Below are 56,487 nucleotides of genomic sequence, written 5' to 3'. Positions count from 1 at the left end.
GGGGTGAAATCGCTGCGCCCGCTCAGGTTGGCCAGGCGCTTGCGCACGCCGGCGGCGAGCAGGGCGCTGGCCAGCGGGTAGCTGAACAGGTCGTTGGTCGACAGGCTGTCCTTGGCCAGCAATGGGTGCCCCGGGCGGCAGAAGAACAGGCCGGGGCGCGGTGAAAGGGGCTCGGTGTGGAAGTTGGGGTCGGCTTCGAACGGGCGGATATCGTCGACGAAAAACTCGATCTGCTCGCGGCGCAGAGCCTGGCCGAGGCGTTCGGCGTTGTCCACCAGCAGCGAGGTGCGGATGCCCGGGTGGCGCTCGATAAAGTGGCGCAGGGCATCGGGCACCAGGCGCACGGCCAGCGCCGGGCCGCTGCCGAAATGCAGCTCGCCGGCGTCGAGCTTGGTCATCTGCAGCACTTCGTTGCTCAGCTGCGCGGCACCTTGTACCAGGCGCCGGGCATGTTGCAGCACCACCAGGCCTTCGGGGGTGGGCGGCAGGGCTTTGCTGGCGCGGTCGACCAGTGGGCAGCCGAAGCTGTGCTCCAGGCTCTGGATGGCACGGCTGAAGGCGGGTTGGGTGATGCCCATGGCCTCGGCGGCACGGACGAAGCTGCGGTATTCGGTGAGGGCGATGAAGTAGCGCAGCTGACGGAGGTCCATGTCACGGCTCTGGGGCGGGGATCAGGGGCCTATTCAAGCGGTTGCTGCATATGTCGTCAAAGAAGGTTTATTGATTTATTTATAGCTTATAGTTATTTGCTGGGGCTTCTGGCCTCTTCGCGGGCATGCCCGCTCCCACAGGGACCGCACAAGTTTCAAGGCTGGTGCGGTCCCGCGAAGAACTTAGAGGAGATTCAGCGGGTAACTCACGATCAACCGGTTCTCATCGAACGAGTTGGTGCTGAAGTCCCGGCGCATGGTGGAGTTGCGCCACTTCACCGACAGGTCCTTGAAGCTGCCCGACTGCACCACATAGGCCAATTCGGTTTCTCGCGCCCATTCCTTGCCATCGTCCACGCCGCCTGCGGTGACGTTGTCACCCTTGATGTAGCGGTTCATCAGGGTCAGGCCTGGTACGCCGACGGTGGCGAAGTTGAAGTCATGACGCACCTGCCAGGAGCGCTCCTTGGCGTTGTCGAAGCTGGAGTTGTAGCTGTCGTTTGCCAGGGTGCCGCCGCTGGTGCCGTTGACCCGCATCCAGGCGTCGTCGCCGCTGACTTTCTGCAGGCCGACGTAGAAGGTGTGGCCCTGATAGCGCGCCGAGAGCATGGCCGAGGCGGTGCGGTTGTCCAGTTCGCCAGCGCGTTCGGCGCCGTCTTCCTTGCCGATGAAGTAGCCCAGGTTGGCGCCCAGGGTCCAGTCGCCCAGGGGCTGGCTGTGCACCAGGTTGAAGTACTGCTGGCGGTAGATGTCCTTGAGCTGGGCATCCCACAGGCCGATCATGGTGCGCTTGTCGTTGAAGGTGTACTCGCCGCCGCCAAAGTTGAAACGGTCGGAGGTGAATGCGGCCTTACCGTTCAGCGACATGTCTTCCATGCTGGCGTCGTTGCGCGGGCTGTTGCCGCGGAACTGGCCGGCGTACAGGGTCAGGCCGGCGATTTCCTTCGAGGTCAGCTGGCCACCGCGGAAGGTCTGCGGCAGTGAGCGGCCATCGTCCGAGCGCAGGATCGGCAGTACCGGCATCCATTCACCCACTTTCAGCTCGGTTTCGGACAGCTTGGCTTTCAGTGCCACGCCCAGGCGGCCGAAGTCATCGGCCGGGCGGCCGTCGTCGTGCACCGGCAGCAGGTGGGTGTTGGTGGTGCCTTTGCCGCCGTCGAGCTTGACCGAGTACAGGCCCAGTACGTCCACGCCGAAACCGACGGTGCCTTGGGTGAAGCCGGAGCGGGCGTCGAGGATGAAGCTCTGCGTCCACTCTTCGGCCTTGGCTTGCGGGTGGGCCGGGTCGACGAAGTTGCGGTTGATGTAGAAGTTGCGCAGGTTGAGGGTGGCCTTGGCGTCCTCCAGGAAACCACCTTGGTCGGCGGCGAACACGGGGAGTGCGCAGGACATGGCCAACAGGCCGGGCAGCAGCTGGCGTGCGGGTTGCAAAGTGCTCATCTGTCGTGGATCTCTTGTTTTTATGGGCGAGCCGGTACGCTGCAGGGTGCGGCCTGCAGGTGCGGGTCTTTTGGGATGAACCGGGGCAACGTTGCGTGTGAGGATGGTGCGGGGTAGGGCTGGGGTGAGGCAATTCGCCACAAACGGAAGCGGGCGATAATCGAACGGAATGTTCTGGTTGGTTAATTGTTTTTCCTGTGCTGGCCTCTTCGCGGGCTTGCCCGCTCCCACAGGATCACCACAGCTTTGGAAACTGTGGTGGCCCTGTGGGAGCGGGCAAGCCCGCGAAGAGGCCAGCACAGGCAAAACAAAACAAAAAGCCCACCGCGAGGGTGGGCTTGATGCTTTGACAGCTGCAATCAGCTCTTCGGTGCTTCCACCGCTGCCTGCTGGTTGTTGGCCTGCCCGGTCTGCTCGTACCAGCCACCGCCAAGCGCCTTGTACAGGTTGACCTCGCTGGTCAGCTGCGACAAGCGGTCGCCGATCAGTGCCTGCTGGGCGCTGAACAGGTTGCGCTGGGCGTCGAGGAAGGTCAGGTTGCTGTCGATACCGATGCGATAGCGGCGTTCGGCCAGGCGGTAGTAGTCCTGGTTCGCCTGCACCAGGTCGCGTTGCGCCTGCAGCTGCTCTTCGAAGGTCTTGCGCGCCGCCAGGCCATCGGAGACTTCCTGGAAGGCGGTCTGGATGGTCTTTTCGTACTTGGCGACGTTGATGTCCTTCTGGATCTTCGAGTAGTCCAGGCTGGCCTTCAGGCTGCCGGCGTTGAAGATCGGCAGGTTGATCTGCGGCTGGAACAGCCAGGTGCCCTGGCCGCCCGAGAACAGGTGGCCCATGTCGGGGCTCAGGCTGCCGGCATTGGCGGTCAGGCTGATGCTCGGGAAGAACGCTGCGCGGGCCGCGCCAATGTTGGCGTTGGCGGCCTTGAGCAGGTGCTCGGCTTCCTGGATGTCCGGGCGACGCTGGAGGATGTCCGACGGCAGGCCGGCCGGTACTTCGGCCAGTTGATCGGCATTGAGCTCCAGCGGCTTGGCCAGGTCGGCGGGAATGCCGGTGCCCAGCAGCACGGTCAGGCTGTTGACGTCCTGGGCGACCAGGCGCTGGTACTGCGAGTACTTGACCCGGGCGCCTTCCACGGCGGTACGCGCCTGGCTGACGTCGAGTGCCGAGGCTACGCCGACTTCGTTGCTGCGACGGGTGAGGTTGTAGCTTTCCTCGTAGGTCTTCAGCGTTTCTTCGGTCAGCTTGAACAGCGCCTGGTCGGCCTGCCAGGTGTAGTAGGCGTTGGCCACGCTGGCCACCAGGCTGATCTGCGTGGAGCGACGCGCCTGCTCGCTGGACAGGTAGGTTTCCAGGGCCTGCTCGGTCAGGCTGCGCACGCGGCCGAACAGGTCCAGCTCATAGGCGCTGACGCCCAGGGTGGCCGAGTACTGGCTGGTGATGCCCGCTTCGCCCGTCTGCGACATGTTCGCCGGTACGCGCTGGCGGCTGCCGCTGCCGGTGGCCGAAACCGCCGGGAACAGGTCGGCACGCTGGATGCGGTACTGCGCACGGTAGGCGTCGATGTTCAACGCGGCAACGCGCAGGTCGCGGTTGTTGACCAGCGAAGTCTGGATCAGTTGCTGCAGCGCCGGGTCGTGGAAGAACTGGCGCCAGCCCTGCTCGGCGGCGGCAACTTCCGCCGATTGCGTCGGCGAGTACGCAGGGCCTTGCGGCCACTGCGCAGCCACCGGCGATTCCGGGGTCTGGTAGTCAGGGATCAGTGAGCAGCCGCCAAGAATGAAAGCGGTTACTGCCAGGGACAACAAAGACTTGGTCATTGCCCAGCCTCATAACGTGGAGTTTCAGGGGTGACGTCTTTTTCCGGCTCTTTGCTGCCGAACAGTGACGACACTGCGACGAAGAACAGTGGTACCCAGAAGATAGCCAGCACGGTCGCACTGATCATGCCGCCGATCACGCCAGTACCGATGGCGTGCTGGCTGCCGGCGCCGGCGCCGCTGGCGATAGTCAACGGTACCACGCCGAGGATGAACGCCAGCGAGGTCATGATGATCGGGCGCAGACGCATGCGGCACGCCTCGATCGCCGCGTCGTACAGGCTGCGGCCTTGCTCGTGCAGTTCCTTGGCGAATTCGACGATCAGGATGGCGTTTTTCGCCGCCAGGCCGATGGTGGTCAACAGGCCGACCAGGAAGTACACGTCGTTGGACAACCCGCGCAGGCTGGTGGCGATCAGGGCACCGATGATACCCAGCGGTACTACCAGTACCACGGCGATCGGGATCGACCAGCTTTCGTACAGGGCTGCCAGGCACAGGAACACGAACAGTACCGAGAGGGCGAACAGTGCCGGCATCTGCGAACCGGAGAGTTTTTCCTCGTAGGACATGCCGGTCCAGGAGAAGCCGATGCCGCTTGGCAGTTCGCCAGCAATGCGCTCGACCTCGGCCATGGCTTCACCGGTACTGTAGCCCGGGGCCGGAGCACCGAGGATTTCCATTGCCTCGACGCCGTTGTAACGCGACAGCTTCGGCGAACCGTAGGTCCATTCGCCCTTGGCGAAGGAGGAGAACGGCACCATTTCGCCGGCGCCATTGCGCACGTACCACTTCTGCAGGTCTTCCGGGCTCATCCGCGCGTTCGGCTCGCCCTGGATGTACACCTTCTTGACCCGGCCACGGTCGATGAAGTCGTTGACGTAGCTGGCACCCAGGGCAATCGACAGGGTGTTGTTGATGTCGGCGATGGTCACGCCCAGGGCGCTGGCACGCTCGTCATCAATGGTCAGCTGGTACTGCGGCTCATCGTTCAGGCCGTTCGGGCGCACGGCGCTGAGGATCTTGCTCTGCGCGGCCTTGGCCAGGAACTGGTTGCGCGCTTCCATCAGCTTGGCATGGCCGACACCGCCGCGGTCCTGCAGGAACACGTCGAAGCCGGTGGCGTTACCCAGTTCGAGCACCGCAGGCGGGGCAAAGGCGAACACCATCGCATCGCGGAAGGTGAAGAAGTGCTGCTGGGCGCGCTGGGCAAGGGCGAACACGCTGTTTTCCTTGGAGCGCTCATCCCACGGCTTGAGCATGATGAACGCCATACCCGAGCTCTGGCCACGGCCGGCGAAGTTGAAGCCGTTGACGGTGAACACCGAAGCCACGGTGTCGGCCTCTTCGCTGAGCAGGTACTCACGCATCTGGTCGACCACCACCTGGGTGCGCTCGGCACTGGAGCCGGCCGGGGTCTGTACCTGGGCGAACAATACGCCCTGGTCTTCTTCCGGCAGGAACGCGGTAGGGATGCGGGCGAACAGCCAGATCATGCCGACCACGATCAGCGCGTAGGCCAGCAGGAACGGTACCTTGTTGCGCAGGATGGTGCCCACGCTGCGCTCGTAGCCGGTTACGCTGCGGTCGAAGTTGCGGTTGAACCAGCCAAAGAAGCCACGCTTGGCCACATGGTGCTCGCCCTTCTTCAGCGGCTTGAGCATGGTGGCGCACAGGGCCGGGGTGAAGATGAGCGCCACCAGCACCGACAGGCCCATGGCCGAGACGATGGTGATGGAGAACTGCCGGTAGATCACACCCGTGGAGCCGCCGAAGAACGCCATGGGCAGCAGTACCGCCGACAGCACCAGGGCGATACCTACCAGGGCACCCTGGATCTGCTCCATCGAGCGCTTGGTCGCTTCCTTGGGCGGCAAGCCTTCCTCGGACATCACCCGCTCGACGTTCTCCACCACGACGATGGCGTCGTCCACCAGCAGGCCGATGGCCAGGACCATGGCGAACATGGTCAGGGTGTTGATGCTGAAGCCGGCAGCGGCAAGGATGCCGAAGGTACCCAGCAACACAACCGGTACGGTCATGGTGGTGATGATGGTGGCGCGGAAGTTCTGCAGGAACAGGTACATCACCAGGAACACCAGGACCACGGCTTCGATCAGGGTGTGGATAACGCCACTGATCGATTCGGTGACCACCGGGGTGGTGTCATACGGGAATACTGCTTTCACCCCAGGCGGGAAGAACGGTTCCAGGTCGGCGATGGTCTGGCGCAGGGCCTTGGCGGTGTCCAGGGCGTTGGCACCGGTGGCCAGTTTTACTGCCAGGCCGGAGGCCGGCTTGCCGTTGAACTGGGCGCTGACGGCATAGTTTTCACCACCCAGGCCAACCTGGGCGACATCACCCAGACGCACCTGCGAACCGTCGCTGTTGACCTTGAGCAGGATCTTCTCGAACTGCTCGGCAGTCTGCAGGCGGGTCTTGCCGATGATGGTGGCGTTCAGCTGGGTACCCGGCATGGCCGGCAGGCCGCCGAGCTGGCCGGAGGACACCTGCACGTTCTGCGCGGCCACGGCGGTCTTGACGTCGACCGGGGTCAGCTGGAACTTGTTCAGCTTGGCCGGATCGAGCCAGATACGCATGGCGTATTGCGCACCGAACACCTGGAAGTCACCCACACCCGCGGTACGCGAGATCGGGTCCTGCATGTTGGAGACGATGTAGTTGGCCAGGTCGTCCTTGGTCATGCTGCCGTCTTCGGACACCAGGCCGATCACCAGCAGGAAGTTCTTCACTGCCTTGGTGACGCGGATACCTTGCTGCTGCACTTCCTGCGGCAGCAGCGGGGTGGCCAGGTTCAGCTTGTTCTGCACCTGCACCTGCGCGGTGTCTGGGTTGGTGCCCTGCTCGAAGGTGGCGGTAATGGTCATGCTGCCGTCGGAGTTACTTTCCGACGACACATAACGCAGGTTGTCGATACCGTTGAGCTGCTGCTCGATCACCTGTACCACGGTGTCCTGCACGGTTTGCGCCGAGGCGCCCGGGTAGGTCACGGCGATGGCGATGGCCGGCGGCGCGATGCTGGGGTACTGGTTGATCGGCAGCTTCAGGATCGACAAGGCGCCGACCAGCATGATCACCAAGGCGATCACCCAGGCGAAGATCGGGCGATCGATAAAGAACTTCGACATGGTTTACTCCGCTTTGGCGTCTGCTTTCGCCGCGTTGGCCTGAACAGGGCTGGCCGGCTTCTTGACGTTGGTGGCTTCGCTGACCTTGACCTCGACGCCCGGGCGCACGTACTGCAGCCCTTCGGTGATCAGGCGGTCGCCCGGGTTCAGGCCTTCCTCGATCAGCCAGTCGCTGCCCAGGGTACGGTTGGCCTTGAGCTGGCGCAGTTCGACCTTGTTCTCCTGGTTGACCACCAGCGCGGTCGGCGCGCCTTTCAGGTCGCGGGTCACGCCCTGTTGCGGGGCCAGGATGGCGTTGGCGTTGACCCCGGCCTTGAGCCGCGCATGCACGAACATGCCTGGCAGCAGGGTGTGATCGGGGTTGGGGAACAGGGCGCGCAGGGTGACCGAGCCGGTGGTCTCGTCGACCGCGACTTCGGAGAACTCCAGGCGGCCTTCCTGCTTGAACAGGCTGCCGTCTTCCAGCACCAACTGCACCGAGGCGGCGTTGTCGCCGGCCTTTTGCAGCTGGCCGCTTTCCAGGTCACGGCGCAGCTTGAGCAGCTCGGCGGTGGACTGGGTGACGTCGACGTAGATCGGGTCGAGTTGCTGGATGGTGGCCATGGCGTTGGCCTGGCCATTGCTCACCAGTGCACCTTCGGTGAACGAAGAACGGCCGATACGGCCGCTGATCGGTGCCAGGACCTTGGTGTAGCGCAGGTCGATCTGCGCGCTTTTGAGCGAAGCCTCGGCCTGCAATCGTTTGGCATTGGCGTCGTCGTATTCCTGCTTGGAGACAGCCTGTTCGTCGATCAGCTGCTTGTAGCGCTCGGCCAGCGAGCGGGTGGCCTGCAGGTTGGCCTGGGCATTGGCCAGGGTGGCTTCGTACACGGCAGGGTCGATCTGGTACAGCTGCTGGCCTTCCTTGACCTCACTGCCTTCCTTGAACAGGCGCTTGAGGATGATGCCGTTGACCTGCGGGCGCACTTCGGCGACGCGGTAGGCACTGGTACGCCCCGGCAATTCCGAGGTCAGGGTGAAGGCTTGGGGCTGGATGGTCACGACGCCGACCTGAGGAGCCTGCGCCGCTGGCGCTGCTTCTTCTTTCTTACAGCCACTGAGCAGGGTTGCCAGGGCGACGGCGGAAACCAGAGCGGTAACGGCTGGCTTGAATTGCATGAGGATCCTCGGGTCGCTGGAGCTGGGAGACGCTCAAGAGTAATGGAAGAGTCTTGATCTGGAAAAATTGCTATCCGGTGGATAAATAGCTTGCTAAGGAATATACTTACATTCATGGTTGTTTGTAAATACCGCTGGGTTGTACTTGGGTACTGCCACAGCCCTTGATTAGCTCCTCCGCGAGGCACCCTGCAGAGGTGCCCCCGGAGTGTTCCCCGCACGCGCCGCGCGTTCGGGGCAGATGAGGTTTGTACTGCCATGGTCCGTCGAACCAAAGAAGAAGCCCAGGAAACCCGCGCCCAGATCATCGAGGCGGCGGAAAAGGCCTTCTACAAGCGCGGGGTTGCGCGAACCACCCTGGCCGACATCGCCGAACTGGCGGGTGTGACGCGGGGGGGCGATTTACTGGCACTTCAACAACAAGGCCGAGTTGGTGCAGGCGCTGCTCGACAGCCTGCATGAAACCCATGACCACCTGGCGCGGGCGAGCGAAAGCGAGGACGAAGTGGACCCGCTTGGCTGCATGCGCAAGCTGTTGCTGCAAGTGTTCAACGAGCTGGTGCTCGATGCCCGAACCCGGCGTATCAATGAAATCCTGCATCACAAGTGCGAGTTCACCGATGACATGTGTGAAATTCGCCAGCAGCGCCAGGGTGCGGTGCTGGATTGCCACAAGGGCATCACCCTGGCGTTGGCCAATGCCGTGCGCCGGGGCCAGTTGCCAGGCGAGCTGGATGTCGAGCGCGCGGCGGTGGCCATGTTTGCCTATGTCGATGGCCTGATCGGGCGCTGGCTGTTGCTGCCTGACAGTGTCGATCTGTTGAAGGATGTCGAAAAATGGGTCGACACCGGGCTGGATATGCTGCGCTTGAGCCCGGCTCTGCGCAAATGACACTTTGTTAAGGATTGTGAGGGAGTGTTACCCCTTTGTGTTAAGGGGGGATTAATGCTTTCGGGTGACCTTGAACAAATCACAGATCCTGTGGGAGCGGCCTTGTGTCGCGATAGGGCTGCGCAGCAGCCCCGGCAATTTGTGCATCACTGCTGAAATCCTGGGGCCGCTTCGCGGCCCTTTCGCGACACAAGGCCGCTCCCACAGAGATCGCGTAGCTTCTAGCGTCCGCGCAGTTGCCGGTCGGGCAATGCAAACGCTGCAAACATTCCCAGCACGGCTACCCCGGCACTCCCCATCAACAGTTGCCGGAACGTCTCGAGCAACCGCCCCTGTGTCACCAGGTCCACTTCTCCGGCCTTCAGGCTCCCCAGCAAGGGATTACCCAGCGACTCGAACCCGCCCTGGTGCAGCAGCGCCAGCAGCAGGCTGGACATGCACGCCACCCCCATGGCCCCGCCCAGCGAGCGGAACAGGTTGGTGGTGCTGGTGGCCACGCCGATATCCTTGCTGTCCACCGCGCTTTGCGTGCCTACCAGCGAGGTCGGGAACTGCAGCCCGCACGCGATGCCGGTCAGCAGCATGAACAGTGCACTGAGCAAGGCCGACTGCGGCGGAGTCAGCGCCATGGCGAAAATGGCCAGCGGCATCAGCAGTGCGCCGGCCAGGATCTGCGGCTTGTAGCGCCCGGTCAGGCTGGTCATGCGCCCGCCGGTAAAGGCACCCATGGGCAGCCCCATCACCAGCGGCAGGAGGTGTAGGGCAGCGCTGTCGGCACCGGCGCCGGTGATGCCCTGGTAGCGCAACGGCATGAGCATGGTCAGGGAGATCGACTGGAAACTGGCGAAGAAGATCACGCCCCAGCACAGCACCGCCACGCGGTTGCCGAACAGGCCGAGTGGCAGCAGTGGCTCCGGGCAGCGGCGCTCATGGGCGATGAACAGCACCAGGCCCAGCGCGGCGCAGGCGAACAGGGCCAGCACGGCCGGGTCGGCCCAGGCGTGGCCCTGGCCGACCAGGGTAATGCCCAGCAACAGGCTACCCAGGCCGAGAATCAGCAGCACGGCGCCAAGGTAGTCCACCTGCGCCTCGCGGCGCTGCGCCGGCATGCCGCCGAGGGCGCGGCGGATCGCCCACAGTGCAACCAGCCCCAGCGGCAGGTTGATCCAGAACACCCAGCGCCATGACAGGTATTCGGTCAGCCAGCCGCCCAGCACCGGCCCGGCGACGCTGGCCACCGCGTACATGCTGCTGAAATAGCCCTGGTAGCGGCCGCGCTCTCGCGGGGGCACGAAGTCGCCGATGATCGCCTGGCTCACCGAGACCATGCCACCGGCGCCAATGCCCTGCAGTACCCGGGCCAGCACCAGCTGCTGCATGTCCTGGGCCAGGGCGCAGGCGATCGAGGCCAGGGTGAACAGGCTGATGCCGGTGAGGATCATCCTGCGCCGCCCGTACAGGTCGCCCAGCTTGCCGTAGATCGGCACGGCCACGGTCATCGCCACCATGTAGCCGGAGATGACCCAGGCCAGCAGGCCGACATCGTTGAACTGCGCCGAGATCGCTGGCAGCGAGACGGCAACGATGGTCTGGTCCAGGGCGCCGAGGAAGATCGCCAGCATCAGGGCGGTGAGCACGTTGCGCAGGGTGGTGGGGGGCAGGGCGGCGGTCACGGGGATACCTTGTTTATCGGTTGAGACTCTTCGCGGGCACGCCCGCTCCCACAGGTACAACTCAGGGCTTGAAGGCTGTGGTGTACCTGTGGGAGCGGGCATGCCCGCGAAGGGGCCCCGAAATTGTAACCTGAGTTAGGTAGCTTCCTATGTACTATCTGCATCCCCTATGCAAGATCGGCATTGGCGCATTCATCCAGTGCTGCATGGCTGCGTGATATCGTTGGTATGCCACAGAGGCTGAAAACCGGGGGCTTGCACCAGCTTGGTGCAACATTATGCCGCAGGTTTTCGCGCCGCTGTCTCCCACACCTTTTATTCCTCTGCCTGCATGTCGAGCATGACCGCCCAGATGGCGACGGTTGGAACAGGCCAGGTAGACCCGATTACAGGGGTCGGTAGTTACCGTTCGAATTTCAACTTATTTTGCGGAGTGATCATGCCCAAGGCTTCCCATCAAGATCTGCGTTTTGCCTTCCGCGAGCTGCTCGCTTCAGGTTCCTGTTATCACACCGCATCGGTGTTCGACCCGATGTCGGCACGCATTGCCGCAGACCTGGGCTTCGAGGTCGGCATCCTCGGTGGTTCGGTCGCTTCGTTGCAGGTACTGGCTGCACCGGACTTCGCCCTGATCACCCTCAGCGAGTTCGTCGAGCAGGCCACCCGTATTGGTCGCGTGGCGCAACTGCCGGTGCTGGCTGACGCCGACCACGGCTATGGCAACGCGCTGAATGTCATGCGCACGGTCATCGAACTGGAGCGCGCCGGCGTGGCTGCGCTGACCATCGAGGACACCCTGCTGCCTGCCCAGTTCGGGCGCAAGTCCACCGACCTGATCCCGGTTGAAGAGGGCGTCGGCAAGATCCGTGCGGCGCTGGAGGCGCGGGTCGATTCGTCGCTGTCGATCATTGCCAGGACCAACGCTGGCGTGCTCACCACCGAAGAAATCATCGTGCGTACCCAGAGCTACCAGAAGGCCGGAGCCGACGGTATCTGCATGGTTGGGGTGAAGGACTTCGAGCAACTCGAGCAGATTGCCGAGCACCTGACGGTGCCGCTGATGCTGGTGACCTACGGCAACCCGAGCCTGCGCGACGACGAGCGCCTGGCACGCCTGGGCGTGCGCATCGTGGTCGATGGTCACGCCGCCTACTTTGCCGCGATCAAGGCCACCTACGATTGCCTGCGGCTGCAGCGCGGCCAGCAGAACAAGTCGGAAAACCTCAGCGCCACCGAACTCTCGCATACCTACACCCAGCCCGAGGACTACATCCGCTGGGCCAAGGAATACATGAGCGTCGAGGAGTGACAGCGCCATCCCTGTAGGAGCGGCCTTGTGCCGCGAAAGGGCTGCGTAGCAGCCCCGACAATATTTGATGTGGCCAAGATCCCGGGACCGCTGCGCGGTCCTTTCGCGACGCAAGGCCGCTCCCACATGGGCCTTACAAGTCCTGATCCCACTCCGGTTCGTCCTTGAACCGCTGCACCAGAAAATCCAGCATGCTGCGCAAGGTCGCCGGCATGTGCTTGCGTGAGGTGTACACCGCATTCAGGTTCAGCTCGCGTGGCCTGGCTTCGGGCAGCAGGCGCACCAGTTCACCCCGGCGCAGGGCCTCCGCGGCCTGGTAGGTCGGCAGCATGGCGATACCTGCGCCGGCCAGCGCCGCCTTCTGCAGTGTCATCGCCTCGTTGGCACTGATGTTCCCCGCCACCGGCACGGCGACTTGCTGGCCGGCCACCTCGAAATGCCACAGGCTGTGGCCGAAGTAGGCATGGGTCAGGCAGTTGTGCCGGCTCAGCTCCTCGACCCGTTGCGGCGTGCCGTGCTCGCGCAGGTAGGCCGGTGCCGCACACACTGCCGAGCGGCACACACTTAGGCGCCGGGCGATCAGGTTGGGGTCCAGGTCATTGCTGGTGCGGATGGCCAGGTCGATGCGCTCGTCCACCAGGTTGACCGTGCGATCGAGCATCTGCAGTTCCACCTTCACCCCGGGGTAGCGCCGGACGTAGGCGGCCACTGCATCCACCAGCTGGGCCTGGCCGAACGAGGTGCTGACGCTGATGCGCAATGCGCCCTTGGGCGCGTCATCCGGCTGCTGCACTGCGGCCTGCAGGTCGCCGGCCAGTTCCAGCAGTTGCCGACAGCGAGGCAGGGTTTCCTGGCCGGCAGCGGTGAGGCTGAGCTTGCGTGTGGTGCGCTGCATCAGCCGTGCGCCAACCCAGTCTTCCAGCTCTGCCAGGTAGCGCGACACCACCGGCCGGGACAGTTGCAGATGATCCGCCGCCGCCGACTGGCTGCCCAGGTCGACGACGGTGACGAATACGCGCATGGCGTTGAGACGGTCCATGATTTGCCCGGTTTCAGAAACAAACTATGTTCGAGCATCGCATTTTTTGTCACGGATTGGGCAACTAAGCTGTTGGGCATTGTTCATCTGACGGGCGTTTGCGATGTCTCTTTTCACTCCCTTGCGTGGCCTGCTGCTGGCCTGTGTGACCCTGGCCGGCCCGGCGCTGGCTGCCGACCCCTTGCGGTTGGAGGTATATAACCCCGGGCATGAGGCTATCTTCCCGGTCAGTTCGGTGATCGTCAGCGGCGAGCACGACGCCATCCTCGTCGATGCCCAGTTCGGCAAGGCCCAGGCCGAGCAGCTGGTGCGGCGCCTGCGGGCGGGTGGCAAGCAGCTGACCAGCATCTACATCAGCCATGGCGACCCGGACTACTACTTCGGCCTGGATACCCTGACCCAGGCCTTTCCCGAGGCCAAGGTGCTGGCATCGGCCGCCACGGTTGCCCATATCCGCCAGACCATGGATGCCAAGCTGGCCTACTGGGGCCCGCAGATGGGCGCGGACAAGCCGGCGCGGCTGGTGCTGCCGCAGGTGCTCGAAGGCAACCGCCTGACGCTGGAAGGGCAGGCCCTCGAAGTGGTCGGCCTCGACGGCCCGCAACCTGACCGCAGTTTTGTGTGGATCCCGTCGATCAAGGCGGTGGTCGGTGGCGTGGTGGTGTCGGAGAACATTCATGTATGGATGGCCGACACGCAAACGGCCAAGTCCCACGCCGACTGGCTCGGCACCCTGGCGCACATCGAAGCGCTGGCGCCGCGCACGGTCATCCCCGGGCATTACCTGGAAGACAGCAGCCGATCGCTGCAGGCCGTGCGTTTCACGGCGAACTACATTCGTGATTTCGATGCCGAGACCGCCAAGGCGAAAGACGCCGGTGCGTTGATCGCGGCGATGAAGCGACGTTACCCAGGGTTGGCCGATGAAAGCTCGCTGGAGCTGGGGGCCAAGGTCGCCAAGGGCGAGATGAAGTGGTAATTCCGTTCAACTGATGGAGAGTATCCCATGAGCAAGATTGCAATCATCGGTGCCACTGGCCGCGCTGGCAGCCAGTTGCTGGAAGAGGCCCGGCGCCGTGGCCACAGTGTGCTGGCCATCGCCCGCGACCCGTCGCGGTTGCAGGGGCGGGACGGGGTGACGGTCAAGGCGCTGGATGCCAAGGACAGCGCGGCCCTGCAAGCGGCGATCGCGGGTGTGGATGCGGTGCTGAGTGCGGCGCATTTCTCGACCATCGAGCCACACGCCATCATCGAGCCGGTCAAGCGGGCCGGGGTCAGGCGCCTGCTGGTGGTAGGTGGGGCCGGTAGCCTGTTGCTGCCGTCGGGGCATCGGGTGATCGACAGCCCGGACTTCCCCGAGGCATACAAGGCCGAGGCCACTGCCGGAGTGCGTTTTCTGGAAGCGTTGCAACGGGAGCTGAACCTGGACTGGGCCTTCCTGTCGCCGTCGGGGGAGTTCGTTGAAGGTGATCGCAGCGGTCATTACAAGCTGGGCAAGGATCATCTGTTGATCGGCGCGGATGGCAAGAGCTGGATCACCTTTGCCGATTACGCGATTGCCATGCTCGACGAACTGGAAAAGCCGCAGCACTCGCGGCAGCGGTTCACTGTCGGCTATTGAGTCGCCTGCTTCGTTGGCATGAATGTATCTGGTGCAGGCAGTTCGCCTGTAGGAGCGGCCTTGTGTCGCGAAAGGGTCGCGCAGCGACCCCAGGATATCCGCCACAGTGCAATATCGCCGGGGCTGCTGCGCAGCCCTTTCGCGACACAAGGCCGCTCCTACAAGGGCTTGTGCACATCGGCGAATAGGGAAAACGGGCCTTAGAAGCTGGCCTGTCCCTCCAGCCAATCCAACAACTCCACCAGCCCCGGCGGCAAGCTCTTGGCCTGGCTCACCAGGTAATACCCCTTGCCGGTCATCACTTTCAGCGCAAACGGCATGCACAACCGCCCCCCGCGCAAGTCATCGCCGATCAGCGACCAGTCGCCGATGGCCACGCCGGTGCCCTGCGAGGCCATGGCCATCGCCATGTCCAGCGTCTCGAAATGCTGCTTCGGCCCTTGAGTGCCCAGCGTCACCCCGGCTGCCTGCAGCCACAACCGCCAGTCATGCTCATCCCGCGACGGGTGCAGCAGCATGTGTAGCGCCAGGTCTTCGACCTGCTGCAACGGTACCGGCCCTTGGCGCAATGACGGCGCGCACACCGGCGTCAGCTGCTCATCGAACAGCTTGCGCACGCGCAGCCCATGGTTCGGCGCATCGCCATACACCACCGCCGCATCGAAACCCTCGCGGCGAAAGTCCACTCCATGTTGCACCGTAGTGGTCAGCTCTACAGGCACATCCGGGCGTAGCGCCTGCCATTCCATCAGGCGTGGCAGCAGCCAGCGCATCACGCAGGTCGGTGCCTTGAGCTGCAAGGTAGTGCTGCGCCCACCCACCTCGCGCACCCCTTGTTCGATCAGCGCGAACACCTGCTGCACCCTTGGCAGCCAGTCCTGGCCTTCACGGGTCAGGCTCAGCCCACGGGCCTGGCGCTGGAACAAGGCATAACCCAGATGCTCTTCGAGGGCCGCGATCTGTCGGCTGACGGCGCCCTGGGTGATATGCAACTGCTGCCCGGCACGGGTGAAATTGCAGTGCTGGGCGGTGACCAGGAAGGTATGCAGGGCGGGCAGGGGCGGGAGGCGTTTCATTGTGCTGAGCCATGATTACAGGACATGGCTAGTATGTGTTTTTTTGCATTGTGGCGATAGCCGTGGCTGGGTCCAATAAGGGCATAACCCAACCAAGATTCATGGTGAAACCCGATGGCAACCTGCGGCGAAGTACTGGTAAAACTCCTTGAAGGCTATGGCGTTGACCATGTCTTCGGCATTCCTGGTGTACATACCGTGGAGCTCTACCGCGGCCTGGCGGGCTCGTCCATCCGCCATGTCACCCCGCGCCACGAGCAGGGGGCCGGGTTCATGGCCGACGGCTATGCGCGGACCCGCGGCAAGCCCGGGGTGTGCTTCATCATCACCGGCCCGGGCATGACCAACATCACCACCGCCATGGGCCAGGCCTATGCCGACTCGATCCCGATGCTGGTGATTTCCAGCGTGCAGGCCCGCGACCAGCTGGGCGGTGGCCGCGGCAAGCTGCACGAGTTGCCCAACCAGGCAGCGCTGGTGTCGGGTGTGGCGGCGTTTTCCCACACCCTGATGAGTGCCGATGACCTGCCGCAGGTGCTGGCCCGGGCATTCGCCGTGTTCGAAGGCGCCCGCCCGCGCCCGGTGCATATCGAGATCCCGCTCGACGTGCTGGTCGAACCGGCCGATCACCTGCTGCCGGGGCGCGTGGTGCGCAGCAGCCGGGCGGGGGCAGCGCCGCAGGCAGTGGCGCAGATGGCCGAGCGCCTGGCCAATGCACGGCGGCCATTGATCCTGGCCGGGGGCGGCGCATTGGCCGCGGGCGCTGCGCTGGCGCGCCTGGCCGAACACCTGCAGGCGCCGGTGGCGCTGACCATCAATGCCAAGGGGCTGCTGCCGGCCAGCCACCCGCTGCAGATTGGCTCGACCCAGTCACTGCCAGCCACCCGGGCGCTGGTGGCCGAGGCCGATGTGGTGCTGGCGATCGGCACCGAACTGGCCGAAACCGACTATGACGTCACCTTCAAAGGTGGATTCGAGATCCCGGGCAGCCTGTTGCGCATCGACATCGACCCGGACCAGACCGTGCGCAATTACCTGCCGGCGCTGTCGCTGGTGGCCGATGCCGAACTGGCCGCCGAGGCGCTGCTCGGTGCCTTGCAGGCGCTGCCGCAACCCGTGCGTGAAAGCACGTGGGGCGCGGCCCGGGTGGCCAAGCTGCGCCAGGCACTGGCGGCAGGTTGGGACCAGCCGACCCTGAGCCAGACGCGCTTGCTGAACGCAATTCTCGAGCGCCTGCCCAATGCCATTCTGGTGGGCGATTCGACCCAACCGGTGTACACCGGCAACCTGACCCTGGACATGGACCAGCCACGCCGTTGGTTCAATGCCTCGACCGGCTACGGCACCTTGGGTTATGCATTGCCGGCGGCCATGGGCGCCTGGCTGGGCAGCGCGGAGCAGGTCGGTGAGCGTGCGCCTGCGGTGTGCCTGATTGGTGATGGCGGTTTGCAGTTCACCTTGCCGGAGCTGGCAAGCGCGGTGGAAGCGCAGGTGCCGCTGATCGTGCTGCTGTGGAATAACCAGGGGTACGAGGAAATCAAGAAGTACATGGTCAACCGGGCGATCGAGCCAGTCGGGGTGGATATCCATACGCCAGACTTCATCGGTGTGGCGCGGGCCTTGGGCGCGGCGGCGGAGCAGGTGGCAGAAGTGGCTCAGCTGCAGGTGGCGTTGGGGCAGGCAGTGGAGCGCAAGGGGCCGACCTTGATCCAGGTTGACCAGAATCAGTGGCAGGGGGCTGTGTTGGGTTGAAGTGAAGCTATTGTCTGTACCGGCCCTTTCGCGGGTGAACCCGCTCCCACAGGTACTGCACAGTTTTCAGAATCTGTGCAAAACCTGTGGGAGCGGGTTTACCCGCGAAAGGGCCGGCACAGGCAAAGCCAAACTCAGCCAGCAGTCGCCCGCAACCTCGCCACATCACGAATCGGCGGCGCGCCATACAGCCGGCTGTATTCACGGCTGAACTGTGACGGGCTTTCATACCCCACCCGGTAGGCCGCCACCGCCGCCTCGAGCCCGTCATTCAGCATCAAGCGCCGCGCCTCCTGCAGGCGCAGTTGCTTCTGATACTGCAACGGGCTCATCGACGTCACGGCCTTGAACCGGTGGTGCAAGGTCGAGGTGCTGAGGTTGACCTCCCGCGCCAGGTCCTCGATGCGCAAAGGCAGTTGGTAGTTCTGGTTGAGCCAGGTAATGGCCTGGCAAACCCGGTGGGTCTGGCTGTTGGCCAAGGCGATTTCGTACAACCGATAGCCCTGCGGCCCGCGCAGCAGGCGGTACAGGATCTCCCGACGGAACAGCGGCGCGAGCATCGCGATGTCGCGAGGGGTGTCCAGCAGGCGTATCAGCCGCAGCAAGGCGTCGAGCAACGCGGCATCGGTTCTTTCCACATACAAGCCACGACCGGAAGGCCGGTTGGGCACCAGCATCGGCCCGCTTTCGGCGATCAGCTGGCTGATTTCGGCCGGGTCCAGGTCCATGCGCAGGCCAAGGCTCGGGTGCTCGGGGCTGGCGTCGAGCTTTACGCCGCTAAGCGGCAAGGTTACCGAGACCACCATGTAGTGCAGCGGGTCGTAGGCGTACTGCTCGTCACCCAGGAACAGGCTTTTGCTGCCCTGGGCGAGGATGCACAGCGCGGGTTGCGCCAGGGTCGGTACCGAGCGCACGTTTTCGGTGTAGCGCACCAGGTACAGGTCATCGATGGCCGATGCCGGGCCGTGGGGCTCCCCGGCGTGGCGGCGGATCAGCTCGGCCAGCTCCTGGCGTTGCAGTTCCAGGCTAGGGTCGATGGACGTGGCGGTGGTCATGATGGCTTTCCTCTGCTGACCGACGCAGCATAGGTTTGGGCAATGGCGGGCGCTAGTCAAAAGCTGCACGCCGATTGCCTGATCCTGCCGCGCTGCAGGATCAGGCAATCGGCGAGCAGTAATGGCCTAACGCGTCGCGCGGGTGAGGCCCTAACCTTGGCAGCCTGGCTTTTCCGTCCGCCTGCTTCAAGGAGATTGTGCAATGACCCCGACACAACCGGTCACCCACCTTGCTTTCATCCGTGCCAGCAGCGGGCGCTCGGCGGAGCTGGGCGCGCGCCTGCGTGACCTGCTCGAGCCCTCGTTGCGGGCACCGGGCTGCCTGAGTTTCACGGTGCAGCGTTCGCAGGCTGATGCCGATTTATGGTTGCTCAGTGGCAGCTGGCAAGACCAGCAGGCGATGACTGGCTACTTTGCTTCGCCGACGCTGGAAGCGTTTGGTGAGTTGGTGCAAGAACAGGTGGTCAGCAGCCTGGATCTGCATACCTTTGATTGAGGTATTGCCTGTTCTGGCCTCATCGCCGGCAAGCCAGCTCCCACAGGGGCATCACAGGTCTTGAGGGCGGTGCAGTACCTGTGGGAGCTGGCTTGCCGGCGATAGGGCCGGTACAGGTGAATAGGGTAAGATGCTGCCCTTGATCAACCAGGTAGATAGCAACATGGCACGTAGAGAATTCCCGCATTTCGAAGCGGTTTCGGCGATGGTCCCGGTGGAAGGTGGCGGCTACAACGCGGCCATCGCGGTCAAGGCCCTGGGCATGGGCGGCGCGCCGCGCTTTCACAAGATTCTCGACGGCCAGGTGTTCAAGGGCGCCGTGGCCGCCGATGAAGCGGCCACGGCCGAGCTGCAACGCCTGCAGGGCGTCAGCGAAGAGGGTGAGCTGATCTGGTGATCAGGCCGGCGGGCGGGCCATCTTGAACAGGTTGCCCAGCTCGAAATAGTCTGCCGGGCCACCGCCACGCAGGATCGGCTCGGCAGCAGCGGTATCGTAGATACCGTTCTTCAACAGGTGCTCGGCAATGTGCACCGCCACCACTTCACCCAGGATCAGCCAGCTGGGCACCAGTTCCTGGTCGGCCCGCTTGAGCTGGACAATCTGGCTGACCTTGCACTCGAAGGCCACCGGGGTTTCGCCGACACGCGGCACGTTGACGATGCTCGACGGCTTGGCGGTGAGGCCGCTCAGTTCGAATTCGTTTATCTCGGCGGCAACCGGTGCGCAGCTCTGGTTCATCTGCTCGGCCAACGGGCGGGTTGCCAGGTTCCAGACGAATTCGCCGGTCTGCTCGATGTTGTTCAGGCTGTCTTTGCGCCCGACGCTGCAGAAACCGATGATTGGCGGAATGTAGTTGAAGGCGTTGAAGAAGCTGTAGGGTGCCAGGTTCAGGCGGCCTTCGCGGTCCTGTGAGGAGATCCAGCCGATAGGGCGGGGGCCGACGATGGCGTTGAACGGGTCGTGGGGCAGGCCGTGGCCTTTTGCGGGTTCGTAGTAATACATCTGTGCTGGGCTTGCTGGCCCTACCTCCTGGTGGACAAGACGCCTAGTGTGCCAAGCCTGTGCCCGCCTGCAAATGATCAAGCCCGGCCGAAGCCGGGCTGGGTGCTCGCATCAGGGATCAGCTGATGCGGTGGGCGTTGGTGCGATCGAAGCCATCTTCGGCGAAACGTTGGCCACCAGTGCGGTCGAAGCCGTCTTCAGCGAAGCGCTGGCCACCGGTGCGGTCGAAGCCGTCTTCGGCGAAGCGCTGGCCACCGGTGCGGTCGAAGCCGTCTTCGGCGAAACGCTGGCCACCGGTGCGGTCGAAGCCGTCTTCGGCGAAACGCTGGCCGCCAGTGCGGTCGAAGCCATCTTCAGCGTAGGCAGCGGATTGGCTCTGGGTCGCTGCGAAGGTGTGGGCGTTGGTGCGGTTGAAGCCATCTTCGGCGAAGGCGCCAGCAGCGAAAACCGAGAGGGCCAGGGTGAGGATCAGTTTGTTTTTCATGGTCGTTGCTCCAGGGGTTCTTGAGGTTGTTTTGTTTCTATGGGTTTAATCCTACGCCGATTAACTTGATTAAAAAGCGCAAATAATAGCGCTTAAAAATCGAATAATTAGATATATATTGGCGCGCATCTTGGGCTCTGGCAGCGGTTCTGGCTCAGGATGTGTCCGCGGATGCGCCGACGTTCTGCCAGCCATTGCAGCTTGAGGGGGTGGAATTAATGGGGCGTTAAGGATGAAAAATCTGTCATTGAAGGCTGCTCAACGCATTTTTCATACATCACCAACCGATTTTTCAAATGCTGCTCAGCACCATCGCCGCACCTCAAACCGGAGCGGCACAACAATGAACAAACTTCCGCAAATCACCTTGGCCTTCTGGGTCATGAAGATCTGCGCTACCACCCTTGGCGAAACGGCGGGTGATTTGCTGTCGATGACCCTGGACATCGGCTATGCCCTCAGCTCGCTGCTGCTGATCAGCGTGTTCCTGCTGACCTTGCTCGGCCAGCTGTACTCGCGCCGCTACCATCCGATGCTGTACTGGCTGGTGATCCTCTCCACCAGCACCGCCGGCACCACCATGTCCGACTTCATGGACCGCACCCTGGGCCTGGGCTACGCCGCGGGTTCGGCCATCCTCATCGGCATCCTGCTGCTGACCTTCCTGGTATGGCGCCTGAGCGGCAACCCGCTGGATGTCACCCGCATAAAGAACCGCACGGGCGAATTGTTCTACTGGGTGGCGATCCTGTTTTCCAACACCCTCGGCACGGCGCTGGGCGATTACCTGGCCGATGACTCGGGGCTCGGTTTTGCCGGTGGCGCACTGTTGATCGGCAGTGCCATCGCCTTGGTAGTCGTGGCCCGCTGCTGGACACGCATTCCTGGCGTGGTGTTGTTCTGGGTTGCGTTCGTGCTTACCCGCCCGTTCGGCGCCACCTTGGGCGACTTCCTTACCAAGCCCCACGAGAAGGGCGGCCTGGACTTCGGCACGGTCGGCTCTTCGGCGGTGCTGGGCGGGGTGTTGCTGGTACTGGTGCTGATGGCCACCTGGTACCAGCGCCGTGAGCCGCGTCAGGCGTTGGAGATGTCCTGAGTGTTGATGCGGTAGCGGGTACTGCGGCCCCCGCCAGGCAGGCGAACCAGGCAGGCCTTGTCGAGCAGATCGGACAGGTGGCGGGTCGCAGTGGCCTTTGATACCTTCGCCACCGCCTGGTATTGCGCTGCGTTGATGCCTTCCTCGAATCCTCGGGGGCCGCCATCGAGCAACCTGTTGAGCACCTTTACCTGTTCGGGCAGCAAACCATCTGAGCGATGTGCTTGCCAGAACCTGGCCTTGGCCAGTATCCGGTCGATATTGGCCAGGGCCTGTTCCAGGCTGCGCAGCAGGGTAGAAAGAAACCAGGATAGCCAGCGGGTGATATCCAGGTCGCCTTTCTGGCTGTTCTCCAGCACTTGGTAATAGCCGGCCCTGTCTTCGAGGATGCTGGCAGACATGGCATAGAAACGAATGGCCTGTCGCTCACCTTGCGCCAGCGCCAGGTCGGTGATTGCCCGAGTCAGACGGCCATTGCCATCGTCGAACGGATGCAGGGTGACGAACCAGAAGTGGGCGATGCCGGCACGTAGCAGTGGGTCCAGGCTGGTGGAATCGCGACTGTTGGCAAACCAGTCGAGAAACTCGTTGAGTCGGGCTTCCAGGCCATCGCGCGGTGGTGCTTCGAAATGCACGGTAGGCTTGTCTAGCCGGCCGGAGATCACCTGCATGGGCATTTCATCACGCAACTGGCCGACCAGTATCGCTTTGCTCAAGGCGCCTTGTGCCAGTGGGAACAGCCACTGGTGCCAGGTGGACAGGCGCTGCAGGGTCAGCGGTCGGTCATACCCTTGCGTTGCATCCAGCATCAGCTCCGCCAGCCCTTCACTGCGGGCATTGGTAGGTCCATGCTCCTCGATGCCCAGCCGGCGAGCGAGGGAAGAGCGGACAGAACCCACGTTCAACTGCTCACCTTCGATTGCCGAAGAGGTGACGATGTTTTGCAGCAGCGTATCGAGGATGTTCTGGCACTCGCTGAGTGCATCGACGCTGCCGATCTTGCCCAGCAGGCGTCCTTGCATGTCGATGCAATTGCGTAGCATTGGGGCGATGGCTTCGTTTTGCCAGGTGAAGCGTGGCCAGGCAGGTTGCTGCCAGATCCATAAGGGGCTATTCATGATCCGTCCCATGAGCCGAATGAGCCGGCTATTCGGCTCACCTTGTGAGCCGAATAATAGCGCTATTCGGCTCATCCTGTGAGCCGAATAAGGCCCGTCAATCGGCTCACAGGCTGCCGCGTATCACAAAAAAAGGGCGCCCCATGCACTGGAGCGCCCCTTTTCAGTACTGCCAGGCCAGCATCACTCAGTGGTAATCCGCGAGTGCTGCTTGGTGTCCTTCATGGTCGCGTAAACCAGCAGCGAGCAGGCGATGCAGGCGGTGACGTACCAGTAGAAGCCACTCTCCATGCCGGCGCTCTTGAACCACAGGGCCACGTACTCGGCGGTGCCGCCGAAGATCGACACCGTCAGGGCGTACGGCAGGCCCACGCCCAGGGCGCGGATTTCGGTTGGGAACAGCTCGGCTTTGACCACGGCGTTGATCGAGGTGTAGCCGCTGACGATGATCAGCGCCGCCATGATCAGGAAGAACGCGCCCCACCAGGTCTGGATGGTGTGCAGGGTGCTGAGGATCGGTACGGTGAACAGGGTGCCGAGTACACCGAAGGCGATCAGGATCGGGCGTCGACCGATCTTGTCGGACAGGCCGCCGATCACCGGCTGCAGGCACATGAACAGGAACAGCGTCGCGGCCGAGATGGTGGTCGAGTCGCTGATGCTCATGCCCACGGTGTTGACCAGGTACTTCTGCATGTAGGTGGTGTAGGTGTAGAAGGCCAGGGTGCCGCCCATGGTCAGGCCGACCACGGTCATCAGCTCCTTGGGGTGGCGCAGCAGGGTGCGCATCAGGCTTTCCTTGGCCTTTTCCTTCTTGGTGAAGGAGGCGGTTTCTTCCATGCCGCGACGCAGGTACAGGGCCACCACGGCGCACAGCGCACCGATCACGAACGGTACGCGCCAGCCCCAGGCATACAGCTGCTCGGTGGTCAGGGTCTGTTGCAGGACGATCAGTACCGCCAGGGCGATGAGCTGGCCGGAGATCAGGGTGACGTACTGGAAGCTGGAGAAGAAGCCACGGCGGTCCTTGCTGGCCATCTCGCTGAGGTAGGTGGCCGAGGTGCCGTATTCACCACCCACCGACAGGCCCTGCATCAGGCGTGCAATGACCAGCAGGATGGGGGCGGCGACGCCGATGGTTTCGTAGCCCGGGGTCAGGGCGATGACCAGCGAGCCGGCGCACATCAGCAGCACCGAGGCCATCAATGCGGCCTTGCGGCCTTTGCGGTCGGCGTACAGGCCCATCAGCCAGCCACCGATCGGGCGCATGAGGAAGCCCACGGCGAAGATCGCGGCGGTATTGAGCAATTGTGCGGTGGAATCGCCGGCTGGGAAGAAGGCCTTGGCGAAGTACAGCGAGAATGCGGCGTAGACGTACCAGTCGTACCATTCGACCATGTTGCCGATGGACCCGCTGAAGATCGACTTCAGGCGGCTGGCGGTGGTTTTTTCTGTGGCAGGCGCGGTGGCCGCCCCGGCTGGCAGGGAGGTGGCATTATCCATCAGGGATACCTTCTCGTTGTTTTTGTGGAGCGCGCCGTGGCGCAGCTTGCCAAGGCAATTGCAGAAGGTGTGCCAAATGGGTGCGTTGGGCTTCAAATGGGGGCGCTGCGCGCCCCTTCGCGGGCACGCCCGCTCCCACAGGGACCGCGTGACGTCTGACTCTTCGCGTTTCCCTGTGGGAGCGGGCGTGCCCGCGAAGGGCTGCAACGCAGCCCCAAAAGAATCCAGCTAATGAGCGGTTATTTGCTTAGTGACCGAGCGCGATAGGCGGATTTCCGCTCATTCCCGCCCAATGAAGTCCTCGCGCACCAACCCATGCCGCTGCATCTTCTCGTTCAGCGTGCGCCGCGGCAGCTGCAACATTTCCATCACTGCATTGATCGCGCCCCCGTGCTGGCGCAGCGCCGCGCGCAGGCATTGCGCCTCGAACGCTTCCATCTGCTCGCTCAGCGACTGCCCGGCAGGCGCCACCTCGATGTTCGGTGAGCCCAGCCCCAATGCATGGCGTTCCGCCGCGTTAGCCAGTTCACGCACGTTGCCCGGCCAGTCGTGTGACAGCAGCTGCGCCAGTTGCGCACCCGACAGTGGTGGGGCTGCGCGGCCAAGCTTTTCGCCGGCGGCACGGGCAAAGTGCTCGAACAGCAGTGGAATGTCCTCACGCCGTTCACGCAATGGCGCCAGGCGCAGCTCGGCCACGTTCAGGCGATAGGCAAGGTCTTCGCGGAAGCGCCCGGCGCGGGCTTCTTCGAGCAGGTCGGGCTTGGTCGCGGCAATGATGCGCAGGTCGACGCTGATGCTCTGGTTGGCCCCCAGGCGCTCCAGCTTCTGTTCCTGGATCACCCGCAGCAGCTTGGCCTGTTGGGCCAGTGGCATGCTTTCGATTTCGTCGAGGAACACCGTGCCGCCGTTGGCGTACTCCAGCTTGCCGATGCGCTTGCCCTGGGCGCCGGTGAAGGCGCCGCTTTCATGGCCGAACAGCTCGGCCTCGAACAGCGACTCGGGGATGGCTGCACAGTTGAGGGCGACGAACGGCTTGCCGGCGCGCGGGCCAAAATCGTGCAGGCAGCGCGCCACGCGCTCCTTGCCACTGCCGGTTTCGCCGCGGATCAGCACATTGACCGGCAGGCAGGCCAGGTCCAGCACTTGCCGGCGCAGCTGTTGCAGGCCTTGGGACATGCCAAGCAGCGTGCCTTCCAGGCGTGACTTTAGGTCGGCCTGCTCGTGCAGCCGGCGGTTTTCCAGGACCAGCTGGCGCTTTTCCAGGGCCCGGCGCAGGCTGCCCAGCAGGTGCTGCGGGGTAAAGGGTTTTTCCAGGAAGTCGTAGGCCCCGCTGCGCATGGCTTCCACTGCCATGGGCACATCGCCGTGGCCGGTCAGCAGGATCACCGGCAAGTCGGGGTCGTCCGTCTGCAGGCGTTCGAGCAATTGCAGGCCATCCATGCCCGGCATGCGTACATCGCTGATGATTACCCCGGGAAAGTGCCGTGGCAGGTGTGCCAGGCATTCTTCGGCGCGGGCGAACAGTTGCACGCTGAAGCCGGACAGGCTCAGCCATTGCTCGACCGCGGTGCGGATACTGGCTTCATCATCGACGACGATCACTGAATTCAACATACAGGCTCCAGGTCACGGGGCAGGGTAAGGCTCAGGCGCGCGCCGCCAGGCAGGTTTTCGGCCTGCAGCTGGCCACCGGCCTCGTGGACGATACCGTAGGAAATGGCCAGGCCCAGCCCCAGCCCTTCGCCCACCGGCTTGGTGGTGAAGAACGGGTCGAAGACCTTGGCCAGGTCGGCCTCGGCAATGCCGCCACCCGAATCCAGCACGCTCAGGCGCCACAGCTCGCCGTCGGGCTCGATGCGGATCTCCAGGCGTTTGTAGCGCTTGTCGGTCATGGCGTCGAGGGCATTGCGCAGCAGGTTGATCAACACCTGCTCCAGGCGAATGGCATCTCCGCGCACCCAGGCCGGGCGCGCCAGGTACAGGGCTACTTCCACTTCTTCGCTGCGAATGCGTGCTTCCAGCAGGTGCAGGGCCTGGTCGACCACGGTGGCCAGGTCCAGGCGCTCGCGCAGGCCGACCGGGCTGTTGCGGGCGAAGGTTTTCAGGTGGCTGGTGAGCGCGGCCATGCGTGTGAGCATCTGCTCCAGCGGCTCCAGTGCCTGGCGTGCTTCGTCATGTCGGCCATGGTCGAGCAGCAGACGCAGGGTTTCCAGCTGCATGCGCTGGGTGGTCAGCGGCTGGTTGATTTCATGGGCCATGGCTGCCGACATCTGCCCCAGCGCCGCCAGCTTGGCCGATTGCACCAGCCCCTCCTGGGCGGTGCGCAGCTCACGGGTGCGCTCCTCGACCTGGCGCTTGAGCTCCTCCCGGCTGCGCTGGCGCAAGCGGGCCAGGCGCAGGCGCTGGCTGACGAACAGCGCAGCGAACACCAGGCTCAGCCACACTGCGGCGGCGCCAAGGGCGGCATTGCGACCGTCGGCGGCCACCTGCGGCTTGCGCAGCAGATGCAAGGTCCAGTTTTCACCCTCCAGTGGCAGGCTTTCCCACAGGTATTCGGCGCTGCCCTCCGGGCCTTGCACGCGGCTGAGGGTGCTGTTGGCGGCAAAGCGGGTCAGCACCTGGTGCTGCAGCGGCACCAGCGGTTGCTTGTCGTACTGACGGGTTTCGGCCAGTTCGGCACGGTCGGCACCACTGAGTGGCTGCAGTTCGCGGTAGCGCCAGCCGTCCTGGTTGGCGATGAAGGTGATGCCACGGGCATCGCTGACCAGCAGGATGTCGCTGCCCTGGCGCCACTCGCGTTCCAGCTCGGGGAACTCCAGCTTCACCACCATGGCGCCGAGGAAGCGGCCATGCTCGTCGTTCACCGCGCTGGCGAGGAAGTAGCCCGGCACGCCACTGGTCACGCCCACGGCGTAGAAGCGGCCACTGCCTTGGCTGCGGGTCTGCTTGAAGTAGGGGCGGAAACCGTAGTTGGAGCCCACGTAGCTGCTGGGCAAACGCCAGTTGCTGGCGGCGATGGCCAGGCCGGTGCGGTCGAGCAGTTCGAGGGTGGAGGAGTTGGCGGCGCCATTGATGCGTTCGAGCTTGCGGTTCAGGGCGTCCTGCACCGGTTCGCTGACCGGGCCACGCAGGGCGGCGATCAGCTCCGGGTCCAGTGCCAGCACGGCGGGCAGGGCGCGGTAGCGGTCGATCAGCGTGTGCAGGGCATTGGCGTACAGGCCCAACTGCTGGCTGGCACGCTGGGCGTCGGCTTCCATGGCCTGGCGCTTGGCCTGGTGCATGGCCCAGCCGGCGCTGAGGGCGGTGCCCAGCACGATCAGCAGGGTGATCAGCCCCAGACGCAGGGCGCGAACGGAAAAGGGCATGGGGCGGATCCGGATGAATGGGATATCAGGGCCGGCCTCTTCGCGGGTAAACCCGCTCCCACAGGTATCGCGCAGGCCATCTGCTTGCGGAGTACCTGTGGGAGCGGGTTTACCCGCGAAGGGGCCGGTACAGGCAAACCGGTCAGTTACAGCAGTTCAAAGCTCTGCTGCTGCACCGCCTGGGAATCCAGCCCGACCTGGACATTGAATTCCCCTGGCTCGGCAACCCGCTGCAGTTGGCCATTGTAGAACTTCAGGTCTTCTTCGCTGATGCGGAAGCTCAACGTGCGCGATTCGCCAGGCTTGAGCATCAGCTTCTGGAAGTTCTTCAGTTCCTTCACCGGGCGGCTCATCGATGCAGATACATCCTGCAGGTACAGCTGCACCACGGTCTCGCCTGCCACCTTGCCGGTGTTCTTCACCGTCACCTTGGCTTCCAGCGTGTCGCCACGCTTGAGGTCCTTGTTCGACAGCTTCAGCCCCGACAGCTCGAAGCTGCTGTAGCTCAGGCCATAGCCGAACGGGTACAGCGGGCCATTGGGCTCCTCGAAGTACTGCGAGGTGTAGTTGCCCGGCTTGCCCGGCGTGAAGGGCCGGCCAATACGGGTGTGGTTGTAGTACATCGGGATCTGCCCGACCGAACGCGGGAAGGTGATGGCCAGCTTGCCGGACGGGTTGTAATCGCCGAACAGCACGTCGGCAATCGCGTTGCCGCCTTCGGTACCGGCGAACCAGGTTTCCAGAATGGCGTCGGCCTGCTCGCGTTCCCAGGCAATCGACAGTGGGCGGCCGTTCATCAGCACCAGCACCAGCGGCTTGCCGGTGGCCTTCAGGGCCTTGATCAGCTCCCGCTGGCTGGCGGGGATTTCCAGGGTGGTACGGCTCGACGACTCGTGGGACATGCCGCGGGATTCACCCACCACTGCCACCACCACATCGGACTGCTTCGCCGCCTTCACCGCCTCGTCGATCAGCACCGCGGGTGGGCGCGGGTCGTCGACGATTTCCGGAGCATCGAAGTTGAGGAAGTTCAGGTAATCGAACATCGCCTTGTCGCCGGTGACGTTGGAACCTTTGGCGTAGACCAGCTTGGCCTTGCCCTCCACGGCGCGGCGCAGGCCTTCGCGCACGGTCACCGAGTGCACTGGTTTGCCGTCGGCAGCCCAGCTACCCATCATGTCGATCGGGGCATCGGCCAGCGGGCCGACCAGGGCGATGGTGCCGGCCTTTTTCAGCGGCAGGGTCTGGTTGCGGTTTTCCAGCAGCACCAGGCTGCGGCGCGCCACGTCACGCGCGGCGTCGCGGTGCAGGCGGTCGTTGCCGTAGTAGTCCTTCAGGTCGGTTTCGGCCTTGCCGATGCGCACGTACGGGTCCTTGAACAGGCCCATGTCGTACTTGGCACCCAGCACTTCGCGCACCGCCTGGTCCAGCTCGCCCTGGGTCACTTCGCCAGACTTCAGCAGGCCTGGCAGCTCTTCGCCGTACAGGGTGTCGTTCATGCTCATGTCGATGCCGGCCTTGATCGCCAGCTTGGCGGCTTCGCGGCCGTCGCGGGCGACGCCATGGCGGATCAGCTCCTGGATGGCGCCGTGGTCGCTGATGGTCACGCCCTTGAAGCCCCACTCCTTGCGCAGCAGGTCGTTCATCAGCCAGGTGTTGGAGGTGGCCGGCACGCCGTTGATCGAGTTCAGCGCCACCATCACCCCGCCAGCACCCGCGTCAAGCGCGGCGCGGTAGGGCGGCAGGTAGTCGTTGTACATTTTCGGCAGGCTCATATCGACCGTGTTGTAGTCGCGCCCGCCTTCCACCGCGCCATACAGGGCGAAGTGCTTGACGATGGCCATGATGCTGTCGGGGTTGGCCGGGCTGCTGCCCTGGAACGAGCGGACCATCACCTGGCCGATTTTCGAGGTCAGGTAGGTGTCTTCGCCAAAGCCTTCACTGGTGCGGCCCCAGCGCGGGTCGCGGGCAATGTCGACCATCGGTGCGAAGGTCATGTCCAGGGCGTCGGCCGCGGCTTCGATGGCGGCGGTGCGGCCGACCTTGGCGACGGCGTCCATGTCCCAGGTCGCGGCCATGCCCAGGCCGATCGGGAAAATGGTGCGTTCGCCGTGGACGGTATCGTAGGCGAAGAACATCGGGATCTTCAGGCGGCTGCGCATGGCCGCGTCCTGCATCGGCCGGTTCTCGGGCGCGGTACGCGAGTTGAAGGTGCCACCGATGCGGCCGGCGGCGATCTCCTCGCGAATCTTGTCGCGGGGCATTTCCGGGCCGATGCTGATCAGGCGCAGCTGGCCGATCTTTTCGGCTTCGGTCATCTGGCTGATCAGATGGTCGATGAACGCCTGCTTGTCTTGCAGGGGCGGGGCGGAGGGGGCGGCGAGGGCCGCCTGACTGGCAAGGCCCATGGCCAGGCCCAGCAAAGACAGTTTCATCATCAATTCCGTTGTGGGGCCTCTGCCGTATCCACGGTGATACGCGCGCGGCCGAAGTTTTCAGGCGGCTATTGTTGTACGATTTGCAGGCATTTCTTCCAGCGGCGGATTATGCCTGAATATGTCGCCTGCGGACGAAGCCCCGAATGCCGGGACAACAACTATAAGAACGCTCAAGAGACCGACGGCATGACCCCCCTCGACGAATACCATCAGCGCCAGATCGCCGAAGCCATTGCCCGTGCCGAACGGCGCACCGATGCCGAACTGGTGACGGTGCTGGCCCGCCGGGCCGATGACTACGCCTACTGGCCGTTGTTCTGGGCCGCCGTGCTGGCGCTGGCCGTGCCGGCCCTGTTGCACTGGCTGCTGGGTTGGCCCGGAGTGCGTGGCTTGCTGGTGGCCAATGTGCTGCTGTTCGTCGGCTTGTGCCTGCTGCTGCGCAGCCCACGCCTGGCCGGCTGGCTGATCCCCCGGGCCCTGCGCCGCTGGCGCGCCTCGCGCCTGGCCCGTCAGCAGTTTCGCGAACAGAACCTGCAGCGCACTGCTGGTGCCACGGGCGTACTGATCTTCGTCAGCGAGGCGGAGCGGCATGTGGAGATCCTGGTCGACCGTGGTATCGAACACCATCTGGATGCCACCGCCCGCGCGGCCATCGTCGCTCGCTTTGCTGAACAGGTACGCCAGGGCCGCACCTTGCAGGGTTTTGTAGAGTGCATCGAGGCGTGCGGCGAACTGCTCAGCGAACATGTGCCGCCTACCCATGCACGTAACGAGTTGCCCAACCGGTTGGTGATTCTCGATTGAGCCGAACCCCGATGGCTTGACGCGCCCTTAGAACTGCACATAACTCATTGAATTAGCAGGGACTCTGTGGGAGCGGCTTTAGCCGCGAACACCGGCGCAGCCGGTGCCATGCACCGCGTTGGATTCTTCGCGGCTAAAGCCGCTCCCACAGGGTACGCGTACCGCTTGCGAATTCAGTTCTCTACGCGACAGCGCAGCCCAAACGACTGGGCGATCTCCCACAGGAAGTTAGCCACCCTGTAGAATGCGCGCATTGCGCCATGCGCTCCCCGCTATCCGAGGCACCGTTTTTCCATGTCCGCCAGTTCTTCTGCCCCATCCGCGCCGGATGCGCGCACCCAGTTTCTCGACCTGCTGAACGCCGCCCTGCATGGCAATAACCTGGTCAAACTGGTTTTGGCGCGCCATGTCGGTGCCGACCAGACCTTGCAACGGATCATTGCCAAGCCGCTGCAGGTCAAGGGCCAGCCGTGCCTGTCGCTGGTCTATCGCCACCAGACCCGCGACATCACCCGCAACCTGGCGCTGGATCAGGCCCAGGCGCTGGTCGCCGAGTTGCTGCCGGACAGTTTCCGCAACGCGCACCTGTTCGACGCCGACGGTGAGGTGCAGTTGACCTTCAGCAAGAAGGGCAAGCCCATGCTCCAGCGCCACGGCGCACAGGCACCGCGCGAAGCTGCCAGCAGCAGCGGCCATGACCGCGAAAAGAAGCGCTATCTGGAGCTGTCGCGGCCATTCCTGCGTGACCTCGGCGTGACTGACGCACAAGGCGCGCTTATCCCGTCCATGTCGCGCAAGTGGAAGCAGATCAACAAGTTCATCGAAGTCTTCGACCACGCCCTGGCCAGCGCCCCGGTGCCGGCGGAGCAGGCGCTGCGGGTGGCCGACTTCGGCTCTGGCAAGGGCTACCTGACCTTTGCCATGCACGACTACCTGCGCAACAGCCTGGGCCGCGAAGCGCAGGTAACCGGCGTCGAGCTGCGCCAGGACATGGTCGACTTGTGCAACGCCGCCGCCTTGCGCCTGGAGCACCCGGGCCTGGAGTTCCAGTGTGGTGATGTGCGTAGCGTGGTGCCCGAGGCCATCGAGGTGATGATCGCCCTGCATGCCTGCGATATCGCCACCGACTACGCCATCCACACCGGCATCCGCTGCAACGCCGCGATCATCATGTGCTCGCCGTGCTGCCACAAGCAGATCCGCCCGCAACTGCACAGCCCGGGGTTGTTGCAGCCGATGCTGCAGTACGGCCTGCACCTGGGCCAGCAGGCCGAAATGCTGACCGACAGCCTGCGCGCGCTGTACCTGGAAGCCTGCGGGTACGAGACCAAGGTGTTCGAGTTCATCTCGCTGGAGCACACCAACAAGAACAAGATGATTCTTGCGGTGAAGCGGCGCCAGGCAGGGGACAACGGCGCGTTGCTGGAGAAGATCGGGCAGCTCAAGGCGTTCTATGGAGTGCAGGAGCATTGCCTGGAGACGTTGTTGCGAGGGGACGGGTTGCTGCCTGGCGTGTGATCCTTCAGCGGCTCTTGTGAAACGCCGCACTCGGTAACACGTTATCCAGTAGTGGCGCATTCGAACCTTTCAAGGGCTCGCTTTCGCTGGCCGTCGCTTCGAGCTGGCGGGCCTGGCGGTATTCGCTGGGCGTGCAGTTGCTGACCTGCTTGAAGGTGCGGGCGAAGTAGGACGGGTCCTTGAAGCCGGCCTCATAGCCGATGCTGGTAATCGGCATCTGGCTGTTGACGAGCAGGTCCATGGCCAGGTTCATGCGCTTGCTCAGGATGTAATCCAGAAACCCAACGCCGTTGACTTCCTTGAACAGGCGGCTGAAGCGGGCCGTGGTCATGCCGCAGCGCTGCGCGAGGTCCTTTTGATCGACACATTCGCGAAAGTGCTGGTCGATGTAAGGCATGACCTTGCTGAGCGCCTGGTGCTTGTGGTGTTCGCCGGTCAGGCGAATGCTGTCCGGCAGGGAGGGAAGGTGATCGATGCGCTGCGCATGCCTGAGGCCTTGCTGGCGCGGCGTATGTCGCAAAGCTGCTTGAGGACATCGATGTAGCGACTTTTCTCACCGCTTGTCAGCGGCAATACCAGATACTCCCAGACCCGCGAACGCATGGCCCAGACGGCCAACTCTTCGGAGTGCTGCACGGTGAACATGGTGACCGGGATTGACGGTGAGTTGCGCTTCACTTCCAGCAACAGGTTGAGGTTGAGGGTATCGGGGCGATCGAAATGCATGCAGATCATGTCTGCCTGCTGGCGTTCGGAATGCGCCACGGCCTTCGCCAGTTTGCAATCGCAGACATGACTGAACTGTGCCATCAGCGCTTCGGTGGAATGATCGCGTGTCAGATCGAACCACAACAACAGCGGCTTTGTGCCCGGGTTAGACATCGTGACTTAACCTTAGTGCTGGGAGTTTCCCTACGAGCAGCAGTATTGTCAAAACACTATTAGTTCGACGAGCAATTTGGTTATGAACTTAGATCGATTTTGCTTAAGGGGTTCTATGCGTTTTGTAAAACCCTGATGTTAGAAAGGTTCCGCAGCCAGGCTGGTCTTTGATCATGGCGACCGCTCGTCGGCTTTGAACAAACGTGCCAGAACCTTTCCCTGAGCCGGCTGCAAATGCGTACGAAAGTGCTTCTCATATTCGGGTTTCCTGCCTGTTTTACTGGTGACCTCGCCCACCTTTTCGATGCTGGCCAATGGCCGCAAAAAAGTCCTAGCGATTCGCAAAAATCTCCTAACCACTGCTGTCACCCTCTGACTAGGATTCGCAACAGGTAGTGCAAAACACCACTGCCCGGGAAGAAAAATAATGTCCTTAGCGAGGTGAGCGAAATGAACCTGCAAATAATCAAGACTTCGGTGATGAAGTTCGTCAAAGACGAAGATGGCCTGACTATTGTGGAATATGCGGTGGCTGGTGGGTTGATCGCCCTTGCCGTAGTTACTGCGTTCACTAACTTGGGTACAGCCGTTACTGCAAGAATCAACGCCTTGATAGCTGCAATTAGCTAATAAAACCCGTGGGGGATGCAGCAATGTCAGCAGAGTCTCTGTTAGCCATTGTCTTGCTGCTTGGGCTGCTGGGCATCGCGGTGGTGGGCGACCTTCGTCGCCACCGCATTCCCAACGTCCTGATCTTGATGGGGCTGGGGTTGGGGTTGGCGGGCCAGGTTTACTCCGCAGCACTCGCTGGGTTGGGGGATGGCGTGCTGAGTATGCTTATCGGGTTCGCCATATTTCTACCGATGTATGTGTTGGGGGGAATGGCCGCCGGCGACGTCAAGCTGATGGCCATGGTCGGCGCCTTTCTTACACCGTACGACGTACTCTCGGCTGCACTTTTCAGTCTGATAGCCGGTGGCATGTTCGGGATCCTGATAGTGCTCGTCCGCGGCCAGTTGCAACAGACGTTACAACGCTACTGGTTGATGTTGAGGGCAGGGGCCTATTTGGCACCAGCGTCGGATGAAGTTGCAGCCAAGCCATTCCCTTATTCGGTCGCAATCCTTTCTGGAACCCTTGTTAGCCTGTTTGGGCTACCGCTAGGCCTATAGCCTGGGAGGCTAATAATGTACGCACTCAGAGACAGTGGTGCCGGCGCCTGTGACAAGGACGCAGTGCAGAGCCTGGCACCTCAGCCACGTACAGTTCGCGAGACTGGCCTGGCGGAAAGCTTTCTCGGTGATTTGCTGTGCAAGCACCTGCATGACGCCGGTACGCTGGACCTGTCGCGCTTGGTCGAGCGCCTTGCGCTGACCGGTGCGGTGGTGGAAGAAGTGCTGGCCTTTCTGCGCAAGGATGGCCGCGTCGAAGTACTGGGCCAGGTCGGTGTGCAAACGGGGGGGCAGGTGCTGCGTTACGGCTTGACCGAACGCGGCCGCGGTACCGCCCGAGATGCACTGGCGCGCAGCGGCTACATCGGCGCGGCGCCCTTCCCCGTAAGTGCCTACCGTGACCTGCTCAAGCTGCAGACCATCCACCATGGCCGCATCAGTACGCAGGACATGCATGCGGCGTTCGCTGGCGTCGTGCTCTCGGAGAGCATGCTCGATCAACTGGGCGTAGCGTTGAACTCAGGGCGCGCCATCATGATTTATGGCCCCGCAGGTACCGGCAAGACCTACATCAGCAGCCGGTTGATTCGCCTGTTCGCCGAATCCATCTGGGTACCGCATGCCATAGAAATCAATGAGTCGGTCATCGAGGTGTATGACCCTCAGGTGCATCAGCGCCTGGAGGAGGAGGGTCAACCCACCAGCCTGTTGCTGAACGAAGGCATCGATCGCCGGCTGGTGCGCTGCAAACGCCCCGTAGTGATCACTGGCGGCGAACTGGGCATGGAGCAACTGGATGTCCGCTTCGATCCCAGTACCCGTCAGTACCAGGCCTCCTTGCAACTCAAGGCCAGTAATGGCCTGTTCATCATCGACGACATGGGGCGCCAGCGCATGGCCCCGGCCGAACTGCTCAACCGCTGGATCGTGCCGATGGAAGAGAAGCGCGACTTCCTCAACCTGGGTGGCGGGCGTCATTGTGAGCTGCCGTTCGATCTGGTGCTGGTGTTCTCCACCAACCTCAACCCGCTGGAGTTGGCTGACGAGGCCTTCTTGCGGCGCATTGGCTACAAGCTGCAGTTCAGCTACCTGAAAGTCGATGAGTACGAACGTATCTGGCGCCAGGAATGCGAACGCCTGGGCCTGGATTACGACCCGCTGCTGTTGCGTTACGCGCTACAGGCGCTGTACGAGGCCGAAGGCGTGCCGCTGGTGCCCTGCCACCCTCGCGACCTGCTGAACATGGCACTTGACCGCCAGCGTTATCTGGGGGGCGAGGGGCCGTTGTCGGAGCAGGAGCTGAAATGGGCCTGGCAAAGCTACTTCGTGCAGATCGACTTCCTTGGATGAGGAGATGCAGACATGAGTGCCCGTACGCTGATCCTGGTTGCCGTTTCCCTGTCCTTGGGGCTTGGCGCCGCCTTGATGGCCAACAACTGGCTCAATGGTCGGCTCAACGCCGCCCCGGATGACAACATGAAGAACGTGGTGGTCGCCACGGTGGAGATCCCGTTCGGGCAGATGATCGAGGCGCAGCAAGTCGCCATCGTGCGCATGCCCAAGGATGCGGTACCTGATGATGCCTTTGACAGCAATGAAAAGGTGGTTGGCAAGATTGCCACTTTTGCATTGTTGCGCGGCGATGTGCTGCGTAGCGCTCGCCTGGCCGAGCACCTGGGTGGCAGTACCCTGGCTTCGTTGATTGCTCCAGACAAGCGCGCCATTTCGGTGCGTGTGGATGACGTGGTCGGGGTGGGCGGGTTCCTGTTGCCGGGTAACCGGGTCGATGTTCTGGCAACCAAGCAAAGCAATGGCGGTAGTAATGACGCTGAGTCCAGAACCATCCTCCAGGACCTCCGGGTATTGGCCGTGGACCAGACTGCGGGGACGGACAAGACCCAGCCGGTGGTAGTACGTGCCGTGACCCTGGAAATGTCGGCCAAAGAGGCCGAGGTGCTGGTCAGGGCGCAATCCGAAGGCAAGTTGCAACTGGCCCTGCGCAATCCGCTGGACGCTCAGAAGCAGGCGCCAGCCTTAGTCGCTGTCGAGCCGGTGAAGGCTGCAACGCCAGCAATCAAACCCCAACCGAGACCGGTGGTAAATCGTAGTAGTGAAGGTGGCTCGGTCACCATCATCCGCGGGACTGAAGTTGAAGTAGCGAAAGCGCGGTTCTAAAGCAGCTGGCGTCCGAATGGCTAACTTTCGGCAGGAACAAGAACACCTCGCAAGGAGTTGTGCATGAATACTTTGCAGAGATTAGGGATGTACCTGTTGTGCGGGCTGGGTACGCAGCTGCTGTTCGTCGGTGTGACGCAGGCTGCAGAACCGGGATCGGGATACAGCGCCATGCCGGCGGCCAACACCAATATGATCCAGGTACCCATCTACAAGTCGCGTACGATCAGCGCTCGTACGCCGGTGAGGAAAATCTCGGTCGGCAATCCGGATATCGCCGATATCCTGATCACCAGCCCGACCCAGCTCTACCTGCTCGGCCGTTCCCTGGGCACTACCAACGTGCTGCTGTGGGACAACAACAACCGCTTGATCGAGACCATGGATGTGGAGGTCGTGCATGACCTCACCGGGCTCAAGACCAAACTGCACCAGTTGCTGCCCGAGGAGAATATCGAAGTGTTCAGCGCCCAGGGCGCGCTGGTACTGCGTGGCCAGGTGCGCAGCGCCGCTGCCATGGACACGGCAATGAAGGTCGCCAAGACCTATGCCGCGCAAACCTCGAGCGTGGTGCAAGGCAAGGGTGAAGCCGCTGAAGCGGCACCGGCCCAGTCGCTGGAGGTGATCAACCTGCTCAGCGTCGGTGGCAGCCAGCAGGTGATGTTGGAAGTGAAAGTGGCCGAGATGCAGCGCAGCCTGATCAAGAACCTCAACGTGCGCTTCAATGCCCTTGGCTCATCCGGCAATTGGAGCGGTGGCGGGTTCAACAATGGTCAAGGGCTGGGCCTGACTCCAGGCGGCGGGTCGATCCTTTCGCCAGGTTCGCTGATTGGTGGCGGCAAAGGTTTGTTCGCCCAGTTCCTGTCCGACGATTTCCTGTTCAATGTGGTGCTGGAAGCGTCCAAGGACAATGGTTCGGCCAAAGTGCTGGCCGAGCCCACTCTCACCACGCTGACCGGCCAGCAGGCCGAGTTCATTTCCGGTGGCGAGTTCCCGATCCCGATCACCGAGGATGATGGCATCACCATCGAATACAAGGAATTCGGTGTCGGCGTGAAGTTCCTGCCGGTGGTGCTCGAATCCGGGCGTATCAACCTCAACCTGAATGTCTCGGTAAGCGAGCTCTCCAACGTCAACTCGCTGGTACTCGACACGGGACTGAACAGTATTCTGGGCGATGGTGTTACCCAGGTCATCCCGTCGCTGACCAAGCGCAGCGCCGAGTCCACGGTCGAACTGGGCAATGGCCAGACCATCGCCATCGCCGGTCTGATCAGTGAAAACACCCGCGATTTCGTCAGCCGTTTCCCTGGGCTGGGGGACCTGCCGATACTCGGGCACCTGTTCCGCAGCCAGTCGTTCATCAACGGTGAGACCGAACTGGTGATCCTGGTGACGCCGCACCTCGCCAAGCCTGTGGATGCCAAGGCGGTGCGCCTGCCCACCGAGAAATTTGTCGAACCCAGTGACCTGGACTTCTACCTGCTTGGCAAGACCAAGAGCAGTGAGCCCGGGCGCTCGGTGCCCGTCAGCCTCGGCGTCAGCGGTGGCAACTTTGGCCATGATCTGAATTGATCGGAGAGAACCAGCATGAGAACCATGATCGTGTGTTGCGCGCTGCTGTCGGGGTTGTCCGGTTGCATGTCGTACGACGAAGGGCGCGTTGGCCCCTTGGGCTACAGCGTCTACCAGACTACCTACCAGCAGATTGCCGACAAGCAGGTGGCTGCCAACCCAGGTACTGAACTGCCTGCTGCCGGCGCCGATGGGCCGTTGCTGGAGAAGGTGATCAATGGTTATAGGGGGGTGACTGGCGATGCGCAGCAGGTCGGTCAGCCGATCCAGATCCAAGTCACTGATTCAACTCGGTGATTGAGGGCGTGATCATGACTCCTCGAGCTCAACGGATGTTCACCGCGCCGCCAGGCCAACAGCGGGGCGCAGTAACTATCATCATTGTGATCGCCCTGTTGGCGATACTGATGATGGCCGCGTTGGTGCTCGATGGCGGTCACATGTTGCTGAACAAGACCCGACTGCAGAATGCCGTGGACGCCGCCGCCCTTAGTGGCGCAAAAACCCTGAGCCAGGTGATGGGCGCTGGTAATGCTGCCAGTACCGCACGTGATGCCGCGCTCTCTACCCTGCAAAAAAATGCGAGTGCTTTGGGCAACCAGGAGCTGGCAACGGCAATCGGCGGCAACCCTGGCGGGTTTGCGATGGTGGAACTGGCAGACAATGTCTATGGGCCTTTCTCCTTCCCAGGGCCGGCCAATGCCACCTATGTGCGGGTCTCGGTAGCGAATTATTCACTGGCGGGTTTTTTCTGGAGTTTCGCCCAGTCATTCGGTGACGGTGCCGTGGGAGCCAAGCAAGTGACGGCGATAGCCACCGCCGGACCGAGCCCGACCAGCCCATGTGATCTGGCGCCGCTGCTGGTGTGTGGCAACCCTGCTCAATACAACCCCGATGCCGGCATGTTCTGGGGGTATCGCTTTGGTGACCTGGAGGTCTTGAAATCAGCTTCCAAGAACAGCGACCCGATTGGTCCGGGTAACTTCCAGTTGCTCGATTTTGGCTCTGGCGGCAAGACCATTGGCGACCTGATGGCCGGCGGCGGTTCGGTATGCCGCAATGTCGGTGACAACGTCGCCACCAAGCCTGGCAACACGGTTGGCCCTTCCGTCAAAGGTCTGAATACGCGATTCGGCGAGTACTCCGGGTCGTTGAAGAGTTCGGACTACCCGCCCGACCTGGTGACGACCTATAGCAATCCGGTGATGAAGTACAACGACAAAACCACGCCTCACCGGGTGGAGCACCAGGGCCAACCTGTCACTTCGAATAATGGCAACCTCTCGGCCGGCGGCACGCCGCTGTTCGACTACAACGACTATGCCGCTCAGACAGCTGCATGTGTCGGAGGTGGAGGGGCGGGGTGCCAGTCGAGCGGGGTTTTTGAGCGGCGGATGCTGAAGATCGTGGTGGGGGACTGCTCGGGCAAGAACTCAGGGGCATCGTCAATTCCAGTCATCGGTTTCGGTTGCTTCTATGTAGTGCAGCCGGCCGACAACTTGGGTGGGGATTCGCAGATCTTCGGCCAGTTCGTCAAGCAATGCGAGGGTGACGGCGTGCCAGGACCTACTCCGCAAGACGATTCTGGCCCGCAGATCATCCAGCTGTACAAAACCTTTATCAGTGGCAGTGGCACACCGAGCACCGACTCCTAGGAGCGTGTCATGGAACTTTATCGGCTCAAGCGCGCGCAGCGCCAGCAAGGGGTGGCAATCGTCGAGTTCACCATCACCCTGCCGCTGTTGCTCCTGACCTTGCTGGCCTTCGGCGAATTTGGCCGCATGCTCTATCAGTACAACAGCCTGCTGCAGGGCAGCCGGGATGCCGCGCGCTTCGTCGCTAGCCAGGCCTGGAACTCGACCTTGGGCAAGGTCGAGGTGAGCGCCGACCTCGAGTGCATGACCAAGAAAGTGGCGGTGTACGGTGCACCTTCCGCGCCGCCCTGTAGCCTGACCGGGATGCCGGCCAATACCACCGTGCAGGTTACCAAGGTAGCGGGCACCAACGACCACGTGCAGGTGACCATCAGCGCGGTCTTTTCCCCACTGATCGCCAACGGCATTCCGGCCTTTATCGGTAACGGCACGGCGCTGAACTTCCCGTTGGTCGCCACCACCGTGATGAGGGCACTGTGATGAAGCGCAGAGGCATGCAGGGCGTGTACGTGGTGGAGTTCGCCATCGTCAGTGCGTTGATGTTCACGCTGCTGTTCGGGGTGCTTGAAATAGGCCGGCTGTACTACACCGTGAACGTGCTGAATGAGTCCGTTCGGCGTGGTGCACGTCTGGCAGCGGTATGCAATATCAGCGATCCGGTGGTGCTGCGCAGGGCGATATTCAACACTGCGGGCGACAGTGGTGCCAGCAGCCTGCTGGCCGGCCTGGACACCTCGGATCTGACTCTGCGTTACCTGGACAAGAACGGTGCACAGGTCGCCAACCCCGGTGATCTGGTAAGTGCCACCGGATTTGCCGCTGTCCGTTATGTGCAACTGACGCTGCAGAACTTTCAATTCAGCCTGTTTATTCCAGGGTTTGGCGTGCCCATTACCTTGCCAGTATTCAAGGCGACCTTACCTCGCGAGAGCCTCGGGCGTCATACCGAGGCGGATGTCGTACCGGAGATCACGCCATGCTGAATCTTAGGGAATCTTCCGTATCCGCTACCTCCATCAAACCCGGGATGCGTCTGTTGATCAGCAGCTCTGACGCCCTGGCCTTGCGCCAGTTGCAAGAAATCTGTCAGCGCATCTCTGGTCTGGAGGTAAATGTTCGCCAGGTGAGCAATGGGCATTGCGACCCGCTTTACGGGCTGGACCGGATGCCCGATTTCCTGCTGCTGCGCGTCGGCCAGCTGTGGCGTGAGGAACTGGCAGCCCTGTTGCAACGCCCGGCCCATGAGCGCCCGCCGCTGTTGGTGTGTGGCCTGCTGGACGATCGGGCAGGCATGCGCCTGGCAATGCAGGCCGGTGCGCGCGACTTTCTGCCGGAGCCCATCGTTGCCACGGAGCTTATCGCTGCGTTGAACCGTATGGTCATGGAAACCCAGACCAACAGCACGGCAACAGGCAAACTGGTCGCGGTGATGAATGCCAAGGGTGGCTCCGGCGGCACGGTGCTGGCCTGCAACCTGGCGCATCAGCTCAGCCTCAAGGGCAACACCCTGCTGCTTGACCTGGACCTGCAGTTTGGCAGCGTGTCGCATCATCTGGATGTGGCGCAGTCGCACAGCCAACTGGACGTGTTGCAGCAGATAAAAGAAATGGATGGTGTTGCACTGCGCGGCTTCTGCAGCCATTTCAGCCCGTCCTTGCATGTACTTGGCAGCCGCGCCAATGAGCTGTGCCTGCCGCAGGATGTCCAGGCCGAACAGCTCGATGCGCTGCTGCAGCTGGCGCGGGCCAACTATGACTGGGTAGTGGCGGACTTGCCGCGGCAGATCGATCACATCACCGCTTCGGTGCTGGAGCAGGCCGACCGGGTGTACGTCGTGGTGCAGCAGAGCGTCAACCACCTGCGCGATGCCAGTTCCCTGGCGCGCATTCTGCGTGATGACCTGGGCGTACGCGGCAATCAGCTGGAGGTGGTGGTCAACCGCTACGACAAGGCGGCGCCGGTCAGCCTCAAGGATATCGGCGAGGCGCTGCGCTGCACCAATATCGTGAAACTGCCCAATGACTTCAACGTCATCAACCAGAGCCAGAACACGGGTGTGCCATTAGGCCTGCAAGCACCTCGCTCGGCGATTACCCAGGCGCTGCGTGGGCTGGCCGAGGAATTGGTGGGCAAGCAGGTGGCAACAGACAGCGGACTGTTCAAACGCGCCTTCAAGCGTGTTTTTCGGGGGTGAACCATGCTTAGTGATTTCCGTAACCGTTTGCGCAAACAGGCAGTCACCCCCGAGGCATCGACGCCGTCGAAGCAGGGTGGCGGCGCTAAGGACCCGGCAGAGGCGTTGATGGCGTGGGAACATTCAGCACCGGATGTTCTGTTTGAAACGAAAAGCCAGGTCACATCGGTGGAAGCCGAGTGGCGGGAAAAAACCTATGCGCAACTGCTCAAGGTCATGGACCTGTCGTTGCTCGACTCGCTCGAGCAGGCTGAGGCCGTGCGGCAGATCCGCGATATCTGCCAGCGTCTGCTCGATGAGCATTCGGCGCCGGTGAGTTCTGCCAGCCGCCAGTTGATCATCAAGCAGATCACTGACGAAGTGCTTGGCCTTGGCCCGCTGGAGCCACTGCTGGCCGACCATACGGTGTCCGACATTCTGGTCAACGGCCATGACTCGGTGTACGTCGAACGGTTCGGCAAGTTGCAGCGCACCGATGTGCGTTTTCGCGATGATCAGCACCTGCTGAATATCATCGACCGCATCGTCTCCAGCCTCGGCCGGCGTATCGACGAGTCTTCGCCGTTGGTAGATGCGCGGCTCAAGGATGGTTCACGGGTCAATGCGATCATCCCGCCGCTTGCCATCGACGGGCCAAGTATCTCGATACGCCGCTTTGCGGTGGACCTGCTCAATACCGACAGCCTGATCCAGGCGGGCGCGCTGACGCCGGCCATCGCCTTGCTGCTCAAGGCGATCGTACGGGGCCGGCTGAACGTGCTGATCTCCGGCGGCACCGGCTGCGGCAAGACCACCATGCTCAATGTGCTGTCCAGTTTCATTCCCCATAACGAGCGCATCGTCACCATTGAGGACTCGGCCGAGCTGCAACTGCAGCAGCCGCATGTGGTGCGCCTGGAAACACGGCCGGCGAACATCGAGGGGCGCGGCGAGGTGGGCCAGCGTGAGCTGGTACGCAACAGCCTGCGGATGCGCCCAGACCGCATCGTGATCGGTGAGGTGCGTGGTGCCGAGGCGCTGGACATGCTGACGGCGATGAACACCGGCCACGATGGTTCACTGACCACGATCCACGCCAATACCGCGCGCGATGCGTTGGGCCGGGTCGAGAACATGGTCTTGATGTCTGGCGCTACGTTCCCGATCAAGGCCATGCGCCAGCAGATCGCATCGGCCATCGATGTGGTAATCCAATTGGAACGGCAGGAAGACGGCAAGCGGCGGTTGGTCAGCGTGCAGGAGATCAACGGCATGGAAGGTGAAATCATCACCATGACCGAGATCTTCTCATTTGTCCGCAATGGTGTGGGCGAGCAGGGCCAGGTGCTTGGTGACTTCCGGCCAAGTGGCATGGTCCCAGCGTTTCGCGATTCCTTGGCCAAGCGCGGGATCGAGTTGCCGCTGACGATGTTCAGGCCTGAATGGATGGAGGCTCGTCAGCCATGAGCCAGATACCCGTTGAATACATCCTGATATTCCTTGGCATGGTGTTCGTTGCCGTGTTTCTCCTCAGCCAAGGTTTGGTGGTGCCGGTGTTCGGCGAGGCAAGCAAGGTACGCAAGCGTATCCGTAGCCGACTGGTGATTCTGGAGCGGGCAAGTCATCTGCCGAACATGCAGACCGTGCTGCGGCAGAAGTACCTGACACGCCTGTCGCCGCTGGAGGCGCGGCTCGAGCAGTTACCCTTCATGGCGTCGCTGACGCAAATGATCGAGCAGGCCGGGCATGAGTACCGGGCCTATCGGGTACTACTGCTGGGGTTGGCGCTGGCAGCTGCTGTCGGGATGCTGGCTTGGATGTTCTTTCCTTACTGGTGGCTGGCGCTGGCGGCAGCGTTCGTGGCGTTCTGGCTGCCGCTGCTGAAAATTACCCGTGACCGTGGCAAGCGTTTCGCCAAGTTTGAAGAGGGCTTGCCGGATGCGCTGGAAGCTATGTGCCGGGCATTGCGCGCCGGGCACCCTTTTAATGAAACCCTGCGTCTGGTGGCAGATGAGCACAAGGGGCCGGTGGCGCATGAGTTTGGCCTGACCTTCGCCGATATCAACTACGGTAATGATGTGCGCCGGGCCATGCTTGGCCTGCTAGAGCGGATGCCAAGCATGACTGTGATGATGCTGGTCACCTCGATCCTTATTCACCGTGAGACTGGCGGCAACCTGACGGAGGTACTGGAGCGCTTGAGCAATTTGATACGCGGGCGTTTCCGCTTTCAGCGCAAGATCAAGACAATGTCGGCCGAAGGGCGTATGTCGGCTTGGGTGCTGGTGGCCATTCCCTTCCTGCTGGCGGCAGCGATCATTATCACGAGCCCAAATTATCTGACGATGCTGATCAAGGATCCTACTGGGCAAAAGTTGGTCATGGGGGCTTTTGGCTCCATGTTGGTGGGGATTTTCTGGATTCGTAAGATTATCCGTATCCAGATTTAGGCAGTTCTCGCATGGGGGCGTCGGTCATGGACTATTTGCTCGGTTTATTGAGTGGGGTGACGGACAACGAGGCATTGGCACGCTTGCTGATCGTCGGTGCGATCGGGGTAAGCACGGTCATTGCCGTTATCACTGTGACGTTACTGGTGCAGGGTTTGCAGAGCCCACTGCAGCGTCGTCTTGCACTGATCAAGCGTGATCACTCCAGCGCTGCGGCCGGGCGAGAGGCGCCAGGCAACCTTCAGCTTCTACTGGAGCGGGTTGGTCGGCGCGTTACCCCGTCTACGGATGGGCAGGTGTCGGCTACTCGAACCCTGTTGACCCACGCGGGTTATGGTTCGGCGTCGGCGGTACAGGTGTATTGGGCGGTGCGTTTGCTGTTGCCGTTGCTGCTGGTAGGCGTCTCGCTGTTGGTACTGCCACTGGTTCCAAACCTTTCCCTGATGATGGGCATGGGATTGGTGGCCATGGGAGCGGCCGTCGGATGGCTTCTGCCGGCAATCTATGTCGACAAGCGAAAGAATGCTCGGCAAGGTCGGTTGCGTGCAGCCTTCCCTGATGCCCTGGACCTGATGGTGGTTTGCGTGGAGTCGGGCCTAGCGTTGCCCCAGGCCATCGAGCGGGTGGCTGAAGAAATGTCGGTCAGCCAGGCCGAGCTGGCCGAGGAACTGGCCTTGGTCAATGCGCAGATCCGCGCCGGCATTTCCAGTACCGAAGCGCTCAGACAACTGGCGGACCGCACCGGCCTGGAAGACATCCAGGGTCTGGTCAGCCTGTTGGCCCAGAGCATCCGCTTCGGTACCAGCGTAGCGGCCACCTTGCGCATCTATGCCGAGGAGTTTCGTGACCGGCGCATGCAGGCCGCCGAGGAAATGGGCGCGAAGATCGGAACAAAGCTGGTTTTTCCGCTAATTTTCTGTCTGTGGCCAAGCTTTTTTCTGGTTGCCATCGGCCCGGTGATCATCGGGATACTTAAAACGTTCGGGAAGCCATGACATGAACAGGATCAGCTTGCTGTTGACCATGATAGCCGTGCTTTCGGGGTGCCAGAGCACGGGGCCTGACCTGAATGGGGTGCGTTCTGTCTACTCCGGTGGCAATTCGGTGCTCTACCAGGTGCAGTCGCAAAGCAACTCGCCCGACCAGGCGATGCAGATGGCGGCGATGGCTTACCAGGCCGGTGACCTGGACCAGGCACTGTACCAGTACCTGCGCGTCCTTGAGCTGGCGCCCGAGCGTCAAGAAGCCCTGGTCTGGGTTGGCCGTATTCACCGCGAACGGGGCAATAACCAGCTTGCCGAGATGGCCTTTACCGAGGTACTGGGCAAGGCACCTGAAAACCCCGATGCCCTGACGGAAATGGGCCTGCTGAACCTGTCCATGCGTAAACATGAGCAAGCCAAGGTGATGCTTTTGAAGGCAGTTGCCGTGGATCAGAAACGCTTTGCCAAGGACCCAGCCAATACCCAGACAGGGGCGGCTGCGCTCAGGGTCGACAGCAAGTCACCACTCAAGGCCTACAACGGGCTGGGGGTGCTCGCGGATCTGGCCGACAACTTCGCCGAGGCGCAGACCTACTACCGCCTGGCCGAGCTCATCGATCCACATTCGGCGTTGGTGCAGAACAGCCTGGGGTACTCCTACTACATGGCCGGGCAATGGGCCGATGCCGAGCTTCGGTACAAACGTGGTGTGAGCTACGACGGCACGTACAAACCGCTTTGGCGCAACTATGGGTTGCTGCTGGCTCGCATGGGGCGCTATGAAGAAGCGGTGTCTGCCTTCGAACAGGTCGAAAAGCGTGCAGAGGCCAGCAATGATGTCGGCTATGTCTGCCTGGTGGAAGGCAAGCTGGATGTGGCTGAGCAGTTCTTCCGCAGCGCGATCGAGTTGTCGCCGGGGCACTATCCCGTCGCCTGGGAAAACCTGAACAGGGTCCAGCAGATTCGGCAAATCCGCCAGCTGGGCGGCGATGTAGCGATGCCCGAGCCGGTTGCAGTTGGGCCGGCCGTGCAGGTGACAACCGCGTCGGCGCCTTGATGCCTGACATATAGCGTAAACGGGGCTGCTACGCAGCCCATCGCCGGCAAGCCAGCTCCCACAGGTACCGCGCAGAATTCAGGCGTTGCGCGATCCCTGTGGGAGCTGGCTTGCCGGCGATGGGCCGCAAAGCGGCCCCCAATTGGTCCACTTCACCTGTGGGTGAGCGGTACTTCAATAGCCAACGCTGCTTGCCCCAACGGATGCGTACTGGCATCAAAGAAGTGCAGTACCGTCTCCGGCATATCCCCGAACCTGTCGACAAAATGCTGCTTCTGGTTGATCACCGATGCCTCGCTCAACGGCCTTATGGCAACCGACAGATGCATCGGCCGGGCCTGTCGGATGGCTTCGAGCAGATGCTGGTCACTGCTGTCCAGGTGCAGCCCGAACAGGCATAGCCCCTGGCTTTCCCGCGCCAGTTGCCCCAGGCACCAGCCCAGGTAGTCAGAGTTGCGGATGGCGCGCAGTTTCTCGTCGCTGCGGTCTTCGTTGACGAACAGCGGCACTTCGCCCGGGATGTTCACGGCAAAACCATCGAGCAGTTCGGCGCTGTCGGCGCTGCGTTGGCGGGTGGTGCCGTCCGGCAGCTTGAGCAGGTGCAGGCCGCCATGCAGATGCAGCACCCGCGTGCCTTCGCCGTTGGTGCGGCGCACGTCGAAGAAGCCTTGCTCGTCGAACAGTTCGGCGAAGCCGTGCGGTGCGTGTTGCACGGCCCACGGTAGCAGCAGGTCGTAGTTGCTGGTGTAGACGCTGCGGTAGCCGCGCAGGGCCTGGTTGAGGGTTGCCAGGGTCGTGGCCGGCATGAGTGGCCACGGCAGGTGCACGGTGCGTACGGCGTGTATCAGCGCTTCCTTGATCGAGTAGTAGCGGTTCAGCGGCGCGGTGGAGTTGATGGCCAGCGCGGCGTTGGTGCGCACGGTGGTGTTGAGGGCGCTGAGCACCGGCTCGAACAGTTCCGTACCCAGCGACTTGAACAGTGCCTGATCGCTCACGGCCAGGCCTTTCTTGCGGCCGGCACGTTGCGCTTCCTCGAACAGCGAGAAGTAGCCGAACGGCTTCCACAGCACGCGGCTGGCGCCGTTGCCCAGCAGCAGGGCGTCGCAAGGGTGGCGGGCGGCGAGTTCCGGCCAGGGGGTGAGGGTAGCGTCTAGTGCGGGCATGCTGGGGTCCGTTGGGTGGAGCGGGAACGGGGGCGACTTTAGCATGTCATGCAAGGTGTGCGAGGGTTGTATCCAGGCAAGGGCCTTGTGTCGGCAATGCCGGCCCCTTCGCGGGCACGCCCGCTCCCACAGGAATTACACTGCCCTTGAATTCAGTGCAGTACCTGTGGGAGCGGGCGTGCCCGCGAAGAGGCCAGAACAGGCAGCGCAAGGTTCACAGAACGATAAAGGACTTATCCATGCGCAATCCCATGTTCAGTTTCTTGGCTTTGACCGCTTTGCTCACTGTATCGGCCGCTTCCGCCAGCAATGGCAAGGCCCTGGCCACCGCCCACGGCATTGCGCACCCGGCGGTGATCGCCCACCGCGGCGCCTCGTACGATGCCCCGGAATCCACCCCCCCTGCATACCTGCTGGCCCGCGACCAGGGCGCCGACTACCTGGAACTCGACCTGCAACGCAGCAGTGACGGCGTGCTGGTGGTGGTCCATGACGATGTGCTGTCGCGTACCAGCGATGTCGCCGAGCGCTTCCCAGAGCGAAAGGACAGCCCGGTCAGCGCCTTCACGCTCGCCGAGCTGAAGTCGCTGGATGCTGGCAGCTGGTTCAACCAGGCCTACCCGGCGCGCGCCCGGGCCTCTTTCCGCAAACTGCCGATCCTCACCCTGGACGAGGTCATCGACATCGCCGAAGGCAACCCCGAGCGGCACCCTGGGTTGTACATCGAGACCAAGGTCCCCAAGCAGTTCCCGGGTATCGAGCAGGACCTGAAGGCGCGCCTCGCAGCCCGCGGCTGGCTCGACCGGCCAGGCCGTGTGGTGTTGCAGACCTTCGACCGCAACAGCCTGGCGTTGCTGCACGAGGCCATGCCGCAGGTGCCGAAGGTACTCCTGCTGTGGGTGGGGACAAAAACCATCGAGCCCGCTTCCGGGCAGGATTTCGCTGACTCGGGTGAAACCGACAAGGCCGCGTTCTATGCCCGTCAGCAGCCGAAGTCAGGCAGAATTCCTGCGCTGGCTCGATCAGGCCAGGCAGGGCGGTGCGGTCGGTACGGGGCCTTCTGCCATGCGCACTCATCTGGGCGAACAGAGCTATGCCGACCTGATCCAGCCCTGGATGAACCAGGCCAGCCAGGCGCGAGAATTGCTGGTGCATGCGTACACCCTCGACGAACCGGTGGACTTCGACAAGGCAATGAAGGCAGGTGTCGACGGGATCTTTACCAACCGCACGGGGGCGTTGCTACGGTTCTATCAGCGTCCGGCGGAGCCAGAGGTGGTGATGCTGGAGAGATTGGGATACTGAATGGTTGCAGGCGGATGGTTTGTAGCGGCCAAAGCGCTGAACAGTCGGTCACAGGTGATCATGCTGGTCAGGCGGGCCTATGTCAGTGAGCAAGGGCCTTCAGTACATGATCTGGATCGTTGCGTATCGCACGTAACAATGCCTTGGCTGGCCCGGTCGGTTCTCGTCGGCCTTGTTCCCAATTTCTCAGCGTGGCGACCTGAACATCGATCATCTCGGCAAAGCGTACTTGTGAAAGCCCTGTTGCCCTGCGGATGCTTCGTACCTGAAGAGCATCGATTGCGAATTCGCGAGAAGGCGCGCACTTGCCCTGGAGGATGTCGTCCATCTGTTGAACGCTCTCCATCAGTTCGTCAAAAAAGCGGTTCATGCATGCCTCCAGTGTTCAATGATGGACTTCAATGCCTTGCGCTGCTCGCTGGACAGATCGGGCTGCTCATTTTTGCCGTAGATGTAGAGCATGGCTATCTGTGATCTGGATATGAAGTGGTAGTAGATAACCCTGGCACCACCGCGTTTTCCATGCCCGTTAGCGGGCACTCGTATTTTGCGTAGGCCACCGGTTCCCTCAATCAGGTCTCCTGTCTCAGGTGAAGCCATGAGCCTGACTTGCAGCAAGCGATAGGTGTCATCATCAAGGAGTTCTCTGACTCGCTTGGTGAACAAGGTTGTTTCAGTGAAAAACATAGCAGAGTGTACGCCATTGGCGTAGCTGCCGGTTATCCAGCGCTACAGATAAGGGAGTGCCCGGCCGTGTTTTCAGAGCGGGAAAACGAGGCTAGCGAACAAGGTTGTCGCTAGCCCATCATCCTTTTCCGAATGCCGAGTAGTCCTTTTCTCTGTAGGAGGCAAATTTGTGGCATCAACTCGCCCGTCAGCCTTGTTCGGTCACCTTCACACTGCGACTCCTGTTACGCCAAACCCGATAGGCGCGAATGCCCGCCCGCACCGAGCCGAACAGCAGTTTGTCTTCCATCTCCCGGGCCATCCCCGAGCGCACCAGCATGCGCAGGAAGGTGCCGCGGGCGCGGGCGATGGCGAAGAAGATGCCCTGGGCGGCCAGGGTGTCGCGCACTTCGCGCAGGGCGGCGATGCCGCTGACGTCGATGCTGGTTACCGCTTCGGCATCGAACAGCACGGCCTTGGGCTGGTCCTGGCTCTGCACCGCCTCAAGCAGGCGCATCTTGAAGTAGTCGGCGTTGAAGAACAGGATCGCGTCGTCGAAGCGGTACACCACCAGGCCTGGCACGGTGCGGGCATCCTTGTGTTTGCGGATGTCCACCTGGCCTTCGGTGCCCGGCAGCCAGCCCAGCACCGCGTCGGTGGGCTGATAGATGCTGTACAGCAGGCGCAGGATTGCCAGGGTCACGGCAAACACGATACCGGGCAGCACGCCCAGGCTCAGCACCCCGACCGTGGTCAGCAGGCACAGCCAGAACTCGAAGCGGCTCAGGCGGCGAATGTGCCCCAGCGACTTGATGTCGATCAGCCCCCAGCCGGCCATCAGCAGCACGGCGCCCAGCGCGGCCTGCGGAATCCACGCCATCGGCGCGGTGAAGAACAGCAGGATCAGGGCGATGACCAGCGCGGCGATGATGCCCACCAGCTGGCTCTTGCCACCGACCATGTCGTTGACCGCCGTGCGCGAGTCTGCGCCGCTGATGGCAAAACCCTGGGAAACGCCGGCAGCCAGGTTGCTTACGCCCAGGGCGACGAATTCGTGGTTGGCGTTGATCGCGTAGCCGTGCCGGGCGGCAAAGCTGCGTGCGGTGAGCATGGCGCTGCAGAAGCTGACGGTGGCGATACCCAGGGCGTCGCGCAGCAGGCTTTTCATTTCTGCCAGGTTACTGTGTGGCCAGGCCAACTGCGGGATGCCGGCAGGCACCGGGCCGAGAATGGCGACGCCGAAGCGGTCGAGGCCGAACAGGCCGACCAGCAGCATGAACAGCGCCACTACCGTCAGCGCCGCGGGCAGGCGGGGGTAGCGCCGTGGCAGCCAGATCAGCAGGCCCAGTGCGGCGAGGCCGATGAGCAGCGTCACCCAGTGGATTTCGCCCAGGCGCTGGAAGAAGTTGATCAGGCTGAGGATGAAGCCGTCGCCCTCGATCTTGAACCCCACCACCTTGGACAACTGCCCGGCGATCAGGCTCAGGCCGATACCGTTGAGATAGCCGATCAGGATCGGCCGCGAGAAGAAACTGGCGATGAACCCGGCCCGGGCCACCCCGGCCGCGATCAGCATTACCCCGACCAGCAAGGTGACGATCACCGACAGTTCGGCAATCCGGTGCGGCTCGCCCATGGCCAACGGCGCCACGGCGCCGGCGATCATCGCGCAGGTGGCGGCATCAGGGCCTACCATCAGCTGGCGCGAGCTGCCGATCAGGGCGTAGACCATCATCGGCAGCACACAGGCGTACAGGCCGTACTGCGGCGGCAGGCCGACGATCTGCGCGTAGGCGATGGCAATGGGAATCTGGATCGCCGCCACCGAGAGGCCGGCCTGCAGGTCGGCGTGGAACCACTCGCGGCGGTAGTGCAGCAGGTTGGCAAGGCCCGGTAGCCAGCGGGAGAGAAACATGCGTCGTCCTTTCGAAATGCTTCACGAATCCATCCACGCATTGAAGCGGATCGGCAGGCAAATGGCCATGGGGCAGGTCAAAGGGAGGGGGAGAAACGAAAAAAGGAGCCTGGGCCCCTTTTGACAGCGATGACGTTGCGGGAACGCCATGCGGGAATGCGATGTGGAGCGGGTAGAGGGAATCGAACCCTCAACTAAAGCTTGGGAAGCTTTCGTTTTGCCACTAAACTATACCCGCGTTTGCGCAGCACTTTTTACCAGAACCCTCAACGAATTAGAAGCCCAAGTTATAAAAAAGCTTGTCGGCGCCCCCTGGCTTGCGGGTCTCATCCACAGGACGCCGAGCTGCTCAGATGGCCAATGCATGCTGCCCCTGTTTTACAGGCTGGTAACGGTGACGAGGCTCACGCATGGTTGGCTTCAGGAACCCCAGCATGACGCTGCGGGTGTCCTCGCAAGCGGTCTTGTTTTCCATGTCCAGGAAGTGGCCTGCGTCGCGGATCACGCTGAAGTGGCTGCGGCCCACGTGCTTGCTGAACTGCCGCGCATCTTCGACCGTGGTGTACTCGTCGCGGTCGCCGTTGATGAACAGCACCGGGATGTCGATATTGCGTGCACCATCCAGCGCCCGCTCCAGGTCATGTTGCAGCACCTCGTTGATGTGGAAGTGCATCTGCGCGTACTCGTGGCTGTCCAGGCTGCTGACGTGGCGGTAGTTGAAGCGCTTGAACAGTGACGGCAGGTGCTTGCCGATGGTGTCGTTGACCAGGTTGCCGACCTGATAGCGGTCGCAGGCGGCCAGGTACTGGCAACCGCGGTCCAGGTAGTCACGCATCGGTTCGTTGATCACCGGCGAGAAAGAACTCACCACAGCCTTCTTCACACCCCGCGGCTGGTGCGCCAGCGCCAGCAGCGTACTTGCGCCACCCCACGAGAACGACATCACGTGGTCTGCCTGGAAGTGCTCGATCAGCTCGAGGAGGATATGTGCTTCGGTCTCCTTGCTGATAAAGCGTTCCTGGCGATTGTGCGGCTTGGATTTGCCCGCGTATGGCTGGTCGAACAGTACTACGTTGAACTGCGGGTGCAGGTTACGTACCGTCTGGGCGAACGAGGCCGTGGTGGCCAGCGAGCCATTGATCAAAATGATCGTATTCTCGGCCGCATCCGCGCGATAGAACTCCGTGTAAACCCGATACTGACCTTGGATATCAAGTACAGCGATTTCTGGCCTCATGTCATCGACTCCTGGCGCAAAAAGGGTATTCGCGTCACCTAGGGTGCACGTTCTTTATGACAGGTAGGCATTTGCCTGAAGAGAAACCGGGGGGCCCTGTGTCGATCCTTGGCACGTGCGTCGACGGTATTGTTTTTGGTGGGCAATTTGCCGTGCCCCAAGGCATCGAGGCCCTGGGTGGCCGGCAAAAGGTGTCTTCGACTGCGGGCGTGACTTGGTAGTCACATGCAGACTGACGATTTGGATTCAAGCAGTGGGCCGGGGATCCCGCAAGTGCCGTTCGGGGGAAAATGTGACTTTTGTCGCTGAGCGGTCGTATGACGACCCTGATCTGTCTGGTCCGGCCTCTTCGCGGGCTCGCCCGCTTCCACAGGGATCACACCAGCCCGGAGGCCTGTGGGGTACCTGTGGGAGCGGGCATGCCCGCGAAGAGGCCGGACCAGCCAATCTAGACCGTCGCTATTTCATCTGCCGTCAGCTCACGAAACGCCCCTGGCGCCAACCCCGGGTCCAGCCGGATCGCCCCCATGCTCTCCCGATGCAACCCCACCACCTTGTTGTCGAAATGGCCGAACATGCGCTTCACCTGGTGATAGCGCCCTTCGACGATTGCCAGCCGCGCCTGGCGCGGCCCGAGGATGTCCAGCTGGGCGGGCAGGGTGGTGAGGTCTTCGAAGGCGAAGTAGAAGCCCTCCAGGAACTTGGCCACATAGTGCTCGCCAATCTCGTCCTCGGTTTCCACCAGGTAGTGCTTGGGCAGCTTTGTCGTGGGCTGGGTAAGCCGCCGTGACCATTGGCCATCGTTGGTCAGGATGATCAGGCCGGTGGTGTTGAAGTCCAGGCGCCCGGCAATGTGCAGGTCCTCACGCAACGCGGCGGGCAGCAGGTCCAGCACGGTGCGGTGTTGCGGGTCCTGGGTGGCGCTGACGCAGCCAGCGGGCTTGTGCAGCATCAGGTAGCGCGCCGGGCGGCCAGCCTGCAGCAGCTGGTCGTCCAGCTCCACGCGGCTGAATTCGCGCACCTCGGCCAGCGGGTCGCTGACCACCTGGCCATCCACCCGCACGCGGCGTTGCGCCAGCATCAGGCGGACTTGCTGGCGGTTGTGGCTGGGCAGGTTGGCGAGGAAACGGTCGAGGCGCATGGCAAACGGTCAGTCGGAAGCGGGGGAGCGAAGTTGTTCTTCGACGGCGGCGCAGCGCGGGCACAGGCAGGCTTTGTCGCGCAGTTCGGCGGGCAGGGCCTCGAGCACGGCAGGGTCGATGGTCACGCTGTAACACCAGCAGGCCTGGGTGGCCCGGCGCGGGTCGGCCAGGCTGCACTGGTTGAGGGCGCCACAAGCGGGGCAGTGCTGGTTGTCGGGCATGGCTGCCGCTCACCTGTATCAAATTGTTGCAGAAATGGCACTGCACCTTGGCGGCACTGTCTTATTCAATGTCGATGATCGCATTTCGCATCGATGCTCGCCAGCGCCGCTGTTCGGGCACTCCAGCGGTCCAGGAGGCCGCCATGTCCTATCGAATCCTGTTGATCGCCCTGCTGGGGCTGATGACTTCCGCCTGCGTTCCGTACTACGAGAGCGGGGGCTATTACCGGTCGGACCACTACTATTCCGACCGTTATGTGTCACCGGATTATTACCGCTATGACCGCTATTACGTAACGCCGCAACAGCGCTATTACTACCAGCCGGCGCCGCGCTACTACTACCGCTCGGCGCCTGCGCCTCACTACCGGTCTCATCCACAGCCGGGGATGAAGCAGTGGCATGGCAACCCACGCTATGACTATGGCAACCGCCAGCGGTATGACTATGGGCGCGACCGGGACCGTCATGATTATCGCGGTGGCAGCCAGCGCTACCAGCAGAATGACCGTTGGCACTCCAACGGCCGTGGGGATGGTGACCGGCGCGGGGACGGGCGGCGTGGGCATGGGCAAGGGGGGAATTGGCAGCGGTAGATGAATTGACATTCGGGGGCGCGTTGCGCCCCTTTCGCGACGCAAGGCCGCTCCCACAGGGGACCGCGATCCGCTTGTAGGAGCGGCCTTGTGTCGCGATGGGCTGCAAGGCAGCCCCAGCTTCTCGAAGCTACCCGAGATCCGCCAGCGGATGCCGACCCTCCCACACTTTGGCAAAATGCGCCTCCACCACCGCCGCCGGCACTTGCGCCACATCGGGCCAGTGCCAGTGCGGCTGGTTGTCCTTGTCCAGCAAGCGCGCACGCACGCCTTCGCTGAATTCCGGGTGGCGGCAGCAGTTCAGGCTCATGCTGTATTCCATCTGGAACACCTGCGCCAACGACAGGTGCCGTGCCCGGCGGATCTGTTCCCACACCAGGTGTGCGGTCAGCGGGCAACCTTCATGCAACCGTTGGCCGGCATCTGCCAGTAGCGGGTCGTCGTGGTGCTTGAGCCCCTCCAGCGCACGCCAGGCGGCGGCTGCGTCGGCCACGTCGAGCAACTGATCGATCACCTGTCGCCGCGGCAGCCACTGGGCCTCGGGCAACTCGGCGCAGGCGCGGTGCTGTTCGGCCTTGAGAAGGCTGTTCAGTTGCAGGGCAGTCTGTTCCTGCCAGTTCAGTTGCAGCAGTTCTTCGATCAGCGCCTCTTGCTGGTACTCACCCAGAAAGCGGTCGGCCAGGCCCAGGTCCAAGGCGTCATGAGCATTGATCGGCGCGCCTGTCAGGCCGAGGAACAACCCCAGCTTGCCCGGCAGGCGGGCAAGGAACCAGCTGGCGCCCACGTCCGGGTACAGGCCGATGCTGATTTCCGGCATGGCCAGCCGACTGCTGGGGGTGACGATGCGTACATTGGCGCCCTGCAGCAGACCCATGCCGCCGCCCAGCACATGCCCGTGCCCCCAGCACAGCAGCGGCTTGGGATAGGTGTGCAGGGCAAAGTCCAGGCGATATTCGGCGGCGAAGAAGGTGGCGGCCAGCGGGGGTACGCTGCCGGGGTGGTCGCGGCAGGCTTGCACCAGCGCACGCACATCACCGCCGGCGCAGAAGGCCTTGGCACCGTTGCCGCGCAGCAGCACGCAGACGATCCCGGGGTCGCGAGCCCAGGCGTGCAACTGTTCGCCCAATACCTCGATCATCGGCAGGTTCAGGGCATTGAGCGCCTTGGGCGCATCCAGGGTGGCGATGCCGATGCGGGCGCCATCGGCGCCGGTGAGTACCTCGCAATGAATGGTCATGGACTACCTCGCGCAAGTCATCGGACAAGTATGGCTTGCCTGGCCGAACATGCCGGTCGTCGGTCGGATCGTTTGACAAGCGGGAAGGGCTTACCTAGTGTCGCGCCATTGTTTATGGAAGGCCCCATGACTGACGACGATCGCATCAAACTCGAACCCAGCTGGAAGGCCGCCTTGCGCGCCGAATTCGACCAGCCCTACATGCATCAGCTGCGCGAGTTCCTGCGCGGCGAGTACGCCGCCGGCAAAGAGATCTACCCGCCAGGGCCGTTGATCTTCAATGCGCTCAACTCGACGCCGCTGGACCAGGTGAAGGTGGTCATCCTCGGCCAGGACCCGTACCACGGGCCGGGCCAGGCGCATGGCCTGTGCTTCTCGGTGCAGCCGGGCGTGGCCACGCCACCGTCGCTGGTCAACATCTACAAGG

Annotated in this window: 49 protein-coding genes, 1 tRNA gene and 3 pseudogenes (2 of these 53 cut by a window edge); 27 read left to right on the top strand and 26 right to left on the bottom strand. The window is 62.7% G+C overall.

The window, feature by feature from the left end:
* The 5 genes from ACGLHT_RS19790 to ttgA form a co-directional block, all read right to left on the bottom strand.
* Window positions 1-650, bottom strand: the 5' portion of a protein-coding gene (locus tag ACGLHT_RS19790) for a LysR family transcriptional regulator (RefSeq protein ID WP_137162343.1). It extends 274 nt beyond the left edge of the window; the window shows 650 of its 924 coding nt (coding positions 1-650); the start codon lies at window positions 648-650; the stop codon falls past the left edge of the window.
* Between the two features lie 183 nt (window positions 651-833).
* Window positions 834-2,090: an OprD family porin gene (locus ACGLHT_RS19785; protein WP_137162342.1), complete on the bottom strand. Its 1,257-nt coding sequence runs from the start codon at window positions 2,088-2,090 to the stop codon at window positions 834-836.
* A 359-nt stretch (window positions 2,091-2,449) separates the two neighbouring features.
* Window positions 2,450-3,907, bottom strand: coding sequence for an AdeC/AdeK/OprM family multidrug efflux complex outer membrane factor (locus tag ACGLHT_RS19780; protein ID WP_025340485.1), 1,458 nt, complete (start codon window positions 3,905-3,907; stop codon window positions 2,450-2,452).
* Window positions 3,904-7,056, bottom strand: a complete 3,153-nt coding sequence (gene ttgB, locus ACGLHT_RS19775; protein WP_075046219.1) for a multidrug efflux RND transporter permease subunit TtgB — start codon at window positions 7,054-7,056, stop codon at window positions 3,904-3,906. The genes ACGLHT_RS19780 and ttgB overlap by 4 nt, the downstream gene beginning before the upstream one ends.
* A 3-nt stretch (window positions 7,057-7,059) precedes the next feature.
* The gene (gene ttgA, locus ACGLHT_RS19770) at window positions 7,060-8,214 is read right to left on the bottom strand and encodes a toluene efflux RND transporter periplasmic adaptor subunit TtgA (RefSeq protein WP_025340483.1); all 1,155 of its coding nucleotides are present in this window, start codon (window positions 8,212-8,214) and stop codon (window positions 7,060-7,062) included.
* A gap of 258 nt (window positions 8,215-8,472) precedes the next feature.
* Between ttgA and ttgR the strand changes: the two are divergent.
* A pseudogene (gene ttgR / locus ACGLHT_RS19765) lies at window positions 8,473-9,106 on the top strand (efflux transport transcriptional regulator TtgR).
* 221 nt (window positions 9,107-9,327) lie between these two features.
* Here ttgR and ACGLHT_RS19760 read toward each other — a convergent pair.
* Window positions 9,328-10,779 carry an MDR family MFS transporter gene (locus ACGLHT_RS19760; RefSeq protein ID WP_137162341.1) on the bottom strand — a complete coding sequence of 484 codons (1,452 nt, stop codon included), beginning with the start codon at window positions 10,777-10,779 and terminating at the stop codon, window positions 9,328-9,330.
* Window positions 10,780-11,218: 439 nt separating this feature from the next.
* Between ACGLHT_RS19760 and ACGLHT_RS19755 the strand changes: the two genes are divergently transcribed.
* Window positions 11,219-12,088, top strand: a complete 870-nt coding sequence (locus tag ACGLHT_RS19755; protein ID WP_025340480.1) for an oxaloacetate decarboxylase — start codon at window positions 11,219-11,221, stop codon at window positions 12,086-12,088.
* A 133-nt stretch (window positions 12,089-12,221) separates the two neighbouring features.
* Here the strand turns inward: ACGLHT_RS19755 and ACGLHT_RS19750 are convergent, their stop codons facing one another.
* Window positions 12,222-13,127 carry a LysR family transcriptional regulator gene (locus ACGLHT_RS19750; RefSeq protein WP_025340479.1) on the bottom strand — a complete coding sequence of 302 codons (906 nt, stop codon included), beginning with the start codon at window positions 13,125-13,127 and terminating at the stop codon, window positions 12,222-12,224.
* A 103-nt stretch (window positions 13,128-13,230) separates the two neighbouring features.
* Between ACGLHT_RS19750 and ACGLHT_RS19745 the strand changes: the two genes are divergently transcribed.
* Both ACGLHT_RS19745 and ACGLHT_RS19740 read left to right on the top strand, forming a co-directional pair.
* Window positions 13,231-14,106 (top strand): MBL fold metallo-hydrolase, encoded by an 876-nt coding sequence (locus tag ACGLHT_RS19745; protein WP_274120345.1) that lies wholly within the window; start codon window positions 13,231-13,233, stop codon window positions 14,104-14,106.
* 27 nt (window positions 14,107-14,133) lie between these two features.
* Entirely contained in the window at window positions 14,134-14,748 is a 615-nt protein-coding gene (locus ACGLHT_RS19740) for an NAD(P)-dependent oxidoreductase (protein WP_274120344.1), read from the top strand.
* 200 nt (window positions 14,749-14,948) lie between these two features.
* Here ACGLHT_RS19740 and ACGLHT_RS19735 read toward each other — a convergent pair whose 3' ends face one another.
* On the bottom strand, window positions 14,949-15,824 hold the full coding sequence (locus ACGLHT_RS19735) for a LysR substrate-binding domain-containing protein (RefSeq protein ID WP_274078312.1): 876 nt from the start codon (window positions 15,822-15,824) through the stop codon (window positions 14,949-14,951).
* 114 nt (window positions 15,825-15,938) lie between these two features.
* Here ACGLHT_RS19735 and ACGLHT_RS19730 point away from each other — a divergent pair, with 114 nt between their 5' ends.
* Window positions 15,939-17,576 carry a 5-guanidino-2-oxopentanoate decarboxylase gene (locus ACGLHT_RS19730; RefSeq protein ID WP_137162336.1) on the top strand — a complete coding sequence of 546 codons (1,638 nt, stop codon included), beginning with the start codon at window positions 15,939-15,941 and terminating at the stop codon, window positions 17,574-17,576.
* Window positions 17,577-17,710: 134 nt separating this feature from the next.
* Here ACGLHT_RS19730 and ACGLHT_RS19725 read toward each other — a convergent pair whose 3' ends face one another.
* Window positions 17,711-18,631, bottom strand: a complete 921-nt coding sequence (locus tag ACGLHT_RS19725) for an AraC family transcriptional regulator (RefSeq protein ID WP_025340474.1) — start codon at window positions 18,629-18,631, stop codon at window positions 17,711-17,713.
* A gap of 202 nt (window positions 18,632-18,833) precedes the next feature.
* On the opposite strand from ACGLHT_RS19725, the gene ACGLHT_RS19720 reads away from it, so the two are divergent.
* Window positions 18,834-19,127 carry a putative quinol monooxygenase gene (locus ACGLHT_RS19720; RefSeq protein WP_137162335.1) on the top strand — a complete coding sequence of 98 codons (294 nt, stop codon included), beginning with the start codon at window positions 18,834-18,836 and terminating at the stop codon, window positions 19,125-19,127.
* 130 nt (window positions 19,128-19,257) lie between these two features.
* The gene (locus ACGLHT_RS19715) at window positions 19,258-19,524 is read left to right on the top strand and encodes a hypothetical protein (RefSeq protein ID WP_015271637.1); all 267 of its coding nucleotides are present in this window, start codon (window positions 19,258-19,260) and stop codon (window positions 19,522-19,524) included.
* Here the strand turns inward: ACGLHT_RS19715 and ACGLHT_RS19710 are convergent, their stop codons facing one another.
* On the bottom strand, window positions 19,525-20,130 hold the full coding sequence (locus ACGLHT_RS19710) for a flavin reductase family protein (RefSeq protein WP_085614260.1): 606 nt from the start codon (window positions 20,128-20,130) through the stop codon (window positions 19,525-19,527).
* Window positions 20,131-20,248: 118 nt separating this feature from the next.
* A complete protein-coding gene (locus ACGLHT_RS19705; protein WP_025340471.1) occupies window positions 20,249-20,614 on the bottom strand; it encodes a heme utilization protein in 366 nt (121 codons plus the stop codon).
* Window positions 20,615-20,957: 343 nt separating this feature from the next.
* Here ACGLHT_RS19705 and ACGLHT_RS19700 point away from each other — a divergent pair, with 343 nt between their 5' ends.
* Entirely contained in the window at window positions 20,958-21,710 is a 753-nt protein-coding gene (locus tag ACGLHT_RS19700; protein WP_137162333.1) for a hypothetical protein, read from the top strand.
* On the opposite strand, the gene ACGLHT_RS19695 is transcribed toward ACGLHT_RS19700, so the two are convergent.
* The 5 genes from ACGLHT_RS19695 to bglX all read right to left on the bottom strand — a co-directional run bounded on the left by ACGLHT_RS19695 (window position 21,689) and on the right by bglX (window position 30,134).
* Complete coding sequence (locus ACGLHT_RS19695; protein ID WP_274120343.1) at window positions 21,689-22,828, bottom strand: Fic family protein; 1,140 nt, start codon at window positions 22,826-22,828, stop codon at window positions 21,689-21,691. The genes ACGLHT_RS19700 and ACGLHT_RS19695 overlap by 22 nt on opposite strands.
* A 183-nt stretch (window positions 22,829-23,011) precedes the next feature.
* Complete coding sequence (locus ACGLHT_RS19690; protein WP_137162331.1) at window positions 23,012-24,331, bottom strand: MFS transporter; 1,320 nt, start codon at window positions 24,329-24,331, stop codon at window positions 23,012-23,014.
* A gap of 279 nt (window positions 24,332-24,610) precedes the next feature.
* The gene (locus ACGLHT_RS19685) at window positions 24,611-25,945 is read right to left on the bottom strand and encodes a sigma-54 dependent transcriptional regulator (RefSeq protein ID WP_137162330.1); all 1,335 of its coding nucleotides are present in this window, start codon (window positions 25,943-25,945) and stop codon (window positions 24,611-24,613) included.
* Window positions 25,939-27,696 (bottom strand): ATP-binding protein, encoded by a 1,758-nt coding sequence (locus ACGLHT_RS19680; protein WP_137162329.1) that lies wholly within the window; start codon window positions 27,694-27,696, stop codon window positions 25,939-25,941. Before ACGLHT_RS19680 ends, ACGLHT_RS19685 begins: the two co-directional genes overlap by 7 nt.
* A gap of 146 nt (window positions 27,697-27,842) precedes the next feature.
* Window positions 27,843-30,134 carry a beta-glucosidase BglX gene (bglX, locus tag ACGLHT_RS19675; RefSeq protein ID WP_025340465.1) on the bottom strand — a complete coding sequence of 764 codons (2,292 nt, stop codon included), beginning with the start codon at window positions 30,132-30,134 and terminating at the stop codon, window positions 27,843-27,845.
* A 186-nt stretch (window positions 30,135-30,320) separates the two neighbouring features.
* On the opposite strand from bglX, the gene ACGLHT_RS19670 reads away from it, so the two are divergent.
* Window positions 30,321-30,938 (top strand): TPM domain-containing protein, encoded by a 618-nt coding sequence (locus tag ACGLHT_RS19670; protein ID WP_075046203.1) that lies wholly within the window; start codon window positions 30,321-30,323, stop codon window positions 30,936-30,938.
* A gap of 294 nt (window positions 30,939-31,232) precedes the next feature.
* Window positions 31,233-32,456 carry an SAM-dependent methyltransferase gene (locus ACGLHT_RS19665; RefSeq protein ID WP_274120342.1) on the top strand — a complete coding sequence of 408 codons (1,224 nt, stop codon included), beginning with the start codon at window positions 31,233-31,235 and terminating at the stop codon, window positions 32,454-32,456.
* Window positions 32,457-32,460: 4 nt separating this feature from the next.
* Here ACGLHT_RS19665 and ACGLHT_RS19660 read toward each other — a convergent pair.
* A pseudogene (locus ACGLHT_RS19660) lies at window positions 32,461-33,338 on the bottom strand (helix-turn-helix domain-containing protein).
* Between the two features lie 450 nt (window positions 33,339-33,788).
* Between ACGLHT_RS19660 and ACGLHT_RS19655 the strand changes: the two are divergent.
* From ACGLHT_RS19655 to ACGLHT_RS19590, 14 genes are all read left to right on the top strand, one after another.
* The gene (locus ACGLHT_RS19655) at window positions 33,789-33,968 is read left to right on the top strand and encodes a Flp family type IVb pilin (protein WP_274120341.1); all 180 of its coding nucleotides are present in this window, start codon (window positions 33,789-33,791) and stop codon (window positions 33,966-33,968) included.
* A 23-nt stretch (window positions 33,969-33,991) separates the two neighbouring features.
* Window positions 33,992-34,510, top strand: coding sequence for a prepilin peptidase (locus ACGLHT_RS19650; RefSeq protein WP_274120340.1), 519 nt, complete (start codon window positions 33,992-33,994; stop codon window positions 34,508-34,510).
* Window positions 34,511-34,525: 15 nt separating this feature from the next.
* Window positions 34,526-35,860 carry an AAA family ATPase gene (locus ACGLHT_RS19645; RefSeq protein ID WP_274120339.1) on the top strand — a complete coding sequence of 445 codons (1,335 nt, stop codon included), beginning with the start codon at window positions 34,526-34,528 and terminating at the stop codon, window positions 35,858-35,860.
* Window positions 35,861-35,872: 12 nt separating this feature from the next.
* On the top strand, window positions 35,873-36,685 hold the full coding sequence (cpaB, locus tag ACGLHT_RS19640; RefSeq protein WP_274120338.1) for a Flp pilus assembly protein CpaB: 813 nt from the start codon (window positions 35,873-35,875) through the stop codon (window positions 36,683-36,685).
* An 87-nt stretch (window positions 36,686-36,772) separates the two neighbouring features.
* A complete protein-coding gene (locus ACGLHT_RS19635) occupies window positions 36,773-38,260 on the top strand; it encodes a type II and III secretion system protein family protein (RefSeq protein WP_075046196.1) in 1,488 nt (495 codons plus the stop codon).
* A gap of 15 nt (window positions 38,261-38,275) precedes the next feature.
* Entirely contained in the window at window positions 38,276-38,557 is a 282-nt protein-coding gene (locus tag ACGLHT_RS19630) for a hypothetical protein (protein ID WP_075046195.1), read from the top strand.
* 11 nt (window positions 38,558-38,568) lie between these two features.
* On the top strand, window positions 38,569-39,915 hold the full coding sequence (locus ACGLHT_RS19625; RefSeq protein WP_394520101.1) for a TadE/TadG family type IV pilus assembly protein: 1,347 nt from the start codon (window positions 38,569-38,571) through the stop codon (window positions 39,913-39,915).
* Between the two features lie 9 nt (window positions 39,916-39,924).
* Window positions 39,925-40,395, top strand: coding sequence for a TadE/TadG family type IV pilus assembly protein (locus ACGLHT_RS19620; RefSeq protein WP_274120336.1), 471 nt, complete (start codon window positions 39,925-39,927; stop codon window positions 40,393-40,395).
* Window positions 40,395-40,898, top strand: a complete 504-nt coding sequence (locus tag ACGLHT_RS19615) for a TadE/TadG family type IV pilus assembly protein (RefSeq protein WP_025340452.1) — start codon at window positions 40,395-40,397, stop codon at window positions 40,896-40,898. Before ACGLHT_RS19620 ends, ACGLHT_RS19615 begins: the two co-directional genes overlap by 1 nt.
* Window positions 40,892-42,109, top strand: coding sequence for an AAA family ATPase (locus ACGLHT_RS19610; RefSeq protein WP_274120335.1), 1,218 nt, complete (start codon window positions 40,892-40,894; stop codon window positions 42,107-42,109). Before ACGLHT_RS19615 ends, ACGLHT_RS19610 begins: the two co-directional genes overlap by 7 nt.
* Window positions 42,110-42,112: 3 nt before the next feature.
* Window positions 42,113-43,555, top strand: a complete 1,443-nt coding sequence (locus ACGLHT_RS19605) for a CpaF family protein (protein WP_274120334.1) — start codon at window positions 42,113-42,115, stop codon at window positions 43,553-43,555.
* A complete protein-coding gene (locus ACGLHT_RS19600; protein ID WP_274120333.1) occupies window positions 43,552-44,538 on the top strand; it encodes a type II secretion system F family protein in 987 nt (328 codons plus the stop codon). The genes ACGLHT_RS19605 and ACGLHT_RS19600 overlap by 4 nt, the downstream gene beginning before the upstream one ends.
* Before the next feature lie 26 nt (window positions 44,539-44,564).
* Window positions 44,565-45,533, top strand: coding sequence for a type II secretion system F family protein (locus tag ACGLHT_RS19595; protein WP_274120332.1), 969 nt, complete (start codon window positions 44,565-44,567; stop codon window positions 45,531-45,533).
* Window position 45,534: 1 nt separating this feature from the next.
* Entirely contained in the window at window positions 45,535-46,578 is a 1,044-nt protein-coding gene (locus ACGLHT_RS19590) for a lipopolysaccharide assembly protein LapB (RefSeq protein ID WP_137162313.1), read from the top strand.
* Between the two features lie 152 nt (window positions 46,579-46,730).
* Here ACGLHT_RS19590 and ACGLHT_RS19585 read toward each other — a convergent pair whose 3' ends face one another.
* Window positions 46,731-47,741, bottom strand: a complete 1,011-nt coding sequence (locus ACGLHT_RS19585; RefSeq protein WP_274120331.1) for a DUF4917 family protein — start codon at window positions 47,739-47,741, stop codon at window positions 46,731-46,733.
* 251 nt (window positions 47,742-47,992) lie between these two features.
* Between ACGLHT_RS19585 and ACGLHT_RS19580 the strand changes: the two are divergent.
* Window positions 47,993-49,046, top strand: a pseudogene (locus ACGLHT_RS19580) (glycerophosphodiester phosphodiesterase family protein).
* A gap of 82 nt (window positions 49,047-49,128) precedes the next feature.
* Here ACGLHT_RS19580 and nadS read toward each other — a convergent pair.
* The 7 genes from nadS to ACGLHT_RS19545 all read right to left on the bottom strand — a co-directional run bounded on the left by nadS (window position 49,129) and on the right by ACGLHT_RS19545 (window position 54,227).
* Window positions 49,129-49,416 carry a NadS family protein gene (gene nadS, locus ACGLHT_RS19575; RefSeq protein ID WP_137162311.1) on the bottom strand — a complete coding sequence of 96 codons (288 nt, stop codon included), beginning with the start codon at window positions 49,414-49,416 and terminating at the stop codon, window positions 49,129-49,131.
* Window positions 49,413-49,733, bottom strand: coding sequence for a type II toxin-antitoxin system RelE/ParE family toxin (locus ACGLHT_RS19570; protein ID WP_137162310.1), 321 nt, complete (start codon window positions 49,731-49,733; stop codon window positions 49,413-49,415). The genes nadS and ACGLHT_RS19570 overlap by 4 nt, the downstream gene beginning before the upstream one ends.
* A 187-nt stretch (window positions 49,734-49,920) precedes the next feature.
* Window positions 49,921-51,627 (bottom strand): SulP family inorganic anion transporter, encoded by a 1,707-nt coding sequence (locus tag ACGLHT_RS19565; RefSeq protein ID WP_137162309.1) that lies wholly within the window; start codon window positions 51,625-51,627, stop codon window positions 49,921-49,923.
* 164 nt (window positions 51,628-51,791) lie between these two features.
* A tRNA-Gly gene (locus tag ACGLHT_RS19560) sits at window positions 51,792-51,865 on the bottom strand.
* Window positions 51,866-51,976: 111 nt separating this feature from the next.
* On the bottom strand, window positions 51,977-52,864 hold the full coding sequence (gene phaG / locus ACGLHT_RS19555; protein ID WP_137162308.1) for a (R)-3-hydroxydecanoyl-ACP:CoA transacylase: 888 nt from the start codon (window positions 52,862-52,864) through the stop codon (window positions 51,977-51,979).
* 448 nt (window positions 52,865-53,312) lie between these two features.
* Window positions 53,313-54,005 (bottom strand): pseudouridine synthase, encoded by a 693-nt coding sequence (locus tag ACGLHT_RS19550; RefSeq protein ID WP_137162307.1) that lies wholly within the window; start codon window positions 54,003-54,005, stop codon window positions 53,313-53,315.
* 9 nt (window positions 54,006-54,014) lie between these two features.
* Window positions 54,015-54,227, bottom strand: coding sequence for a cysteine-rich CWC family protein (locus tag ACGLHT_RS19545; protein ID WP_015271611.1), 213 nt, complete (start codon window positions 54,225-54,227; stop codon window positions 54,015-54,017).
* A gap of 143 nt (window positions 54,228-54,370) precedes the next feature.
* Between ACGLHT_RS19545 and ACGLHT_RS19540 the strand changes: the two genes are divergently transcribed.
* Window positions 54,371-54,823, top strand: a complete 453-nt coding sequence (locus tag ACGLHT_RS19540) for a hypothetical protein (RefSeq protein ID WP_025340441.1) — start codon at window positions 54,371-54,373, stop codon at window positions 54,821-54,823.
* Window positions 54,824-54,953: 130 nt separating this feature from the next.
* Here ACGLHT_RS19540 and ACGLHT_RS19535 read toward each other — a convergent pair whose 3' ends face one another.
* Window positions 54,954-56,060 carry an enoyl-CoA hydratase/isomerase family protein gene (locus tag ACGLHT_RS19535; protein WP_025340440.1) on the bottom strand — a complete coding sequence of 369 codons (1,107 nt, stop codon included), beginning with the start codon at window positions 56,058-56,060 and terminating at the stop codon, window positions 54,954-54,956.
* A gap of 126 nt (window positions 56,061-56,186) precedes the next feature.
* On the opposite strand from ACGLHT_RS19535, the gene ung reads away from it, so the two are divergent.
* Window positions 56,187-56,487, top strand: the start of a protein-coding gene (gene ung / locus ACGLHT_RS19530) for a uracil-DNA glycosylase (protein ID WP_075046180.1). It continues 392 nt past the right edge of the window; only the first 301 of its 693 coding nucleotides appear in the window; its start codon is at window positions 56,187-56,189; its stop codon lies beyond the right edge, outside the window.

This window comes from Pseudomonas sp. PsB, from assembly GCF_043658375.1.
Classification (GTDB): domain Bacteria; phylum Pseudomonadota; class Gammaproteobacteria; order Pseudomonadales; family Pseudomonadaceae; genus Aquipseudomonas; species Aquipseudomonas putida_Z.
Note: the sequence above shows the minus strand (reverse complement) of the source record. Positions and strands in the feature narration are given on the sequence as shown.

Coding starts and splice junctions, on each gene's coding strand:
- ACGLHT_RS19720 (WP_137162335.1), top strand. CDS start 18,834: ATGACCCCGACACAACCGGTCACCCACCTTGCTTTCATCCGTGCCAGC.
- ACGLHT_RS19755 (WP_025340480.1), top strand. CDS start 11,219: ATGCCCAAGGCTTCCCATCAAGATCTGCGTTTTGCCTTCCGCGAGCTG.
- ACGLHT_RS19665 (WP_274120342.1), top strand. CDS start 31,233: ATGTCCGCCAGTTCTTCTGCCCCATCCGCGCCGGATGCGCGCACCCAG.
- ACGLHT_RS19745 (WP_274120345.1), top strand. CDS start 13,231: ATGTCTCTTTTCACTCCCTTGCGTGGCCTGCTGCTGGCCTGTGTGACC.
- ACGLHT_RS19635 (WP_075046196.1), top strand. CDS start 36,773: ATGTACCTGTTGTGCGGGCTGGGTACGCAGCTGCTGTTCGTCGGTGTG.
- ACGLHT_RS19700 (WP_137162333.1), top strand. CDS start 20,958: ATGAACAAACTTCCGCAAATCACCTTGGCCTTCTGGGTCATGAAGATC.
- bglX (WP_025340465.1), bottom strand. CDS start 30,134: ATGATGAAACTGTCTTTGCTGGGCCTGGCCATGGGCCTTGCCAGTCAG.
- ACGLHT_RS19730 (WP_137162336.1), top strand. CDS start 15,939: ATGGCAACCTGCGGCGAAGTACTGGTAAAACTCCTTGAAGGCTATGGC.
- ACGLHT_RS19550 (WP_137162307.1), bottom strand. CDS start 54,005: ATGCGCCTCGACCGTTTCCTCGCCAACCTGCCCAGCCACAACCGCCAG.
- ACGLHT_RS19780 (WP_025340485.1), bottom strand. CDS start 3,907: ATGACCAAGTCTTTGTTGTCCCTGGCAGTAACCGCTTTCATTCTTGGC.
- ACGLHT_RS19670 (WP_075046203.1), top strand. CDS start 30,321: ATGACCCCCCTCGACGAATACCATCAGCGCCAGATCGCCGAAGCCATT.
- ACGLHT_RS19710 (WP_085614260.1), bottom strand. CDS start 20,130: ATGTATTACTACGAACCCGCAAAAGGCCACGGCCTGCCCCACGACCCG.
- phaG (WP_137162308.1), bottom strand. CDS start 52,864: ATGAGGCCAGAAATCGCTGTACTTGATATCCAAGGTCAGTATCGGGTT.
- ACGLHT_RS19695 (WP_274120343.1), bottom strand. CDS start 22,828: ATGAATAGCCCCTTATGGATCTGGCAGCAACCTGCCTGGCCACGCTTC.
- ACGLHT_RS19600 (WP_274120333.1), top strand. CDS start 43,552: ATGAGCCAGATACCCGTTGAATACATCCTGATATTCCTTGGCATGGTG.
- ACGLHT_RS19605 (WP_274120334.1), top strand. CDS start 42,113: ATGCTTAGTGATTTCCGTAACCGTTTGCGCAAACAGGCAGTCACCCCC.
- cpaB (WP_274120338.1), top strand. CDS start 35,873: ATGAGTGCCCGTACGCTGATCCTGGTTGCCGTTTCCCTGTCCTTGGGG.
- ACGLHT_RS19545 (WP_015271611.1), bottom strand. CDS start 54,227: ATGCCCGACAACCAGCACTGCCCCGCTTGTGGCGCCCTCAACCAGTGC.
- ACGLHT_RS19630 (WP_075046195.1), top strand. CDS start 38,276: ATGAGAACCATGATCGTGTGTTGCGCGCTGCTGTCGGGGTTGTCCGGT.
- ACGLHT_RS19615 (WP_025340452.1), top strand. CDS start 40,395: ATGAAGCGCAGAGGCATGCAGGGCGTGTACGTGGTGGAGTTCGCCATC.
- ACGLHT_RS19750 (WP_025340479.1), bottom strand. CDS start 13,127: ATGGACCGTCTCAACGCCATGCGCGTATTCGTCACCGTCGTCGACCTG.
- ACGLHT_RS19645 (WP_274120339.1), top strand. CDS start 34,526: ATGTACGCACTCAGAGACAGTGGTGCCGGCGCCTGTGACAAGGACGCA.
- ACGLHT_RS19705 (WP_025340471.1), bottom strand. CDS start 20,614: ATGAAAAACAAACTGATCCTCACCCTGGCCCTCTCGGTTTTCGCTGCT.
- ACGLHT_RS19725 (WP_025340474.1), bottom strand. CDS start 18,631: ATGACCACCGCCACGTCCATCGACCCTAGCCTGGAACTGCAACGCCAG.
- ACGLHT_RS19650 (WP_274120340.1), top strand. CDS start 33,992: ATGTCAGCAGAGTCTCTGTTAGCCATTGTCTTGCTGCTTGGGCTGCTG.
- ACGLHT_RS19715 (WP_015271637.1), top strand. CDS start 19,258: ATGCTGCCCTTGATCAACCAGGTAGATAGCAACATGGCACGTAGAGAA.
- ACGLHT_RS19565 (WP_137162309.1), bottom strand. CDS start 51,627: ATGTTTCTCTCCCGCTGGCTACCGGGCCTTGCCAACCTGCTGCACTAC.
- ACGLHT_RS19595 (WP_274120332.1), top strand. CDS start 44,565: ATGGACTATTTGCTCGGTTTATTGAGTGGGGTGACGGACAACGAGGCA.
- ACGLHT_RS19620 (WP_274120336.1), top strand. CDS start 39,925: ATGGAACTTTATCGGCTCAAGCGCGCGCAGCGCCAGCAAGGGGTGGCA.
- ACGLHT_RS19785 (WP_137162342.1), bottom strand. CDS start 2,090: ATGAGCACTTTGCAACCCGCACGCCAGCTGCTGCCCGGCCTGTTGGCC.
- ACGLHT_RS19610 (WP_274120335.1), top strand. CDS start 40,892: ATGCTGAATCTTAGGGAATCTTCCGTATCCGCTACCTCCATCAAACCC.
- ACGLHT_RS19655 (WP_274120341.1), top strand. CDS start 33,789: ATGAACCTGCAAATAATCAAGACTTCGGTGATGAAGTTCGTCAAAGAC.
- ACGLHT_RS19570 (WP_137162310.1), bottom strand. CDS start 49,733: ATGTTTTTCACTGAAACAACCTTGTTCACCAAGCGAGTCAGAGAACTC.
- ACGLHT_RS19735 (WP_274078312.1), bottom strand. CDS start 15,824: ATGAAACGCCTCCCGCCCCTGCCCGCCCTGCATACCTTCCTGGTCACC.
- ACGLHT_RS19585 (WP_274120331.1), bottom strand. CDS start 47,741: ATGCCCGCACTAGACGCTACCCTCACCCCCTGGCCGGAACTCGCCGCC.
- ACGLHT_RS19540 (WP_025340441.1), top strand. CDS start 54,371: ATGTCCTATCGAATCCTGTTGATCGCCCTGCTGGGGCTGATGACTTCC.
- ACGLHT_RS19590 (WP_137162313.1), top strand. CDS start 45,535: ATGAACAGGATCAGCTTGCTGTTGACCATGATAGCCGTGCTTTCGGGG.
- nadS (WP_137162311.1), bottom strand. CDS start 49,416: ATGAACCGCTTTTTTGACGAACTGATGGAGAGCGTTCAACAGATGGAC.
- ACGLHT_RS19685 (WP_137162330.1), bottom strand. CDS start 25,945: ATGTTGAATTCAGTGATCGTCGTCGATGATGAAGCCAGTATCCGCACC.
- ttgB (WP_075046219.1), bottom strand. CDS start 7,056: ATGTCGAAGTTCTTTATCGATCGCCCGATCTTCGCCTGGGTGATCGCC.
- ttgA (WP_025340483.1), bottom strand. CDS start 8,214: ATGCAATTCAAGCCAGCCGTTACCGCTCTGGTTTCCGCCGTCGCCCTG.
- ACGLHT_RS19740 (WP_274120344.1), top strand. CDS start 14,134: ATGAGCAAGATTGCAATCATCGGTGCCACTGGCCGCGCTGGCAGCCAG.
- ACGLHT_RS19690 (WP_137162331.1), bottom strand. CDS start 24,331: ATGGATAATGCCACCTCCCTGCCAGCCGGGGCGGCCACCGCGCCTGCC.
- ACGLHT_RS19680 (WP_137162329.1), bottom strand. CDS start 27,696: ATGCCCTTTTCCGTTCGCGCCCTGCGTCTGGGGCTGATCACCCTGCTG.
- ACGLHT_RS19535 (WP_025340440.1), bottom strand. CDS start 56,060: ATGACCATTCATTGCGAGGTACTCACCGGCGCCGATGGCGCCCGCATC.